The organism is Actinomycetota bacterium (genome assembly GCA_013152275.1).
Classification (GTDB): Bacteria; Actinomycetota; Acidimicrobiia; order Spongiisociales; family UBA4744; genus BMS3Bbin01.
Genome location: JAADGS010000036.1, coordinates 1 through 57,671, shown reverse-complemented (window position 1 = coordinate 57,671; position 57,671 = coordinate 1). Strand labels below are relative to the sequence as shown.

The window sequence follows — 57,671 nt, the reverse complement described above, 5'->3', positions numbered from 1 at the left end:
GGTCGAGACGGCGAAGTTCTTCCGCTCGGCGACCGGCGCATGAGTGATCGGAACGCGATACTCCCGATGGGCTTTTCGTACCTGAAGGTCCGCAACGGGAATGTCGGGTAGCACCCGGGGCGCAGGCTCGACCACGCCGCCTTCTCGAGCAATGATTGCTGCCGCCACCGCCTTGCCATCGGCCGCGGCCTTGACGATCGAGGCCGGACCCGACCCCGCAACATCGCCCGCGGCGAAGATCCCTGGGACCGAAGTCTCCAACGTCAACGGATCGACTTCGAGATATCCGCGATCGGTGAGGCGTGGCACCTCCTCTCCGAAGAAGTCGATCGACGCGTGCTGACTGATGGCCAAGATCAACATGTCGAATGGAAGCTCGAACTCGGAGCCCTCGATCGGATGCGGAATCTTGCGCCCGGACCCGTCCCGATCTCCCCGGTATTCGTTGCGGACACAGACCAATCCTGTGAGAGCACCGCCTTCGATGTGGAGAGCGACGGGACTTGCCAACTCCACCACGCCGATGCCCTCCTCGAGGAGCGCGTGGACTTCTTCCCGATCGGCCGGCATCTGGTCGATCGTCCGCCGGTAGACGACCGTCACTTCGTCCGCCCCGAGGCGCCAGGCCGTCCGCGCACAGTCCATCGCCGTGTCACCGGCCCCGATGACTGCCACACGTTTCCCGACCCGTACCGGGTGCCCCTCCCGCGCCTCTCTCAAGAAGTGCAAGGCGTCGATCACTCCGGCGGCGTCTTCGCCCTCCAGACCGAGCCTCTTGCCGATCTGTGCCCCGACGCCCACGACGATGTATGCGTACCCCTGTTCCCGCAGATCAGAGACGGTGAAATCCTTGCCTGCCGTCTGTCCGTAGCGAATCTCCACACCGAGTTCGTCGAGCACCTCGAGATCGTGGTCGATTTCGGGCTGGGGCAGGCGGTACTCGGGAATCGCTCCGGCCACCATGCCACCCGCATAGAGGTGTTGTTCGAACATCGTTACCGAGAATCCGTTCATCGCGAGACGCTCGGCAGCCGAGATTCCGGCCGGTCCCGTACCGATGATCGCGACCCGTATGCCGTTCGGCGGTGCCTGGGGCACCAGATTCGGGTCTGTTTCGTGCTTCATGATGAAACGCTTGATGCCGCGAATCGCAAGGGGCTCGTCGTAGTGGGTCCTGATGCACGTGAGCTCACAGAGGTGGTCGCAGACCTCGCCCAGGATCGTCGGAATCGGGTTGTCCTGGCGAGTCACCTCGACGGCTCGAGCCCAGTCCCCATCCTGAACCGCGCGCATGTACTCGGGGACACGCTGATTCACGGGACATTCGTCCTCACAGGGAGCTTCGATGCAGTCGAAGAGCCCCAACGGACGGGCAGTCTTGGACCTGTCACGAAGGAATGAGCTCTTCTTGAGCTCAAACGCCCGTCGAACCTGGCTCGCATAGGAGCGCAGGTTGATCCTCGCCAGGGCCTTCACGACCTCATCGGCGAACTCCCCGACCTCCGTCTCCGTCAAACCTCGTCGCACTCCCCAATCCCGAATCGCCTCCGACGCGCTTCCTTCGAACCCCGCAGAGAGAAAGGCGGCCAGCGCTTCGCACTCGTCCATGTCAGGATTCAGGCCGGTATCGCTGAACGATGTCGTGCTCAGGATCGATGCGAAATCGCCGAACCCCGGGTCACGGATTGCAGAGCGGGCGATGAAGTCGGCGAGGTCCGTCGCTCCGACGAGGCCCATTGCCGCGTCGGTCGTCTCGAAGTACTGCAGCATTCGCATGTAGCCGCCCGATTTGAGCAGGTCGGAGCACACGGTGACACTCTTCATCCCCGAGCGCAGCAGCGCCGGAACATTGAATGCGTCGGCTCCGCCGGCGAACGAGATGGGGAGATCTCCCTTGAACTCCTCGTTGAGCTCGTTGGCGACATTCACCGTGATCGCGTGCAGCGCGCGCCCGGACATGTACATCGTCGCTTCCTCGAAGACCTCTCTGAAGTTCAGAACCTCGAGGGTATTGGAGAGCTTCACACCGAAGGTGACCCCCATCGAGTGTGCGACACGAAGGAGACGGTGAAACATCGCCACGGCATCCTCGTAGCGCAGGTCGTGTTCGAAGGCCTCGTCCGGCACGGTAACGTCGACGTACCCCAGGTCGTCGTGAAGGATCTCACGAACCTTCCCCGGACCGAGAAGCGTCGGATTCGACTTCACACTCGTGTGGAGCGCCCGCTCCCTCATCAGGTACTTGCTGATCTTCTCGATCTCGTCGGGTGGGCAGCCGTGCATCGTGGAGAGGGTGATCGTGTCGGACAGCCGGGCAGGGATGTCGATGTCCCGCACCTCGGGACAGTCCTCCGCCACGATGTCGACATACTCGTCGAGATAGGCGGAGGCGTCGTGCATCTGGTCGAGATACCACTGCACGTTGGGCCTACGGATACCCGCGTAGTCGTACCCGACACTCATGTTGAAGATCATCCCGGGACCGTCCCCGGCGAATCCGAGCTTGCGATGGAGCGCATGGATCAGCACCCAGGCACGCAGGTACTCGTCGAACGATTCGTGAATCTTCAACTCTTGGGACCATTCGACGTTGTAGCCCTCGTCCTGACAGTCGATACACGGTTTGGGCACGTCCAACTCGTCGAGCGTCTGGACCGTTTTCAACTCGATGAAACGTGCGCCGTTCAGCCAGGCGACGACGATGTTCTGCGCCATCTGCGTGTGCGGCCCGGCTGCCACGCCAAACGGGTTGTCCATCGGGTAGCCGTAGTTGTTTGTGCGAAAGTGATCGTCCGGGCCGGGGACGAAGAACGCCGAGCGCGGGACACCAAAGACACAGTCGTTTTCCGCAAGATCAGAGAAGATCCAATGGCTGAGTTGACGCATCGAGATCGGGTGGAATCGGTCAGACATCCTTTGCTCTCCTTCTTCTCGCCGGCCGATGCTCGTGGCCACTCATAGCCGGGCGTGGAGGCGCATGGCCTGCTCTCGGGCTTTCGCCCGAATCTCCTTTGCATCGACCCGCGTCGGTTTCCCGTCCTCGAAGACGACCTCTCCCGCGATCTCGACCCTCACCGGATGCACGCCGGATGTGAACGCAAGATGCCACGGGTCCACAGGATCGTACGACCAGGTCACCAGATCATCGAGTGCCTCTGGGGCGATACACCAGCCTTCTTCCAGCCAGCCCCATGCCGTCTCCGGGCTCGCCGTCACGTCCACGGACCGTTGCATGACGTAGGCGAGACGGAACGACTCGATCATGGCAGCACCGATTCCGTCCGTTCCCAAGGCGACCGGGTTGGTGAACCGGGCAGGGTTCGCATATCCAACGGCATTGTTGAGATTCGAGCGTGGGTTGTGCACGATCGTTCCGGAGAGGCCATGATCGGTGGGCAGGTGGACCGCGTGGATGAGAAGCCAATCATCCTGTGTCAGCGCACCAAGTCGCCGGCAGGCTTCGATGTCCACCTCGCCTTCCGCGACGTGGATGTGCACTCCCACGCCGAGGTCTCTCGCGATCCCCGCTGCAGATTCGAGACTCTCGTCGGCACAGGTGAACGCTGCGTGAATGCCGACCAATCCCCTGCCACCGCCCCTGATGAAACGTTCGTTCTCCGCCAGGCCTCTCAGCGCCGCCTCATGCCCGTGACGATCCGTGATGCCGTACGCACACACCACTCGCACCCCGACTTCCGCGCAGGCGTCCGCGATGACAGAAAGACTGCCCTCGATGGCGTTTGGCGATTCGTTGTGATCCACGATCACCGTGGTGCCTTGCTCCAGAGCCTCCAGTGCGCCCAGCTTTGCCGACCACTCCAACATGTCGAGATCGAGAGCGATATCGAGGCGCCACCACACCTGTTCGAGAATCTCGAGGAAATTGGTCGGTGTTTTTGGCGGAGCAGGCATGCCCCGTGCAAGCACCGAGTAGAGGTGGTGGTGTGCGCAGACCATTCCTGGAGTTGTCGCCGGCATGGGATCTCCCGTTCGTCAACTTCAACCTAGTGTTCCGAGTCGTAGGTTCGTGCTGATGTCATCGAGACCGATCACGCCGACACACGGGTACCTGCGAACCCTGGGTTCGTAGGGGTCGTGGCGACCCCCCTGAGCCCTGGGTTCAGAGATCTGGCGGCAAAGGGCACTAGTCACTTCATTTCGATGTCCAACAACCCTCAAGCGAACAGGCGCTCCTACCGATGGACAACGGTATGAAACCGAATGTCCGGTCCGACCATGGTTTCACCGTGGTGGAGGTCGCGGTTGCCTTGGCGATCCTCGGTGCAGTCATCGTCATGACCATCGGGCCGATCTCCAGTGGATTCGACATTCTGCGCAGGTCGAGCCAGGCCACCATCGCCACGAACATCGCTCAGGGCCGTATCGAGGAACTGCGCAGTCTCGCCTACCAAGACGTCGGCTACACGTCCAGCCTGCCTTCGGGGGTGTTGCAGCCCTCTGAGACGGTGACGGTCAACGGGCTGAACTTCACCGTCTCCACCGACATCAAGTACTTCGGAAGCATCAATCCCGGCGAAGACGTCATTCCCCAAGGCGGTGACGGCGTACAAGGGCATTTCGACTCTGGCATCGACTACAAACAGGTCATCGTCACGGTCAGCCGTACCACCGGCGATTTCAAGCCGATCGCGATGACGACGATCATCGCTCCACCGTCGATGGCCGCCGACGACAACAAGGCGAATGCGATTGTCAGCCTCGTGAAAGTGGAACCGGACGGTGCTTCACCGAGCATCCTGCCCTACCCGAAGGTCTTCCTCGTGGAAGACACGGGCTTCGTCGCCTTTCCGGGAACACCCGACGCGACCCAGATCTTCGCCGGACTGGATGCCAACACCAGTTCCGGGGTCGACTATTACTACTACGCCAGGCTCGGAGGCTCGATGGGTTCTCTCGACTCCGGCGGGTGGCGCATCCATCCGGGCGACATCGGGACCGAAGCAGAGCGAATCCACGTCGCACCAACCCAGACCGCAAATATGACGGTGCGCATCTACCATCCCGCCGTCCTTCACGTCGAGATGTACGACGACGCGAACGGATTACCTGTCGGAGGACCTGCGACCCTGACGCTCACCGAACCGCTCGGCGTGGTCACCTTTACCGAAGCCTCCCCCGAATGGAACGGGAGCGGCTGGGATATCACCGAGGCAAACGGTGCCCCGCTCATCCCGGGCTCCTACTCGTTCTCCCTGCTGGCCAACGGCTACTCCCAGGTCGACCGTTCCAACGTGCTGGTCCCGTCCGGCTACCCCGACACCGCGGACCACACCGAGACATTCGCACTGACGGTCGCTGTCGGTTCCACCCTCACGGTGCAGGTCAAGGACGCCACAGGCGTTCCGATTCGCGGCGTAGGACTCACCTTCGTCGTGGCTGCCGGCACCAGCACGGCGACAACCGACCAGAACGGTGAGGTTGCCCACTTCGTCGAAGGAAACCACGTCACCGTCACCGTCACCGCGACGTCCCCATTCGGGCACCAATCGCGGACGCAGAACGTCACGGTTTCGAACGATCAGACGCTGATCATGACCCTCTCCACGCCGTCCGGATACGGACTGATCACGTTCACCGACAACAACCAGGCGGTCGAGCACTACGAGTACCTGCCCAGGGGCGGCAACCCCGACGACGTGATCCTCGTATACCCGAATGTGAACGGCCAAGGCTCGGCAGCAGTGGCGGCAGGTAACTGGACCGTCAAGAAGGTTTGCCTGAACGGCTCGACCAAGAGCACCAGCAGACTCCGAGTGTATTCCGGGTCTCACAAGGTGTGGTCAACCTATTCCAGGAAGACGTGTCCGGCGTCATGAAGCACATCTTCGCGTTCCTCCGGCACCGAGACGAAGGTTTCACCGTGGTCGAAATGATGATCGCCACCGCGATCACCTCGCTCACCCTCGCGTCGATCTTCGCCGTCGTGACCGGCCTCATGACCGACCTTGCACGTCAATCCTCCCTCGCGCAAGTTCAGCGGGAGGCCCGACCGATGCTCGAAGGCCTGGTCGTGGAGCTTCGCCAGGCCAGTGCTCCTTTGTCGATCGCGTCGAGCCGGCCGATCCAGGAGGTCGCGTGGAACAGGCTCGTCTTCTATAGCGACCGCCTCCAACCGCATCCGGCTCCGGAGAAATACGTCTACGAGCTGGTCGATTGCTCCAACGGCGCGCAAGGTGGCACGTGCGATCTCAAAGAGACGATCTATACCGCGGACACCTCGTCCGTACCTCCCGACTACACCTTCGACGACAACGTGATCCATCGCCAGTTCATCACCCTCGAGAACGTGCTGGCAGACCCGTACGTGTCCGTGGGCCCCATCTTCCGGGCGGTGGAATGGGTGGGTAGCCCTGCGACTCGTACCGAGGTTGCCTCATGTGAGAGTTCTGTCGAGTCGACGCGCTGCAACGCTCCACTCATCATCGTCGATCTGCGTATCGCGTATGCGTCAAGCACCGGGCTGAACCCGATGGCCCTCCACGAAGAAGTGAGACTGCGCAATGCGACGGACTGACCGAAACGACCAGGGCATCGCTCTCATCACGGTGATGATGATGCTGCTGCTCGTCAGTCTGGTCATCGTTGCCCTGCTGAAAGAGGCCACCATCCAGTATGAGCAGGCACGCTCCCAGCAGCGTGAAGATACCGTCGTGGCAGGTGCAGAGGCAATGCTGGACCGCTACGCCTCCAAGCTGACCATCGATCCCCTCTACTACCTTCATTGGGTCGACGAGGCAGAGCGGGCTCGGCGCTGCGAAACGGTCACGGCGGCGGGCTACGGGCAGATAGTCCAACCAGGCAACGCGTGGCTCGCAGGCTGTCAGACGTGGTCGTACCTCGACCCCGATCGGAATGGAGACGGCATACCGGATCCTGACTGGTACGTACACCCGGTGTTGAACGCGGCGGCCAGCAGGAACGACATCGGTGTGCTCATGGAAGTCACACCGCCGATCAGTGGACCCGTCGAAGTGATGGTTGTCGGTAAGCGCGGGACGTCGGTGCAACGTCGCGCCATCACGGCAAGCATCCATGCAACCGCCTTGTCGGAGTTCTACCGAGCAGTGCAGACCGACCTGTCATACGGTGCCTATGCCGAGACGTTCGGCAAGATCTACGCCGGCGGCAACATCTCCTTCGCCGGCGACACGACGGCTCACGCAGACGTGTTCGCCGAAGGCAAGATCACCTCCCCTCCGGCAGTTTGGGCAGACGGCGCCCAGGGATGGGAGAGCTCCCCGACCGGAAGTTTCAACAACATCCGCGATGCGTATCCCCAGCCGCTCGACTTCAACGACTTCTGGGATGATCTCGACCTGGTGAAGAGCACGGCCTGCGGCGGCAGCGGCATCTGTCTCGACGACGCCAACGCAACCGCGTGGCTGGTGCACGCCTACGTGGATGGAGGCGTGGGAAAGCTCCGGATCCTGAAGTCGACGACCTCACACAGCGAGACATGGTGGTGGTCGAATGCGCAGTCGGGATCGGCGGGATGGACCCTCTACGGCACGTTCGACATGCCTGTCAGTGGAACGCTGTGGGCCAACCAGCACCTCGTCGTGGGCGATCGGTACGCGCCCGTTGGCGTGGACCAAGACGGCGACGGCTTCAAGGACTCGATTCTGCGCGGGTCGTTGACCATGTATGCGGGTTCGGCGGCTTCGCGAAAGAACCTCATCATCAACGCCGACACCTACTACGACGATCCAAACTCTCAGGACATTTTGGGTCTCGTGGCCTCCGACGAGATTGTCGTGAATCACAATGCAGTCGGTTCCGACCGCAAGATGTACATCAACGCAGCACTCCTGGGCCAGTACGCCCGGTGGCGATTCAGCGGGTACGCTCCGCCCGAATCCCACCTCTATACCAACGGATCCATTGCGACCCGCAACGTCGGTGCCATCGCCTCGTACATCAAGTATCGGCACTACGGCTTCGACTCGCGGCTCGAGTACCTTCGCCCGCCGATGTTCCCGCTCCTGGACAACGACTGGAGCTACGACAGCTGGAAAGAAGTCACGCTCCCGGACTGGGCAAAGCCCTAGAAGCGCCCGCCGAGTGATGCCGGCGCGTGGATCGGCGGTCCACTTCGCTCGCCGCACCCGGCACTCGGCGCTTCGTTTGTACCGCGACGCGGCAGTGATGAAAGGCCGCGGGGTAGGCATCGCGGCCCGGACACAACGGCCTCGCCAATCGGTGCGCGTCTCGAGGTGTCCATTGGCGGAACTCCCTCCGCCGAAGGGCGGCACCTCCCACCATCGCCTCCGGCCACGGCCAAGGCGACCTCCTCGTCCACCACTCGCACATCATCATCCTCAAAGGCGGCTTCTGCCGACTCGAAGACAAACACAAGCAACCGGCCGCCACGGACGACATCCACCAAACCGCGCAGAATTCAACCGGCGCAAAGCGCGCAGAATTCAACCGGCGTCGACAACCGTCGGGTTGCTCTCTGTCGATGGGTGATGAGCGCTCACCGAGGCGGGTGGCATGCATCCCTCGACCGTCTCCCGGTCGAGCGACCGTCCAGTGCCGATCCACTCGAAACGGCAATGCCACGAGGACCTCTACGGCCCATTCCTCACGCACGATCACACCTGAACCCAGACCGCCATCGGGAAGAAACGGCCCATGAGCCATGTGACCAACCAACGCAGCAACACAACTAGGCTCGTGAAGCATGTTCACCGAATACCTCCACCCTGCGTCCGTCGAGGAGGCGTTCAGGACTCTTCAGAAGTTGGGGACGCGCGCCCGCCTCGTCGCTGGTGGCACCGACCTCACCGTGCACCCTCCGGCCGATGTCACCACACTCGTCGATCTCTCGCGCACGGGTCTCGGGGGAATCACGGCCGACGACACAGGCTTCCATATCGGAGCGCTGACGACACTGACCGATGTACTCGACTACTCGCCGTTCGCCGATATCTGGTCCGGTGTGATCCCGACGATGCTCGCCCAGGTCGCGTCTCCGCTGCATCGCAACGCCGCCTCGATCGGCGGGCACCTGGCACGAGGCAGGCTCTCCGATGTCGTGCCGGTCCTCCTCTCCGTCGACGCGAGGATCTCCTTCTTCGACGGGGGCCATCACCACATGCCGCTGGCGGACTTTTACTCGACGCGCAAGAACAGAACCCGGTTGGTCGTGACCGGGGTTCATCTCGAGCGCGACACGGGAAGAGCCGCCTTCAGAAAGTTTGCCCGCACCACGTATGACCTCGCCATCTTGAACGTCGCCTGCGCGATCCGTCTCGAAGGCGATGTCGTCTCCTGGGCCAGGGTCGTCGTCGGCGAGCGACCGGCCCTGGCCGTCGAGCTGAGTGAGGCCTCATCGGTTCTGGTCGGCCACCGCCTCGACGCCGCAACCATCGGCCGAGCATCGGAAAAGGCCATGGAGACCGTCGAGGTGCGCAACGACCCCCGGGCGAGCGCCGACTACCGCCGCCACCTGACAAGAGTCTTGGTGCGCCGTTGCCTCACCGAGACCACCGGCGAGGAGGTGTACGTGTGAGATTCACCGTCAACGATCAGCCGTTCGACGAACACGTGGGCGCCGGCGAGAGTCTGCTCGTTCTGCTGAGGAGACTGGGTTTCAAAGGCGTCAAGAACGGCTGTGACAACGGTGACTGCGGCGCATGTGCCGTACTCGTCGATGGGCGAGCCATCACCTCCTGCAACTACCCGGCTCCGGCGGCAGACGGCAAGCGAATCCTCACGGTGGAAGGCCTCGCTTCGGAAGGGGTGCTGCACCCTCTCCAGAACGCCTTCCTCGATACGGGTGCCGTCCAGTGCGGATTCTGCACCCCGGGGATGCTTCTGAGCGCGGCCGCGTTGCTGAACAGCGACCCCCATCCCTCCGAAGCCGACGTCCGCGCGGCTCTTCGTGGAAACCTGTGTCGTTGCACCGGCTACGTCAAACCGATCGAAGCAGTGCAGCTCGCCGCAGCCAGGATGCGGGAGGTCACCGATGACTGAGAGGTTCAACGTCGTCGGACAGAACGAACGACGAGTCGACGGCAGGGCGCTGGTCACCGGCAAGCCCGTGTTCGCCGGCGACCTCGATCTTCCCGGAATGTTGCACATCGCCGTGCTCGGCTCCCGGCATGCCCACGCGCGCATCAAGGCCATCGACACCCGGAAGGCCGAGGCGCTCGAAGGCGTCGCACTCGTTCTCACATATGCCAACACCCCCGCCGTCCGTTACACGACGGCCGGCCAGGGACATCCCGAACCCTCCCCCTACGACACCCGCATGTTCGATGAGAAGGTCCGCTTCATCGGCGATCGGGTTGCCGCCGTTGCCGCCGCCTCACGCGCGGTCGCAGAGAAGGCTCTCGAGTTGATCGAAGTCGACTACGAGCCCCTGGAACCCGTGCTCTCCATCGACGCGGCCATGGCCCCTGGCGCTCCGGTGATCCACGACGAACCCGACGCTTCGGGAATCTGGGATGCGGAACACAACATCGCCGGAGCGGTCGAGGCAAACATAGGCGACGTCGACAAGGCGATCGCCGATGCCTTCGCGTCGGCCGAATTCACCGGCGAGACCCAGTATGCGCAGCACGTTCCCCTCGAACCACACATCTCGGTCGCCTACCTGGACGACAACGCCCGGCTGGTGTTGTACACGAGCACGCAGGTTCCGTTCCACGTGCGCAGGATCATTGCTCGCGTCCTGGGAGTACCCGCGAGTCGGATCCGCGTCATCAAGCCACGTATCGGTGGAGGGTTCGGCGTCAAGCAGGAAATCCTCATCGAAGACCTCGTCGGTCTCGTCACCCTACGGACCGGCATGCCGAGCCGTCTCGAATACACCAGGGCGGAAGAGTTCTACGCATCCCGGACCCGCCACCCCATGAGGGTGACCGTCCGGCTTGCCGCCGACGAGACCGGACAGCTTCAGGCCATCGACATGAAGGCGCTCGAGAACACCGGAGCCTACGGCGCCCACAACCTCACCGTCGTCTCCAACACGGGTTCCAAAACCCTGCCGATGTACAACAAGGCACCGAATGTGCGCTTCTCCGCCCGTGGGATCTACACGAACCTTCCCGTCGGCGGCGCGTACCGGGGCTACGGGGCCACCCAGGGGATCTTCCCATTGGAGACGGCGATCGACCTGCTCGCCGAGAAGCTGGGCATGGACGCTCTCGAGCTACGGCGCATCAACCACATCCGGTCCGGAGAGACCAGTCCGATCTTTGAAGAACTCGGCGAGGGGCGCAAGGGAGTGCCGCAGACCGTTGGAAGCTGTGGTCTCGACGAATGCATCGAGATCGGTGCCGAACGTATCGGCTGGGCCGAGAAGCGCGGTGCTCGACGGCGCGAAGGACCGTGGATCCACGGCGTCGGCATGTCGATCCATATGCAGGGATCCGGTATTCCCGCCGTCGACATGGCCGCAGCAACGATCAAGATGAACGATGACGGCTCGTTCAACCTTCTCATCGGTGCAACGGACCTGGGGACCGGCTCGGACACCATCCTCGCCCAGATGGCCGCAGAAGTACTCGGTGTCCCGCTCTCCAAGATCCTCGTGCTGTCCTCCGATACCGACGTCACCCCGTTCGACGTCGGTGCCTACGCATCGTCGACGACTTATGTATCCGGCTCCGCCGTCGTGCGTGCAGCGGAGACCGTTCGTTCTCAGATCGCCGGAGTCGCCTCGGCCATGCTCAAGGTCGATGCCGACGACCTCGAGTTCGTCGATGGCACGGTGATCGCGAGAGACACCAGGAGTGTCACGCTTTCCGATGTGGCCCTGCGCTCTCTCTACGGTGTGGAGCAGTTCCAGATCGGGGCGACCGCCTCGTTCGTCGCCGACGTATCCCCACCGCCGTTCCTGGCATCGTTTGCGGAAGTTGCCGTCGATGTCGAGACCGGGAAGCTGAAGATCGTGAGTTACGTCGCCGCAGCCGACTGTGGCACCCCGATCAATCCTCGCCTGGCAGAAGGGCAGCTCGAAGGGGCGATCGCGAATGGAATCGGGTATGCGCTGATGGAAGAGATGCGTTTCGACAAGTACGGCCGCATGCGCAACCCGGACCTCGGCCGCTACAAGATCCCCGCGACGACGGACATGCCCCCCCTGGAAGTGATCCTCGTCGAGACATACGAAGATACCGGACCGATGGGGGCCAAGTCCATCGCGGAGATCGGTATCAACGCCCCGATCCCCACCCTCGCCAACGCCATCTACGACGCCGTGGGTGTCCGGTTGACGAAACCGCCGTTCACCTCGGAGACGATCTGGCGTGCCATGTCGAACTCGTAACGCCTGATGGAAACGGCCCGGTCGCGCCGCGACGCCCTGTCACACTCGCAGTGAGCGAACGAGCCCGACCTTCAGGTTCCACATCGCTTCGGTGAGCGACACGTGATAGACGTGCGGGTTGATGAGTCGCCGCACCCCGGGATCGAGACGATCGAGGTCGGCAATCCGGCGTCTCCGCAGCTCCTCCATGGACGGCGGCTCCGATACCCGTCTGCCCTCCCGAACGACGGGGATAGGCAGTACCTCGACCTCGGAGATCGCACCGGCCTCCAGCCGCCGAACCGCGGTCGGAATGACCGGATGATGCAGCGTCAGCGGCTCATCCATCGAAAGGCGCTCATCGACGGTGCCGAGCACGTCGGCCGTCGCCGTGCCTCGCCGGTCGTAGAGCCGCCAGATCTGCTTCCGGCCGGGATTGGGGATCTTGGCCTGCGACTCCGACACTTTGATCGCCGGCATCCACTTCCCCTGCTCTTCGATCGCCACGAGCTTGTACACGCCATCGAGGGACGCGTCGCCGTGTGAGGTGATGAGGCGGGTTCCGACGCCATAACTGAGGCGGTTGATGAGCCGGTCGGCGTCCACACCGTACCGAGGTGCCTCTCCCTCGATCTGAGAGACAATCTGCCAGATGGCGAGCTCATCCAGATTGGAGGAGAGCACGATGGACGCATTCGGAAAACCTGCCGCGTTGAGCATGGCCGCCGCCTGAATCGCCAGGTAGGCGAGATCACCCGAATCGAGGCGAATCCCAAGCGGCTCATGGCCCTTGCGGCGCAGCTCCTCGAACACGGTGATGGCATTGGGAATGCCACTCTCGATCGTGTCGATCGTATCGACGAGGAGAAGGCAGTCGTCGGGAAAGACGTCCGCGTAGGCTCGAAAGGCATCGATCTCGCCCTCTCCCTTTGCCAGGAACAGTTGAATCAACGAATGCGCATGTGTGCCCTTCGCAGGAAGGCCGAGAGTCGCCGATGTGCCGACGTTGGAGCTGAAGTCGGCGCCGCCGATCAGCGCGGCACGTGTCCCCGCATCGGTGCCCCGTTCCGGTCCCCGGCGCATCCCGAACTCGAGCACCGGTCTGCCCCGACCCGCCTCGTGCACCCGCGAGGCCTTCGTGGCGATGAGCGTCGGGTAGTTCAGGCGGTTGAGAAGAGATGTTTCCAGCACTTGCGCCATGGCGAGAGGTCCCACGATCACCGTGATCGGCACATTGCGATGGATGATGCGTCCTTCCGGGATCGCCGTGACGCTGAGCCCGGAGAAGTCCCCATTCATCCGCAGCCAATGCAAGAAGTCATCGGCGAACAAACGCTTGCCGGTGGTGCCGGTCAGGGTTCTCAGGTAGTCGGTGTCGGCGTCCTGCACATGGGTCTCGGCCATCCAGTCGAGCAGCCATTCGAGTCCCGCGTTCACCGCGTATCCTGCCTGATGCTTTCCGTAATCGGGGTACGAGCGGAAGTAGTGATCGAACTCGGCGGGCTGCTCATGCACGCCGAGCCGGTAGTAGACCTGCGCCATGGTGAGCTGGTACAGGTCCGTGAAGAGGAAACCGTCTGTGATCGCCCGCTGATCGGCATTCATCGTCATGATCGTACTGCCAGATCTCGCTCACGTGCGATGGTGTGACATCCTCTCACGGGGAAACGTCGTGAGGCCAGGCCATCTTTCGGCAACATGCCCACAGGGGCGGTCGTAGCATGCACAGGAGCAGTTCGCGACTTCTGGAGGTGCCCCATGGGTTCGATCAACGACTTCACGCTCGATCTCTCCGAGCTTCGGTTCGTCTATGAAGGCCTCGCCCGTCCCGAGAACGTGCTCGCCGAACGCGACGGAACGCTATGGACGCCCGACAATCGAGGCGCGCTCACTCGCATCGACCCCGACGGGACGATGACCACTGTCGGCTCAATCGGCCCCGAGTGCAACGGCTTCGCCCTCAACGCCGACGGAACGACCTTCACGATCGCGAATATCGGCGACGGCACCATCTACACCATGGACCGTGACGGCAACCATTCGGTGCTCCTCGACGAGATCGACGGTCATCCCCTCGGGTCGGCGAACGACGTGTTCATCGACAGCAAGGACCGCATATGGATCTCCATCTCGACACGCGCCAACCCGTGGTTCCTCGCCGCCGCTGCGCCGCGACCCGACGGCTACATCATCCTGTGGGATGAGAAGGGGCCGCGTGTCGTCGCCGACGGCATCTACTTCACGAACGAGATCAAGATGGATGCCGACGAACGGTACCTCTACGCAGCCGAGACGATGAAGGCACGGATCCTGCGTTTCCCGGTGCACGAGGACGGCACCCTCGGCGATGCGGAGGTATACGGGCCCGACGGTCTGGACCGCGGCGCCTACGTCGACGGGTTCGCGTTCGACGCCGAGGGCAACCTCTGGGTGACGCCGATCACCCGCAACGGCCTGGGGATCATCACACCCGACGGGGACTATCACGCCGTCTTCGAGGATGTGAACGAGCCCGCTTTGGAAAGCGCCATAGCGAAGATCGAGTCGAACACGCTCGCACCGGAAGACCTCTTCGCGTGTGTGGGACCGACACTCCAGTTTCCGACCAGCGTGACGTTTGCCGGACCGGATCTGCGCACGGTGTACCTCGGCTCGCTCGCCATGACCCACCTGGTGACGTTCGACTCGCCGGTGCCCGGGCTTCCTTTGCGGCACTGGCACTGACGCCAAGTATCGGAGAGGAGCAGGAATGGGCATGATCACGACCCAACACGACATCGAGGCGATCGAGGCGGTTCCGATCGAGGAGCGAAACCTGGCCGGTAGCACGTACGAGATGCTCGCACGGGGCGCCGCGATCAACCCGGATGCGACGGCCCTGCAGTTCTTCTTGCAGGGAGCAATGTACGAGCACCCGGTCACATGGACCTACCGGGAGTTCCTCGACGCCATCACCCGGACCGCAAACCTGTTCCATGAGCTCGGTGTCGGCTCCGACGATGTCGTCTCGATGATCCTCCCGAATCTACCCGAAGGGTTCTTCACGATCTTCGGCGCCGAGGCGGCAGGGATCGTCAATCCCATCAACCCGCTGCTCGAACCGGCGGTGATAGCCGACATCATGAACGCCGCGGCCACCAAGGTGCTGGTGACCGCGGCGCCATTCCCCGGCGTGCCGATCTGGGATCGGGTGGCGGCGATCGCCGATTCGGTGCCTACCCTCGAATCGATCGTCCAGATCGATCTCGCTTCCTACCTGCCGCCACGGCAGCGGCAGGCCGTCGGCCAGATGCGTTCGGGTGCCCCCGACGTCTCCGTCCAGGTGATCGACTACGCGGAGGCGCTGACCGGAAGGCCGGCGGATCGACTCGTCGCCGAACGTGTCATCCGTCCCGACGACATCGCCTCGATGTTTCACACCGGTGGAACGACCGGCACACCGAAGCTGGCACTACACACACACGGCAACGAGGTTGCGGACACCTGGCAGTCGGCCGAGATCCTCGACATCGTCCCCGACACGGTGATGCTGTGCGGACTCCCCCTCTATCACGTCAACGGCGTAACCGTCACCGGCCTCATCCCGTGGAGTAGAGGTGCCTCCACGGTTCTCGCCACAGCGCAGGGTTATCGGGACGCCGACCTGCTCCAGAACTTCTGGAAGATCGTCGAGCACTACGGTGTCAACTTCTTCAGCGGTGTCCCCACCGTCTATGCGGGTCTGCTCCGTGTGCCTGTGGCAGACCAGGACATCGGCTCGCTTCAATTCGCGATCTGCGGGGCGGCCCCGATGCCCGTAGAGGTGTTCCGGGCGTTCGAAGAGCGAACGGGACTTCGGATCCTGGAAGGATACGGGCTGACCGAAGGGACCTGTGTCAGCTCGGTGAACCCCGCCGCCGGGGAACGTAGAATCGGCTCGATCGGTTTCCGAATCCCGTACCAGGAGATGAAGACCGTCGTCCTCGATGAGAAGGATCGGTACGTGCGGGACTGTGACACCGACGAGATCGGCATCGTGATCATTCGTGGACCGAACGTGATGCCCGGCTACAAGAACGACGAGCACAACCGTACGGCCTGGGTCGATACCTGCGACGGAGGCCGCCCATGGTTCAACACCGGCGACCTCGGACGCCAGGACGCCGATGGATACTTCTGGCTTGCAGGGCGCAAGAAGGAGCTGATCATCCGAGGTGGCCACAACATCGATCCGAAGCTCATCGAAGGGCCTCTGCACAGGCACCCTGCGGTGGCGCTGGCGGCCGCCGTAAGCCGGCCAGATCCGAGGGTCGGTGAGATGCCGGTCGCCTATGTGCAGCTCAAGCCCGGGGTCGAGGTGACCGTCGATGATCTCCTGGAGTTCGCCCGCGACCATATCGGCGAGCGCGCCGCGGTGCCGAAACAGATCCGCATCGTCGACACGATTCCACTCACCGCCGTCGGCAAGATCTTCAAGCCCGAATTGGTACGGCGCGAGATCGTTGACGAATTCCACAACGTGGTGGCAGGCATCGACGGCGTACGATCTGTCGAGGTGCTCGCGCGTCCGGATTCGCGCTACGGAGTCGTCGCGGAGATCTCTGTGGTGAGAACGGAGGGATCCGAGCCGGACGAGGTTCGCGATGCGATCGCTACGGCGCTGGGGCACTACACGATCAGATACCGGATCGATGTCTCGTAGGCGCAGGTAAACCGACGACGGGAACTAGTCACCGGGTGTCGAAGTAGATCGGTTCTGCCCTTTCGGGGGCTTCATGCCGATAACCACATCAAGAACACTCGGAGGCATGTGATGCACGAATGCAGGAGTGACCCGGAAACCCGAGCCGAGCTGTCGAGATGACCGATCTCTTCTGTTCGAGCTGCGCAGCGCCTGCCATGGTCGTCACCGGTGACGAGGCACTGTGCAGTGCGTGTGCAGCGGCGTCGGTCTCCGGCACCGAGCCTCCCGGCCCTGAGACCGGCAGCCCCGACATCCGGATCCTGTTCCTGGATCGTGGCAGACATGCCCGAACGGTGCCGAAAACAGAGGATCTTCATCACCCGGCCGAGGAAGCGTAGTCGTGGCCGGAACCGAACCCTCGCACAGAGTGTTGCCCTCCATGCACCGTTTGCCGCTCGAGGCGGAGCCCGGCAGGTGCCGGGAAGCCTCGAGATTCCTGAGCGCACAGAGCTGTGCGACAAGACACTCCCCGACGCGTGAATCCGAGTCGTCGGACGGAGCATCCGATACGAACGAGGGTGTCTGCTCGAACACTCTGCGCCAAGCCGAGCGTTGACCTGGTGCCTGCCTGACAGGTGCGTTCACCTTGCGTCCAGGCGGGTCGGATCCTGCTGAACCGATCCACCCAGAACACCACGGTCCGTGGCCACCTCAGACACTCGGCAAATCCCATGTACAGCGCCTACACCTTTACCCACCTGGGTATTTGGCGTGTATTTCTCAAAGAGACAGGGACGGTGTTCGCGCGTAGCGTGGTCATCCTCCCTCAAGTTTTTCCGACTGTTGCCGATACCCGAACTATGGATATCCACCCGTTCTCGACTGCCGGTTCCACTCGTCCTACCAGCGTTCCTGCAGCAGAGATCCTCGACTCGAGTCTTTCTCCCAGGCGGAGACTCGGTGTCATCGCCGCCATCGTGTTCATGATCGTGGCACTGTTGCCACTGGCCTCGGCCAGTCCGGCTCTCGCCGATGACAGCACAGGTGTCCCGGTCGTGGTCGTCGAAATGCCGGGAGCAGGCGAGGGACCGCAATCCCTCGTCGAGGATCTCGGCGGTCGGGTCGAGCAGCGGCTCGAGATCATCAACGGCTTCTCCGCGATCCTTCCTGAGAGCGCCGTAGAGACCCTTGCAGCCGATCCGGGCGTTCGTTCGGTCACTCCGAACGCCCACATGCGTGTGTCCAGATGGGAGACGCACGACAGGACCGACGACGGCTCGATGTACAAGATCAACAAGCGGGTGATCAACTCGACGTATTTCTGGCGTCGCGGCTACACGGGTGCCGGTGTGACGGTGGCCATGATCGATACCGGCATCGTCCCGGTACCTGGCCTGACGGTTCCCGGCAAGATCATCAATGGACCGGACCTGTCGCTGGAATCCTCATATGAGAATCTTCGGTATCTGGACGCCTACGGTCACGGCACGCACCTGGCGGGCATCATCGCAGGACGTGACGATGGCGTGCCAAACATCCCCAGGAACAGGGACCTCAAACGCCATTTCGTCGGCGTGGCGCCGGGGGCCCGGATCCTCAACGTCAAGGTGGGTGATGCGGCCGGGGAGGCCGATATCTCCCAGGTGATCGCGGCAATCGGATGGGTCGTCAAACATCGCGACGACAACGACATGAACGTGCGGGTGTTGAACCTCGCATTCAGCGTCGACAGCGACCAGGACTACCGCTATGAACCGCTCGCCTACGCCGTCGAGGCGGCATGGAAGGCCGGCATCGTGGTCGTCGTGGCCGCCGGAAACGATGGAAACGATGCGGCGTTGCGAAGCCCGGCGTTCGACCCGTTCGTGATCGCGGTCGGAGCCGATGACCCGCAGGGCACATCGACCGTCAGAGACGATGAAGTTCCCGAGTTCTCGAACTGTGGTACCGGCAACCGATCGGTCGACCTCATCGCTCCCGGTCACTCGATCATCAGTCTTCGCGATCCTGGCTCCTTCGCCGACTACTTCTATCCCGAAGCGCGTGTCGGCGATCGATTCTTCCGGGGCACGGGCACATCACAGGCGGCAGCGATCGTCTCAGGTTCGTCGGCGTTGCTGCTGCAGCAACGTCCGGATCTCACGCCCGACCAGGTCAAGGCGCTGCTGACCTCGACGGCACGCCCCATCCCTGAAGCATCGGCTCTTTGTCAGGGCGCAGGGCTCATCAATCTGAAAGCGGCGTACAAAGCCCCAACACCCGACACGACACAAGAGTGGCAGCCCGCAACGAACCCCGGAGCCTACGACCCGAACGCCGTCGACGGGTCCTGGGACAATCTCACCTGGGGCAACCTCACCTGGGGCAATCTCACCTGGGGGAACCTCACCTGGGGGAATCTCACCTGGGGCTCCTACCTGTGGAACTGATCTGTTCCCAGGCGTAGTGCCGAGGACCCAATGGCAGAAGCACATCAGTCCTTGCGACGCCACCTGACCGGACCGGGCAGAGTGTGGGCACTCACGGGGGTCATGAGTGCGGCAGCAGTGGCCCTGGCTTACGTGGCTTCAGGATTCTCCCTTCTGGATGCGCCGTTCCACCTCAACTGGATGGTGATGGTGCCGCTCGTTTTTGCCGGTGAGGTCGCCGTCGTATCCCTACAGTTCCGAAGGAACGCCCACGTATTCGCCATGGGAGAAGTTCCCTTGGTGGTGGGGCTGTACTTCGTGGACCCGCTCGGTCTGATCGCCGCGCAGATCGTCGGCAACGCGTTGGCGTTGATTCTCTACCGCAGGCAGTCGCCGTTGAAAGCGGCGTTCAACCTTGCCATGCTCACTCTCCAGACCGGGATCGGCATCGTCGTATTTCGACTGATCCTTGGGACACGAGACCCTCTCGGTGTTGCCGGCTGGATCGGCACTCTGGTTGCAGTTGCGGTCGGGCTCGTGCTCGCAAGCGTGCTCGTCAATACCGCCATCGCCCTCTCCGGCGGCGACCTCTCTGCTTCGGAGCGGATCGACGCATTGAAGCTACTGACCGTGTCGTCGGCGATCAACGCCGCCTTGGGCTTGGTGGCGGTCACCGTCATGTGGACCCGACCCGGCACCGCCTGGACTGCTGCGGTACCTCCGGTGGCCCTCTATCTGGCCTACCGTGCCTACGTCGCACAGCGCGAGGAAAGGCAGCGGATCCAGGGCTTGTACGAGGCAACCCGGGCTCTGCACCGGTCGCCCCAGGTCGAAGCCGCAATGCTTGCAGCCGTCACACACGCCCGGTCGATGTTCGACGCGGAACGTGCCGAGCTCCGTGTCTTCCCGACTGGTCCGAACGGTGACGGTTTTCTGGCCGCCGCCGGACCCGATGAACACACGCGGGTCATCCACCGTATCGAACCGGACACCGGTGGCGAGGCATGGCGAGACGTGTTGAACTCGGGTCGCTCACGCCTCCTGTCGTGTGGATCCGATCAACACGCGCGGCGGTCGAATGGGCGGCATCGGATGTTGGTACCGGTGCACGGACCAGGGAAAGTCAATGGCGTGATGGTCGTGAGCGAGCCGATGGGCGACCTGCGGAACTTCACGGCGCAGGATCTCCGCATGCTCGAAACTCTGGCGAGCCAGGTCACCGTGTCCTTGGAGAACGGAAGGCTCGAAGATTCCCTCGCGCAGGTTACGAAGCTGAAAGACGACCTCCGAGACCGGGCTCTTCATGACGTCCTCACCGGACTGGCGAACCGAGCCCTTCTTTGGGAGCGACTCACAGAAGCACTCGAAATGGCAAACACACAAGACAGACAATCGGCGGTGCTGGTCCTCGATCTCGACGATTTCAAGACGATCAACGACACGCTGGGCCACGTGGCCGGCGACCAGGTCCTGATCAGGGTGGCGCGCCGTCTCGAAGCCTGCTGTCGGCCCGAAGATACGGTCGCCCGACTGGGTGGCGATGAATTCGCCATCTTGTTGGATCACCTCTCCGCACCCGGCGACGCCACCGTCGTGGCCGCACGAATCGCCGAGTCACTCAAGGAGTCGCTCGTCATCGCCGGTCAGGCCGTCACGGCCCAAGCGAGTCTGGGAATCGCCCTGGTGGAAGCGAACCTGGGCCCCGAAGAGCTGATCCATCGCGCCGACCAGGCCATGTACGCCGCCAAGAGCAGGTGCAAGGGATCCTATCAGGTGTTCGAAGAGGGTTTCCAGGACCGGTGGATAGGCGCTGCGATGCTGCATACGGAACTCGCTCTGGCCATTGAACGCAACGAACTCGTCCTCCACTACCAACCCATCGTGAACCTGGAGACCGGCCGCGTTACCGGCGTGGAAGCACTCGTCCGATGGAACCATCCGGAACGCGGTCTCCTCTTCCCCGACATGTTCATCCCTGCAGCCGAACAGTCCGGACAGATCGTCGCGCTGGGACGGTGGGTCCTGCCCACTGCCTGCCGTCAGATGCGCCGCTGGCATGACGAGAGCAAAGGGTCCAAGCCCACTATCTCGGTCAACCTCTCTCCCCGGGAGTTGGAGGAGCCAGACATCATCGACGAGGTACGCCGGGCCCTCACCGAGTCGGGACTCGACGCGCAATACCTCGTCGTCGAGATCACCGAGAACGTGATGCTGCAGCCATACACGCAGGTCCTCCACCAGCTCAAAGAACTCGGAATCCGGATTGCATTGGATGACTTCGGGACCGGGTACTCGTCGTTGGCGTACCTGCACCGGCTACCAATCGACATCGTCAAGATCGACCGGACGTTCGTTCATGGGGCGGCACTCGAACAGCAATCCCCGCTTGCACGCCTGATCGTACAAATCGGCGACATCCTCGGGTTGAGCACGGTGGCCGAGGGCATCGAGACACCCGAAGAGTTCCAGTGGCTTCGCCAGTTGGGGTGCCGTACGGGCCAGGGTTACCTCTTCGCCCGACCGATGGATGCTCTCACGATCACACCACTCCTGGCAATGAACCTGAAGGAACTGTGCCTACGCCAAGGGACTCAAGCGACAGGTGTTGCAGCGGCCGAGCTGGCCGTGTGACGCTGCGAGACACCTGGGATATCGAGCCTGAGCACGAGGTGACCGATACGTGATCGTCAGGCACCGGCCCGGTACGGGCAGAAGTGCAGGATCGATCTGAACCTCGAAGGACGTGATGGTGTCCGACAAACCCGAACCGGCTCGATTCTCCGAATCGCCGCAGACAGAAGCAGGACTCGAAGGCACCTGTTCCCTTCCTGGGCATCTCTCGTGTGGGGGCAACACGGCATGGAGGCGAAATCGGCATCTGCGACAGTCTCAGGTGCGGCCGAACATGGTTCCAGACACGAGGAGCAGGGACCGTCCTCGTGCAGGCAGATCGTCGGCGTGAACTCTCCTCCGGACCCGAGCCCGCCGACGGAAGTCGTGCCGTCGAGCTTCGACCACCACGGCGAGATCGACGAACACGACCGGGTGACGGCTCACGGCCATCCGCCACGGCGAGCTACCCGCCGGTCAAGGTGAGACCAACCTGCGCCACACGTCGAGAGCCGGTCGGGCGGTTCCGTCGGCGGTGCGCATACCGAGAGATTCGAAGAGACGCGGCACGTCCTGCTCCGACGGGGGAAGTGCGTCGATCCAGGCGGTGATGTCGGTCGGGAAGAACCAGGCCACGAAGACCAGACCCGGCGTCTCTGCCCTCCGCCCCAGCCATTCGACGTAGTCGGCCTGGTCGGATGGCGAGAACGTCTGTCTGCCTGCCAGAGTGGGGAGCGCCGCCGCCGGATACCCGGTCTCGGCCACCGCAAGGGGCAGACCGAGATCGGCGATGGAATCGAAGTACTCCTCCGCAGGAAAGCCGTTCCCTGTCACGTATGGATACGTGGAGATGCCGATGATGTCGAGAGTGTCGACGAGGTCGGCTGCGGCACGAGGGTCGCCCAGTTCCATCTGGAACGATGCGAAAACCACGGTCTTGGGGTGTGCCGCCTTGATTTCTTCGTACAACTCCCGGTACAGCGACACGAGATTCGGATAGTCCGTCGGCTGGGCAACTTCGTACATGTTGATCTCGACAGCCAGGTTGAACCAGTCCGGTTCGAACTCGTCGGCCAGGTACCGCACCCAACGCCGAATCCCCTCCCGGACCTCCGGGTCGTCGAATGACCGCCCGGCGACCGACGCCGGCGGGCCCCCTGCCCTCCACGAACCGGGGATACCGCTGCGAGTCTGGTCGGTGATGGCGGTCGCGACATACACGCCGAGTTGCGGGTTCTGCGCGGCGAACGCCTTCAGGGACGCCATCTCCCCGACGAGCGCCGGTGGCAGGTCGGAGTCCGCCAGCAGGCCCTCCCAAGGTATTCCGTCGTCGAAATGGAAGGCGACGAGGTCACCTTCGGCAGCAACAAACCGAAACGCGTCACCGACGGACTGTTCGTTCGGGCCGGCGGGAAAGGGAACGAAACCCCAGCGGGTGGTAGGCGTCCGCTCGCCGGAGACGGGAGCGATCGACGTGCTGGACACCGTCACCGTGGATGCAACCGCGGTCGATGACGGCGCCGTGTCTGCGACGGTGCAGCCGCCAACCACCAAGGCCAGCGCCACGATCACCGCCCTGAGACTCATGAACCTGCTATCGGCAAACCATGGAGGATGCTGAACCGCGCCCGCACGGTTGCCGTCGATCGCCCATGAGTGGAGAACCGCATTCTTTGCGGCTGAGCGCAAGGGGAAGCGCCACCATCACACGTCGCCGACCTCTCAGAGGTGGTTTCTCCGACATCGACCTCCCACCGATGCTCCTCCCGATCGAGCCTCTGGGCCATGCCTGTTTGACGAAGGCAAGGGTCCTTCCTGCAAGGAACATCACGAATCCACCCCCATGAACTTGGCCGTGAAGGAGCGCCGTCCGTTCCTGCCCTCCGTCACGGACACAGCCGGCCACCTGCCCAGCAAGACCGAAGTGACCAGAAGCCCCGATACGGAGGTGGGCAGCAGCCGATCAGGGACGAGAAGGATGAGATTGCCTCCGACTCGATGGGAAGGCGCCCGGCCGGCGGGTCGGGGCCCGGGGCGTCGGCAAGGTCGGTTGTAGGGACTTCGGGAAACCACCATTCCCGATCTTGAAAGAGTTCGCCTCCTGCGGTTCCGATGCGGCACTCGTGCTCGGCGACAAACACGACGTCGGCGATGACGATGGACCTACAGTGCCTCTGCCTTTGCGAGGCTGTGCACAGCATCCAGACGGGCGGAGGCGAGATCGTCCGCCGTGATCCCCAACGGTTCCCCGATGGCCTGTTCCACTTCCCGAACCAGAGCCGTGGCATCGAGACCATAGTGCTTCATCAGATAAGGACGAGAGGCGCCATGGGCAAATGTGTCGCGCAAGCCGATCTTGCGCAAATGGGAACCGAGTCCGTTCTCTGCAATCAGGTCGGCCACCGCCGAGCCCAGGCCCCCGACCACGGAATGATTCTCCATGGTGATCACACCGCGGTTTGCCGACGCCACCGCTTCGGTAACCGCCGGATCGTCGAAGGGCTTGAGAGTGGAAACGTGTAAATGCTCGATACCGACCCCGCGCGACTTGAGGACCGCCGTCGCTCGCATCGCCTCCTCCGTGCAGATGCCGGACGACAACAGGGTGATGTCGGTCCCGGTGCTGAGATGACGGGCCCTGCCGAGCGCCATTCGCTCGGAGGGATCGAAAAGGCGCGGAACTTCCCCTCGAAGCTGCCGGATGTACACGGGTCCGTCGACTTGGTGGGCAACGCCGATGATCTGTTCGACCTCGCTCGCATCGCCTGCTTCGACGATCGTCATATTGGGAAGCATCCGTACGACTCCGATGTCATCGATGGCCTGGTGACTTGCACCACCGGGTGTCGTGATGCCGGGCAGGAATCCGACCAGGCGTACCGGGAGATTCGCATATGCCACCGACATCGCCAGCTGGTCGTAAGGACGCCGGTAGAGGAATACCGCAAAGGTGTGCAGGAACGGGTAATAGCCCTCGCGAGCCAAACCGGCGGCAAAACTCATCATGTGCTGCTCGGTCAGGCCCATCGATATGAATCGTTCGGGGTAGGTCTGCTTGAAGAGCCTGATCTCCACCGAGCTTGTCAGGTCGGCAGAGAGGACGAGCACCTCCGGTTTGTCCTTGGCCCACTCGACAAAGGTTCGTTCGTGAGCGTTCGCAACCATCTCCATCAGTGGACGCCTTTCTGCCAGCCGGCGAGCGTGTTCGCGTACATCTGTCGTTCGTCCTCACTCTTGAACCGGACGTAATGAAGCATCGGCCGTCGCTCCTCGAGAAGTGGGATTCCGCGACAGGGGTCGGTGTAGGCCAGAACAACCAGGGGACGACCGTCGGGATCCAGCGTTGCAGGCTCGGCAAGAGCGTCGAGATCGTGCCCATCCACCGAGAATGTGCGGGCACCGAACGCTTCGAGGCGACTTGCCAAGGGCTCGATCCGCATGACATCTTCCATCCGCCCATCGACCTGCTGACCGTTGACATCCACATAGATGCCGATGTTGTCCAGGTTCTGGAACGACATGACTTCGATCGCCTCCCAGGTCTGCCCTTCCTGGAACTCGCCATCGGACATGAACACCCAGACACGACCGGTGTCGCCCTTGAGCCTCCTGGCAAAGGCGATGCCCGACGCCTGGCTCAGGGCCTGTCCCAGGGAGCCACCCATCACTTCGCTGCCGGGAGAATGCTCTGCTGCAATCATCTCCACCGACTGGCCGTCCTGATTGAACATCGCCAATCCCTCTGCCGACATGCGACCCACCTCGACCAGCGTTGCGTAGTGAACGAGCGCATAGTGCGACGGGGACAGGATGAAGCGGTCCAGATCCGGGGCGATCGGTCCGTTGTACGCCGCCCCCGTTCGGTAGTTGAGGTTCTTCGGTCCCGGCACTCCAAGGAACGGTTCCGGGACCATCGGAGCCTCGCTCGGCCCGATGTTCATGATCCGCAGGTACAGCAAAGCGAACAGCTCCGCCGAGGAGCAGGCCTGGCTCAAGTACCCACCACCGTTACGGACCGTGTAGTCCAGAACCTGCCGCCGGATCCCGAGTGCAGCCTGGCTGACCTCGACCTTCCAATCTTCCATCATTGTCCTTCCAGAGCTGCGTCCACCATCCGCTTCACCTGTTCTTCGATCGACCCTCGATACAGCTCGCCTCCGATCAACAGGGTCGTGTCGGGCCCGTAGAACTCGAGCGTTGCACCCACCTTCTCCACACTCATGCCTCCTGCCGGAGCAGGCCACACCGCTCGGAGGTTTCCCAGAGGCGATCGACACCGTTCGGCGATACGCGAACAGGCGTCTCGAGAGAAGCTGAACCGGCCTCCGAAATTCGGAAAGATGGACATGTCGGCGCCGGCGAGGCGGGGAAACACACCGAACAGCACTTCATGCGCTATCCCGGAATCCGGGGATGTGACGAAAGAACCGAGGAATGCCGGATGCGCCTGTATGACGAAGTCGTCGGGAGTATTGCCGGCAATCCACCGCATCGTGTCATGACCTCCCAACCCTGGAAGCACCAACACGCCCCCGGCTCCGGCTTCGATGCAGAGATCTATGGAAGATTCGACATCCTCGTGTGCCACATTCAAGGCCGGAAGGAAGACCGCCGGTGCGCCCCGCACGTCAGCTCCCCGCCGCACTGCCTCGGCCAAGACCGGAACGCGGTCCGCAAACGGAAGAAACGGCTGGGTTGCGAAGGAGTGATCTTCCTTGATCAGGTCGATTCCGTTCGCGGCAAGATCGAAGGCGAAACCGGCCAGATCGCCCACAGGGGTGCCCATCGGTTTCAGCGCGGTTGCCAGAAGCGGGCCCGTCTCTCGATCGAACAACCTTCGGAGCCCTTCGATACCGTTGCGAGGTCCGGCGAAGTTCGCGAGCAGGCTCGCGGGTAAGGCAACGTCGACAAGGCGGACGCCGGCGACCATCGAGATGTTCCCAAAGAGAACATTGAGAAGCTGGGAGAGGAGTCCGCCGGCCAACTCGACGGCAAAGGACACCTCCAGTTCGAACGCCCCGTCTCCCACCTCGTCGAGCCGCTCGATGTGCGCGATCACTTCGCGCTGGATGTCGTCATCGGGCACGAGATCACGCGGAAACTCGATCGTCTGCTCAACAACGAGCTGGTCGGCAACCCTCCTCACGGATTCCCTGTCCCCGACCAAGGCATAGACCGCCCCGAAGCGCTCCCCGGACAAGGCGAGCCGGACCGGCGACAAGGGCGAGACAGGTGTGTGATGACCCTTCATTCGGTGTACAATGGTACAGGTGGTCGCACCAGTGTTCAAAATGAGTGGCGGGAGTAATGCAAAACCAACGAACCCACGGTACCGTCCGGAGGCATCTTGCGAATCGACCGACCCCGCGCCGGCCGAGTCGGGGCTCTAGTCTGTCCACGAACTTTCGTCCAACAACAGGTAGGAGTGGACCCTAGTGCTCGGACGTGTTGCTCGCCTTTACTACGAGTACGACCTCACCCACCAAGAGATCGCCGATCTGTTGGGGGTCTCCCGCATCCGTGTCACCCGTGCTCTCGCCGAGGCGCGTCGGGTTGGCATCGTGACCATCGAGGTGCACACCGATGAGGGTCTCTTCATCGCCGAGGAGAACGCCCTCGCCGACAAGTACGACCTCGACCATGTCTGGGTTGCACCCACCAACTCCGCAAACCGGGCCGATCCGATCGCCCACCTGGCCGCCGACTGCATCGTGCATCTCATCACCAACGGCATGCGGATCGGCGTGGGGCTTTCGACAACCCTGGCCCTGGCAGTCTCGTACATGAAGCCCTCGTCGAGCGTATCCGCCGAGTTCATTCCGCTCCAGGGAACGAATCCCGGTCTTGTCGTGCCACCAACGCCAAGCAATATCGCTCTTGAATTGGCTCACAAGTTCGGCGGTTCCTCGCATGACCTCGCCGTTCCGGTCCTGCCCCAGGCACGCGAGACGGCGATGATGCTGCGATCGGAGCCCGACGTCCAACGGGTGTTCGACATGGCAAGGACGTGCGATCTCGCCCTCGTCGGCGTCGGAGGATCGACCCCCGGAAGTTCCATCATGTTGACCGGAACACTCACCAAGGAGCAGGCCGACGAGCTGAAGGCTGCCGGAGCCGTCGGCGACATCAACGCCCACTTCTTCGACAAAGACGGTTCTCCGGTGGATTCGCCGGTGACCGACCTCGTGCTGGCACTCAACCTGGAGAGCTTCTCGATGATCCCCGTGCGGGTCGGGATAGCGGGAGGGCCCGACAAGGTCGAAGCGCTGCGGGGAGCGTTGCGCGGCAACTTGCTCAACGGCCTCGTGACCGATATCGAGACCGCTCAGCGCCTCATCGCCGAATAGGGCTACTGGCCGTAGTTGACCTGGTACCAGCGGTGGCACCGGTCGATCTCGACGGGGTCCATTTCGGTGACGGTGCATGACTGCTCCGCCAGCCTGATCGTCATCGCCGCTTCCTCGACATGGAGTGCGATCTTGACGGATTCGCTTGCCGAGCGCCCCATCGTGAACACTCCGTGACGTTCCACCAAGGCCGCCATGCCATGGTCCTGGGTGACCTCGATGATCGCAGACCCGGTGTCCTCGGCACCCGGTGTGGCATACCGGCTGCACGGAACCCCGCTCCCGATGAGGTGGGTGAGGGCGGTGAGCGCCGCGGGAATCCCTTGCCCGTTGAGGGCGAAGCTCGTCGCATACGGTGAATGTGTGTGCGTTATGCCACCGACATCGGAACGTCGCCGGTACACGTAGAGATGCACTCCGAGATCGACCGAAGGGGTGAGATCTCCCTCGACCACGTTTCCATCGATGTCGACAACCACCAGTGACCGGGCGGTGAGATTGGCGAACGGCACACCGCTCGGCTTGATGACAATGAGGCCCGTTTCCGGATCCTTCCCGCTGACATTGCCACCGCTCCAGATGACCAACCGGTTCCTCGGCAGTTCGAGATTCATCTCGAGCACTTCTTCCCGCAGGCTATCGAGCATCGTTCTCCTCCTCATGGATGTGTGGATACACAACGATCTTGAGCGATTCATCTGCCTCGGTGAGAAGCCGGAAGCCGTCGGCAAGATCGTCCAGTGCGAAGTGGTGGGTTATGGCTGCAAGCGGGTTGACCCGACCCGACTCGATCAGACGGATGAGCTGATAGGTGTCCCGATGGTCTGCGGAGTACTTGGAGGTAATCGTCACCTCGTCGAAATACGCATCGAAGCCGTCGAGCGCCCACACCGTTCCAGGCTTGGTGGGAGCTCCAAGGTGCACCGTCCCACCTGGTTCGACGAGCGTCCTGGCAGAATCCCAAGCGGAGATGGCAGGCACGGCGGCAACGACGACGTCGGCGAGCAACCCCCCGTTGAGCGAGCGAACCTTCGATGCCAGATCCGGGTCGGCGGCATCCAACACATGGGTTGCGCCAAGCTCGGTGGCCTTGTCGCGTCTCCAACTCGAGAAATCGACCGCGATCACCGTCCCGGCGCCGAACAGCGGCGCCATGTGAACGAACCCCAGGCCCATGAAGCCACACCCAAGAACCACCACGGTATCCCCCGGTTGCACACCACATGTCTTGAGACCGCCCAGTACGCACGACCACGGCTCGATCGTCGTCGCAACGGAATCTCCGATCGACTCGGGAAGCACATGCACGTCCGCCCTGAGATGGTTGGCACTGACCCGGAAGTACTCGGCCATCCCTCCCGGATCCAGGCGGTTGCCGGCATAGAACGGATCACGTGTGTAGTGGCCCCGGATCGCCCAATGAGATTGGAGTCTGCCGACATGATGGTTGACGAAGACGCGGTCGCCCACATGCACTGCGTCGACGTCCACTCCTGCCGCGACGACGACACCCACCGGCTCGTGCCCGAGCACCTTGCCACCCTCTTTGGTGGAATACCACTCCATCGCCTCACCGGCGCATAAACCGCATGCCAAGGTGCGCACCAGCGCCTCGTCGGGTCCGATCTCGGGAACGGGGCGCTCCTCGACGCGAATGTCATCCGGTCCGTAGTAGACGCCGACGCGCATCCTCTCAGGAATCATGGAACTCTCCTCGTGGTGAAATGCAGACGGCGCCAGATCGGCTGCATGAGGCCGGTCAACGCCACATAGGCGGCGAAGCGCTCCTCGATCGCCTCCGATCTGGCCGGTTTCAGCCGATCGATATCGTGAGGAACGCCGGGCAGCGACCCCGTGACGAACGAGACTGCACCTGCACATGCACGATCGTGATGGCCGTCGACCATGATCTCGTGCCCCAAGGCGTCGGCCACCATCTGCTGCCACTCACGACTCGTCGCCCCCCCACCTGACAGAAGAATTGCCGTGGGCTCCCCGGCGGCGCTTTCGACACAGTGACGCAGGGACATGGTGATGCCTTCGGCTACCGCGTATGACAGGTCCGCTCGCTTGGTCGTCGGTTTGATGCCCAGGAACGTCCCTGTCGCATCCGGGGCCAAGAATGGCGCCCGTTCCCCGGCGAGAAACGGCAGGAGCATCACATGGGCCGACTCTGCAGACACGTTGCCGACCTCCTTCCAGAAACGATCCAGCGCCGCAGCGTCGAGGGGACCTCCGAGAACCTCTCGCACATACCAGTCCAACGTGGACGTTCCCGAGTTCGCACCGATGACGCGCAGGAACCGTCCCGGCTCTGGAAACGGCACCGTTGCCCCGACCTGCACCGTCGGATCTGCACGACCCGTCACGCATGCCAGTGCCACCGCCGTCGTACCGAGCACCGCAACAACGGTACCCGGGTCTTCGAAACCCACACCTCGAAACATGGCCACAACGTCGATCGCTCCCATCACCACAGGTGTGCCGGCAGCCAGCCCGGTCTCACGAGACGCTCTCTGGGTGACCGTCCCCAGCGAATCTCCCGGCAGAAGCACCTTTGGCAGGCGCGCTGCGATGTCCTCACAGCCAAGGATGCCGATGAGCTCGGTGCTCCACGTCCGTGAATCCGGATCGAGAAAGGGGATGCCGGCGTTGGAGACGTCCGTCGCGACCTCGCCTGTCAGGCGGTAGTTGATCCAATCCGGGGCACAGACGACCCAACGCGTCCGCCGCACATGATCGGGAGAGTTCTCGTGCAGCCACACCCACAGCGCGCCGGACGTTCCCGGCCACACGACCGTGTCGTTGAGGCGATAGGCGGCCGCGATCGTCCCGTCCGCCTCCCACCCCGCCACGACCTCGTCGGCACGGGCGTCGTTCCATTGATATGCCGGACCGGCCGCCGTTCCATCCGCAGTGATGGTCCAGAGACCATCCCCCTGCCCCGTTACCACCACGGCTGCAACGCGGTGGCCTGCCATCTCAGGCCGGTCCAACAGCGATCGGATCGCTCGACATGTGGTTCCCCAGACAGCCTCGGCATCGACCGAACCGTCTGGCAGGCTTGTTGTTCGTTGGTGCTCCATCGCAACGAGCCCGGCGACTTCTGTGTAGGCCCCGGCCTTGATCACGGATGTGCCGATGTCGATGGAGACAATGAGTTCAGCCATCGTTGACGTCCTCCACGTTTCCTCTCGCGACCTTCGCGAGAATGCCGACCAACTCCTGAACCGGAATGGCGACGGGATTCCCTGCGGTGGAAGATGCCCCGGTCGCGCCGGTGGCGATTTCACGTCGCACGGCGATCGGGATATCGGGCCGAGGCAGATCTGCCGCCATGGCGTGGCCACCGATCCACTCTGCGAGATCCTCCGCCTCGGCGAATGGATGCCCGGTGCACAACCGGGCAAGGTCCCGATACCGCGCCAAGGCAGGGTCGGGAGATGCGGCTTTGCGCAGAATCGAGATGGTGGTGCCCAGCACCGGTCCGGCAAAGAGTCCGCACAGTGAGCCGTGTGCCTGGCCGGTTCGCCCACCGACGACACCGGCGAGACCGTGCACCGTACCCAACTTGGCGTTGGCCAGGGCCAGGCCGCTCAACGTGGCTCCGGTTGCCATCACCTGCCGATCGTCCGCACTCTCGGATCCGGAGATGATGCGCTCCAGGACCGGAAAGGCCAACTTCGCCCCTGCGTACGCCAGGCCCGAGGAGAACGAGTTTCCCAGCGGTGTCGCATACGCCTCGATCAGCTGCACCACCGCATCGAACGCCGCAGCAACGCGCGCACCAAAGGGAACGCCGCCACCGAGGTCGGCGTCGACGACCGCCGCAGAGGGAACCAGTCGGGCGTCCCGCAGCGAGACCTTGCGCCCGGCAATCGATACAACGGCGTTCGCCGTGGCTTCCGCCCCGGTGCCGGCGGTGGTCGGGACTGCGATGCAGGGAAGTGGGTCATGACCGAGCGCCGGCGCTTCTGCTCCCGCCTGGAAATAGTCGGACAACGGCCGGCCGCGATTGGGAATCAATGCCGCAACTGCCTTCGCCGAGTCGATGGCGCTGCCGCCTCCTACGCCGACGACGACTTGCGGCAGGAACTCCGCTACCACGCCGACGAGTTCTTCGACAGATTCGAGTGTCGGCTCTCCATGTCGAGTGAATCTCTGTGTCGAACACCCTGCGCGCGTCAGGATGTCCGCCACGTTCGTCGCCGCCGCGCCCGCACCACCGATCACTGCGACTCGTTGTCCCGGGCGTGCAACGAGGTTCGGTAGCTCGGATGCCGACCCCCGACCGATGTGGAGGGAGCGGGGCAAAGCCAAACGAAAGCGCAGCTGTGTATCGATTGTCGTGTCCTAGCCGTCCGCGGTGACACGGCGCTGTAGTGCAGAGAACGCCAGCGCCCCGACGAGGATGATCCCGGTGAGTGCCGCCTTCAAGTTGAAGTCGACACCCATCAGATTCAATCCGTTGGTCGCCACACCCAGGAACAACACGCCGATCAGAGTTCCGGGAATGTTGGGTCGGCGGCGAGGGTGCATGGCCGCACCGATGAACACCGCCCCGATCGCATCGAGCAGGTACGAGAAACCGGCCAGCGGGGTGTACTGACGCAGTCCGGCGGTGAGGATCACACCGCCGATGGCGCAGGTGGCCGCCGCTGCGACATAGACGAACCATCGGTATCGCTTGACGCGTATCCCCGCCACGACGGAAGCTTCGGACTGGAGACCGATGGCGTGGATTCGCTTCCCGTGTGTCGAGCGCTCCAGCATGACGAAGTACACCACGAGCACGGCGGCTGCGATCACGATCTCGGTAGGTATCCCGAAGATGGACCCGACGGCGAGGTTGCGATAACCCTCCGGCATCTTGCGGAACGAGACCTGTCCTCCTCCGTTCGTGTAGATCCGCTGGACGCTGCCGCCGATGAAGAGTGTGCCGAGCGTGGCAAGGAACGGGCTCACTCGAAGACGCACGATGAGAAATGCATTCAGCAATCCGACGATGGCTCCTCCCATCACCGCGATCACCACGGCGATCTGCCAAGTGACCGAGTAGTCCTTCATCGCGACCACGGCAAACGCCGCCCCGAAATCCACCGCGATACCGACGGACAGATCGATTCCCCCCGATGCGACCACCAGGGTCATCGCCAAAGCGACGATCAAGAGGACCGCGTTCCCTTCGAGAACATTCACGAGATTGCCGAGGCTCAGGAATGCGTCGGTTCGCACCGAGAAGAAGACGACGAACCCCATGAGTACGAGGAGAAAGGCGTACCGACCGAGCAGCGCGCGAAGGTTGAACGCAGTCGTCTCCTCTGCTCCCGTCCGTGCTCTTTCCTCTGCGGAGATCATTGGCTCTCCCGACTGTCAACCGCGGCCGTCGCTACCACGAAGAGAATGAGCACACCCTTCACCATGCCGACCTTGAAGATGTCGACGTTGAGCAGCTGGAATCCGATCGAGAGCGCCTTGACGAGCACAGCACCCAACAAAGCTCCCGGAATCGTGACGACACGCCGCGAAGAGAATGCCGCACCGACAAATGTCGCCAGCACCATGTCCAGCAGAAGCTGCTGTTCGATCCCAGGCGACATTCCGGATCCACGGGCGATCAGAACGACAGAGGCAACGACAGCGGCCCCACTCGCAATGATGAAGGAGCTCGCGATGTACTTCCTGGTGGAAAGTCCGGACATCTCCGCCGCACTGCGAGACCCGCCGACGGCCTGGAGGCGGAGGCCGAAACGTGTTCGATGGAGCCAGAATCCGACGATCCCGAACGTCACCACCATGATCAATGCCGGGATCGGAACACCGAGCACGCTCCCATCCCGGATCTGGCTGATGACGGCGTTCTCCACCGTTATCCGGCGGTTGTTCGTCACCCATCGCGTGATACCGACCACGGCGACCGACGTCGCGAGTGTCGCCAACAGTGGGGTGAGGCCGATTCCTTCGACGAGAAGGGCGTTCACGACCCCCACGGCAAGGACCGCCAACGCCGCAAGAAGGAAGGCAACGCCCAACGGGGCATCACCGGCGGTGAGCAGGTCCGCCATGATCGCAACGCCGAGCACCGACGCTGCGGGAATACTGATGTCGATCCCTCCGACGACGATGTCGTCACCACCGGCCATGACGACTGCGGCCAACCCCATTGCCAAGATGGCGTCGGGCGCGCTCTGTCTGAGGATGCTGGCGATGTTCCTCCCCTCGAGGAAGAACGGCGAGCTGAGCGCCATATAGACCAGCAGGACGACGAATACGAGTAACGGGCCGCGTACGATCAGGAAGCCGCTGATACGAGACCGATCCCATCTGCGGAACGCGACGGTGTCGAGAGAAGTCATCAGGACGCCTTGCCTGCGGCCTCGGATTGACTGGCCGTCGTGAGCGCGAGCAGCTCATCGAGTGTGAGGTCTTCCACCCTTTCGTTGGCAACGATCTCGCCGCGAACCATCACGAGGACCCGATCGCACAAGCCCATCAACTCCCCCAGATCATGCGAGGCAACGAGCACTCCGGCACCGGCGGACGCCAACTCGGCGATCAGGCGGTAGATCTCGGCCTTCGCACCGACATCGACTCCGACCGTCGGCTCGTCCATGAGGAACATGGTGGATTTCGTGACAAGCCACCGAGCCAGCACAACCTTCTGCTGATTGCCACCGCTGAGGAATCGGGCTATCCGATTCGGGTCGCGGGGACGGACATCGATCTTCTCGATCATCCCGTTTGCCCTTGCCGTGGCGGCGGCAGGCTTGAGCCATCCTCGCACCGCCACTTCGTCCAGGCTGGCGAGATTGATGTTGTCCCCCACCGAGAATCCGAGGACGAGGCCGTGGTTGCGACGGTCTCGCGGCACGAGTACAAGACCTTTCGCCACCGCATCGGCGGCGTCGCCCAACTGCAACTGCTCCGAGTTCAGCTTGACACTGCCGGTCCGTATTCGGCGCATTCCGTATATCGCATCGACGAGTTCCTCCCGTCCGGACCCGACGAGTCCGGCCAGACCGACGGTCTCACCGGCACAAACCTCGAAGGACACACCACGAAAGTGGCGGCCGTCCGACAGGTTCTCGATCTGAAGAACCGGTTCCGCCGGCACGCGGTTCTTCTCGGGAAAGAGCTCGCCCAGGTCGCGCCCGACCATGAGTTTGATGATCTCTCCCACACCCGCCTCGGCGGCGTCGTCGACGACCCCGACAGTCCTGCCGTTACGGAACACCGTGACTCGGTCACATATCTCGGTGATCTCGGCCAGGTAGTGGGACACGTAGACCATCGCGATGCCACGCTCTTTCAGCACACGAATCGACTCGAACACGCTATCGACATCTGCTGCCGGCAGGACCGCGGTGGGTTCGTCGAACACGACGAGACGCGCCTGACCGTCGATCAGCGCTCTCGCTATCTGGACCAGCTTTCGATCGGCGACGCTCAGGGCTCGAATCAATGCGTTGCCGTCGATATCGGCGCGTAGTGCGTCATGCAGGAACGCCTCCGCTGCGGCCCTCATGGCTCGCTTCTGTATGCCGAACAGGCCGCTCTTCTCTTGTCCCATGAATACGGACTCGGCAACCGTGAAGTGCGGCACCAGGTTGAGTTCCTGGTGGATGAACCTCACACCCAGGTCATGCACCACTTGGGGCGTTATCGGGTCGACGACGGTTCCGCCGATTTCGACGACACCGTCGTCACATCGATAGACACCGGCCAGTACCTTGATGATGGTCGATTTCCCGGCACCGTTCTCGCCTACGAGACCATGGACCTCGCCGCGCTCAACGAGCAGGTCGGCCCGATCCAGGGCTTGCACACCGGGAAAGCGTTTCGAGATGGCCGTCATCCGTAGGGCGGTCTCCGACGAGCCCTGTCGTGTCTGGCCCAGCGACCTGTCGTTCAAGAGCTCATCACCTTTCGCAGCGTAGCGACCGGCCTCAATGCGGTGCCGGATCGGTATCGATCCGGCACCACATCTTCTCCCGTCACTTCTCTGTGTGTTCCCTCTGACCGTCCCAATCAGTCGCCGTAGCCGAGTTGTTCGTATACGGCTGCTGCCTGTGCCGGTCCACTCACGGGAACGACGTCGACATAGCTCTGGGGCAGCACGGTCTCACCGGCGAGGTAACGTGCCGCATTGTCAACGGCGATCGTCGCGATCTTCCTCGGCTGCTGTGCAACGTTGACGACCCACGGACTGCCGTCTTCCATCATGATCTCGAGCGTGTCGGGACCGGCATCGATCGCAGAGACCACGATCTCGGTGCGACCGGCTTCCTTGAGCGCTTCCACAACACCGATCGCAGGCTGATCCCAGCACGCAACATGGATGGCATCGAGCTCACCGACCGGATACTGCTCGAGCAGATCCAACGTCTGCTGACGAGCATTCTCAGGCGCATTCGCGAACTCCTCGGCCAACTCGGGCTGAATGACCTCGATACCCGGATACGCGGAGTCCAAGACATACTTCCATGTGTTGTAGCGATCACCACAGAACTTCAACGCCTCAGAGAAAGCATTGAACACAGCGACCTTGCCCTCGCCACCAATGGCATCCGCCATCAACCGGCCGGCACTCTCACCCGCATAGAAGTTGTCAGAACCCGTGTTGTTCACAACGAACGGCGACGCATGGTCAACACCGAACACCGGAATCCCCGCAGCCTGCAACGCCTCCAGCTTCGGCTCCACCGCGGAATCACCAAGAATGGTGATCACCGCATCGACCTTCTGTGTCAAGAAGATGTCATGATTCTCCGCGTGCACCGCATTGTCACGACCACCATCGGTCGTAACCACCTCGCCACCAAGGCGCTCCACCTCGGCAACCGCACCCTCGAACGCTTCACGATCCCAGAAATGCTGCGTACCCACCACCGCAACACCAATCGTGTACCCCGCAAGACTCAAATCGGCGACATCGGAACCGGACCCTTCCGGTGCACTCGTGTCTGTCGATACGTCCCCGGTCGTCACGGTAGCTGCTTCGGTATCAGCTGCGGTTGTCGTCGTAGTACCCGAATTCGTACATGCAGCCAGAACCAAGACGAGTCCAAGGAGCAGGGGTATCGTCCGGTGCCGTCTCAGTCTTCGAGATCTCATCTACTTCCTCCTCAACCATCCGGTTATGCCCAAACCACCCTATGCGTACATTCGATCCCTGACATGTACATTTGTTCACGGGAGCATAGGCGCTGTACAGTACTGCTGTCAACCGACCGTATTGCGAAACGCGTCGGTCGTTCGTCGGCGACTTTGTCGCCGCTGATGGCCGAGAACGCGGATGACTCGAAGGAACGGAGTGAACATGAGTGACAACGGTATCGACGTTGTAACAGTTGGCATTCACATCGTCGACATCCTCGGTCGGCCGGTTCCCGCGGTTCCTGAAGGACAAGGTGTCGCTCTCCTCGAAGAGATCCGCATGACCGTGGCGGGGACGGCAGCGGGCACATCGGTCGACCTGGCTCGCCTGGGGATGCGCGTGGCAACATTCGGAGTCATCGGGAATGACGAACTCGGCGTCTGGCTGATCGAGAAGATGCAACGAGAGGGTATCGACGTTGCCGGACTCACCGTTGACCATCACGCCCCCACATCGGCGACAATGCTCCCCATTCGACCGAACGGGGAGCGACCCGCCCTGCACGTGATCGGCGCCAACGCCCTCCTCTCCAGCGATCACCTGGACTGGGAGAAGATCGAGTCTGCAACCGTGCTCCACGTTGGTGGGACGTTCCTGCTGGAATCCTTCGACGGTGCGCCCACGGCGAACACCCTCAAACGCGCGAAGGAAGCAGGGGTGACCACCACGCTCGACATCATCGGCATGCCTGGAGCCGATGTCGACGCAGTACTCGGACCGTGCTTCCCCTACCTCGACTACTTCCTTCCCAACGATGAGGACGCCTTCATGCTCTCGGGCACGTCGACGCTGTCCGACGCCGTGCAATGGTTTCATCACCGCGGCGTCGGCGCCACCGTGATCACCCTGGGCGCAGATGGCGCCTGCGTCGGGGTCGGTAACACGATCGAGGCCCAGGTTCCTGCATACGCCGTCGACGTTGTCGACACGACCGGATGTGGCGATGCTTTCAGCGCAGGATTCATCGTCGGTCTCATCGAGGGCCGCGACCCGGTCGGAGCCTCCGAGCTCGGCGTCGCCGCCGGCAGCCTCGTGGCAACCGGACTCGGCTCTGACGCAGGCATCACCAATCGAATCGACCTCGATGCCTTCATCGACGCCAAGACGAGTGTCGATCGAGCGTAGGCAAACACAACGAAGCGGCGGGGCTTCTCCGCTCTCCGACATACCCGCGCGGACGGGTCGAGAAGAGCCGGGATCAGACGGTTTCCGGACAACCGCCAGTCTCCATTGCCCTGGCGTCCCGACGAGCAGGAATGACCATCGGCCTTCCTGCCCCACCCATCTCACAGAGAACCTGTTCGGAACCGTCGGCTCGTGTGCCGCGAGAGCCAGGCCGCCGTGACCGTGGCGTCAAGCCGCCAAGGCTCCGACGAAGAGGACGATCGGTACTCGGAGCGAGAGAATCCGTGCGGCCTCGCGATTGGTCCGCCCTCGACGACCCTCGTGTGTCAGCATGGGCGGAGCACCCAACCGGAGGAGAGCCGATGGACGCTCGATACGATCTGAGGCAGGCCCTGAGCGAGAAGGCGGACGAGATCCTCGTCCGGCTGACACCGGCCGAACGCGAAACGCTGCTCGTGAAGTGTTGGATGTCACACGACGCACGCTGGTACATGGCGGTTGCTGCAGAGTGCGGCCTGCAGGTCGCGAACCGCCTCAACCGCATCGCCGCCCACGAGGTCGGCAAGGCAGAGGCTCGCCGGATCGCCCGCGCCTTGCGTCTCCCACCGGTGACCGACGTCGACGAGTGCCTTTTGGCGCAAGAAACCCTCATCGGACTGCTCGGGCCCGACCTGCTCGAATACGACCTGGCGAAGGTTGGGGACGATGCGTTTGCACTGAGTGTCCAGCGTTGCTTCGCGTATGACAATGCTTCTCGAGCGGGTGTGACCAGTGGATTCGGATGTGGCATCTTCGCACGAATGACCGGCTGGCTCGCTGCCCTGGGCCTGACCTATGAGCTGACTCCCTCCACGGATGAATGTCTCAAGGCCCGGGGACGCGAGTGCATCCACACGGTCACCGTCGAACCCGTGACGTCACCGGCGCCCTGAGAATCGGGCGACTGCCCGCGACTCGTGAGCACTCGTTCTCGTGACTGCCGGTGCGTTGGCGTCCCGGCCGGAGAACCGCCGTCCCCTCTCTTCGCAGACAGGCACATCCCGGCCCGATCCGCGAACTACACCTGTCTGATGAAGTAGAGCGCCGTTCCTGCAAGAAACATCACGAACCCGACACCCATGAACTGGGCTGTGAAAGCGAGTCGCCTGTTCCTGCCTTCCTCAACCACATACAGCCTGTAGGCGATCAGATTCGCGAACGAGGCCACGAGACTCCCGAATCCGCCGACACTCACGCCCCAGAGCAACGCTTCCCAATGCGTTGTGAACTTCGCGATCAGCATCGTCGCCGGGACATTGCCGATGATCTGACTCGAAAGCGCTGCCAGCAGGAACGTGTGCCCGGCATGACGGAGATCGGTTGCCAGCAGCGCACCGACGTTGTTCGCCAAGGCTGCCAGGCAGACGAACGTGACGAGCAGGCCGTTGTCGACGCGCAGTGCCTTCCGATCGAACACGGCCGCGTAGATCAGCACGAGCAGGCCGGCTGCTGCGGGCAGAACGCGCAACACGGTCAGGATCACGACGATCAGAAAGCCGCCATAGAGAAACACGGCCGGATCGATTGCGGCCGCGTCGGAGCGCACCTTCACGCCGGTGTCGGCTCTCACGAACACCGTCCCGATGAGAAGGAGCGCCAGCAAGAAGAACGCAAGTGGAGCGATGGAGGCAACGAAGTCCGTCAACGAAACGTCGTAGAACCAGTAGATGAAGAGGTTCTGAGGATTCCCGAACGGCGTCAATGCCGAGCCTGCGTTCGCCGCGAGCGCCTCCAGCACCACAAGAGTCCCTTTCTTCTTGATGCCAAGAGACAGCGTGACCGGCACAACGACAACCAGCGCAACATCGTTGGTCACAATGGCCGACAGGACAAACGTGGCGGCAACCAACTTGAGGGGTATCAAGCGTCCCTTGTCGATGTGATGAGACAGCCTCAGCAAGAGACCGCCGTTCTCGAGGCCTTTGATGGCCACGAACAACGCCCAGAGGAGAATCACCACTTCGAACTCGGTCACGGACACAACCGGCCATCTGCCCAGCATGACCGAAGTGACCACCAGCGCCGATGCAGACGCGAGCAGCAACCACTCTCCGAGTACGCGCTCGGTCCAACCCCTGGTAGATGTGATCGGCGATTTCATGGTTCTCGGCCGCGTCACCTGATATCACTGCGGCCGCCGGGCCGAGATGATACGAGCCGACACCTACCTGGACGAACTTCCGGTGCAACGCGCCGAGTATGCACGGCAGCGCGAGTCGATCGGGAAGGAGAACGGCGTGCTGGGTCGAGAGCTCCGACCGGGTCAGTTCACGTCACCCAGGTAGTGCGGCCCATCTGGCCCGCGGGCGGCCAGGGTGGCGACGTGCGGGACGAGGGCGGCGGGGAAGAAGCGGAGGTCCGACAGGCCGCCGATCGGCACCCAATCCACTGACAGCTGCCACGGGTCCGGCTCGGTCGGTTCGGACACGTCGGCCGTCGCATCGATCGAGCAGAAGAACATCACTTCGACCTGGTGGACGTCACGTTCGTGCTCGGCGAACTCGTGCCTTGCACCGATGTAGTCTCTGATCCAGAGCACATCGCCGACGACCAGCGGGTAGCCGGTTTCTTCGCGGATCTCGCGACGAAGACAGTCGGTCAGCGATTCCCCGTGGCGCTGTCCCCCACCCGGCAGCAGGTAGAAGTCGCCGTCCGGATCGTCAGGATGCAGGTTGCGGGTCAGCAAGATGGCCCCGTCGGAAACGATAACGGCCTTGGCTGCGAGACGGATGGCTCTCATCGACATGCCCGACACCGTAGCGCGCCGTTCCACACGGTGGAGTCGATCACAGTACGAAAGCGCAGGAGATAGGCGCGTCATCACCCAGCTCCCCGACCGACTCGGGCATCAGAAAGGCGACCCCCCGCAAAGACGCGACGGGGTAGGGTGGGTTTCGATGCAAGAAGTTGCATCCGACTCACATTCGCGGTGCCCTTGATGGTGGTGAGTGCGGCTGGACGTCACCGGCTTTCAGCCCCACTGCCGGCGTACGGACCACCGTGCAGAGCTGTGACGGCGACGGAGAGGTCGAGACCGGCAGACCGGGTTGGCAGTGACCGCCCGGGCCCGGGATCGACCATCCGGAGCGCGGTGAACCGCCAAGAGTGGGGACAGGGACCCGGGGGGATCATGACGACGAGGGGACACGAGCGGAGAGTCGGCGGGATCGGCTGGAACACCTGGCGCGGGTGCATCGGCATCGCCTATCTGGCAGCCGCGGGCTTCAACACCGCCTACACGCTCCCCCACCAGGACGAGTTGGGCGGATACGCGCAAGGCGCCTGGTTCCCGTTCCTCGAAGATTTCATGTGGGACGTGTTCATACCCAACGGCGTGCTGTTCATGGCCATCGTCATCGTGTTCGAGATCATCATCGGGTTCCTCATCCTGAACCGTGGCGCCTACGTGGACATCGGTGTCGGCGCATCGGTCCTGTGGGTGCTACTGGTGCTGCCGTTCCTCGCATGGCCGTACCTGCTCACCAATATCGTGCTGGCCGTGCTGCAAGGGGTGCTCTCCTTACGGCGGTATGACACGGCGATCTGGGACCTGGGGAAACACCCACAGAGACGGCGTGGTGCGCCGCATACGTACTGACGGAAAGAGAACGATGTTCATACGAATCCTGATCGGACTGGGCCTGTTGGGACATGGCCTGGTCCAGGTCGGGTATCTGACACCAGGCCCCAGTGACCCCAGTTATCCATTCACCCTCGACGAATCCTGGCTCCTGCCTGCGTCGATTCGCCGGGCCGTCGGAGTGACGCTTGCCCTCATGGCCGCCGTCGCATTCGTGAGTCTCAGCCTGGCCGCATGGGGTGTGCCGGGCTTGGGGTCACTGTGGAAGCCGTTGGTCATCGTCGGATCGCTGGCCTCGGTGCTTTTGCTGGTCGCGTTCTGGCACCCGTGGATCGCGGTGGGTGTCCTCATCGACGTCGGGCTACTCACGCTCACCTTCACGGACCCTGGCTGGTGGATGCGAGTGCTCGCGTGACAGGTCCGAGTTCTCGTCACGGCCGAACTTGCGGCAATCGGTTCTGGCGAAGGGCGGGCGCGCAACGGGTGTCGATCAACGACACACGAGCCGACCAAGGAGAGTGAGGCGCTCACATGCAGATCCTCCGCAGAGTCGCGATTGCGACGTCCTCGCCCGCGTGGCGGAAAGACCACTCATGAAAGCAGTCGTGTATGAACGGTTCGGACCGCCCGAAGTGCTGCACGTGACCGAGATTCCCGAACCGTCGCCGCGGCCGAGTACCGCCAAGGTGCGGATCCACGCCACCTCCATCAACGCGATCGATGTGATCTTCCGCAGCGGGCAACGCAAGGGGCGAATGCTATCGGGGATCTTTCGACCGAGACTCTCGATCCTGGGCTTCGACTTCGCCGGGGAGGTCGTGGCACTCGGCGACGAAGCCGGCGGGTTGAGCGTCGGCGATCGGGTGGTGGGAATCTCCCGCTCGGGTGGTGCCAACGCCCAATACCTGTGTGTCGAGCCAACCGCGATGACTGTGATCCCCGACCACATCGGGTACGTCGATGCCGCCGCGCTGGCCGGGGCAGGCTCGGGAGCGCTCATCTTCCTGCGCGCCACCGCAAGCCTCGCGCCAGGCCGCCGGGTGCTGATCGTGGGAGCATCTGGAGGCCTCGGCACGTTCGCCGTGCAGCTCGCCCACCACTACGGCGCCAAAGTGACCGGAGTGTGCAGCACACGCAACATGGATCTGGTCCGCTCGCTGGGTGCCGACGACGTCATCGACTACACGCGGAACGACCCGACCGACCGCCGAAACGCCTACGACGTGATCTTCGATACGGTGGCAGTCGGTTCCTTCGGCGCCTACCGAGAGGCGCTGCGACCTGGAGGCGTCTACTCGACCACCGTTGCGAGGCCCGGTGTCCTCGCAGGGATGGCGTTGAACCCGCTCAGACCCTCCAGGCGACGGGTCCACTTCATGATGGCCGGCGGCATCCCGCGAGATGATCTTCAACCCGTCGTCGACCTCGCCGCCACCGGATCGCTGAAATCGGTCATCGAACTCCAGCTCCCTCTCGACCGGACCGTCGCAGCGCACCGCCACTACGAAACCGGACACACCCGAGGCAAGATCGTCGTCACCACATGAAGATGCCCGGCAACCTGTCGATGCCGCGAATCGCCGCCCTCGGTGCGCGACATCGATCCGGCGTTCCCACCGGGCAACCACCCGTCGGCTGACCCTGGTGCCGGCCATTGCCGGCGGCTACCGGAACCGAGGCCGGCGTTTGTGTCCTGTACCGGTCCTGGGCGCTCCTGCGTTGTTCGCCGGGCCCAAATGACGCCGGCAACGACATGCGACGAGAACGCCTTCTTGCCTCTCGTCGGTCGCGCCGTCCCAGGTGTTCTGCAGGTCCTGATCGACCCTGACCACTCCTCGACAGTCGATGGTACGCTCGGGCATATGCCCTCGGCGACGGCAACGGAACACCTCATTGCCCGTTACGTGCGCTCCTGGCAGGAGGGCGATCTGTCGGCGCTGCGTGCGTGTCTTGCCGACGAGATCCGGTTTGATTGGGGGATCGAGACCTATACCGACCCCGACGTTTTCGTCGCTGCCTCTGCGAGCGGGATCGAGTGGCGGGACGTAGTGATGCTCGCGGCGATGTACGGCGCCAACGACGCCTCCATCATCTACGAAGGGGTCAACGTGACCGACGGCGTTCGGGTCCGGACCGCCGAATACCTCGTTCTCGAGGGCGGGGTGATCCGCGAGGCAGTGGTTGTCTTTTCCGAGTTCGGGGACGCAGACTGAAATGGCGCTCGACGCCATGCACCCCACACCGTCCCGTCTCGGGCTTCTCTCAGGATCACCCGCTCACGGAGAACGCGTACTCGTCGGGTATCGCCGCCATGAGCGCGGGGTGAACTCGATCAACTGCATCGAAGAGAGCCCGAACAGAACCCCCAAGACCCCAGGGGACGAGCCACGGGACCGACACGTGCAGGACGCTTCCATGGTCAAACTCCGCCGGCAACGAGATCGAGGAGCCCCAGATAGCCTCGATGGCGGGCGGCGAGCCGAGCAGACTCGTTCATGTTCCCGATCGCGCCCCCATTCGCCCGACTGATCGTGTTGGAACGAGAGCTTCCTTCCCAAGTGCTCGCGACCTTTCGAAGGCCTGAACGGTGACTTCTCGATCCGGCACCGCCACCGGTGGCCGCGCCCACGATGCGGCGCGTCGTGTGTGGTGTCGGAACGGGACCTTTGGCTGTGTGAACGGTTCGCTGGCGTCAGGAGTCGTCTGCGGGACCGGTGTCCTGGGCAGGCACCTTCTCGGGGTCGTCCCGCCACACGATGTATGAGTAGATGACCAGGTAGACGATCCCGACGACTGTCAAGGCGACCAACGTGTAGAGGGCGGCTTTCCCGCTGATGAGAGCGACAACAAGGGTGGCCAGGCCGACGCCGACGAACACGCGGCCCCCCACCCGATGCGTCTTGACCCACGACACCTTCGAACTCAGCGTCCACGGTGTCCGGATGCCCACGAACCAGTTCGGCCGGAACTTGCCCATCGCGCCGCCCAGGATCACGAACAGGACCGCCACCGCACCTACCTCCAGGCGATCCTTCGGCACGGCCCCCTCGTTGGCGATCGCCACAACGGCCACCACGAAACTGAACGCCATCGAGACGACCACGACTGTGCGCACCAGCAGGTAGGTCCCGGCGAAACTCGCGTAATTGGCACGGACCGGGTCGATGCGAGGAAGGTAACGCAATGCCAGATACACCGCCAAGGTGACCACAGGAGGCAACAACAGCCCGACGAACTTCCCCGCGTAACCGTCCACCACCCCGGCGGCATTCCAATGCACCGGGATACGATCAGGCAACGCAGACCACTCGACCGCCGCCCAGACGAACATGGCGGCGATCACACCAAGCTGCACATACTCCCACTTGTTGGCGCGTGTAGACATCTCAGCCCTCCCTTGGTATCTCGCGGTGTCGATCGTCGGATCCCGTCTCGAACAAGGCGATCACCGCAGCCGCCGCGTCCTCGAACACACCCGTGTTGATCGAGTACACCACCATGTTGCGATTCCGTTCCGAAACGATCAATCCCGCATCCCGAAGCACACCGAAGTGGCCGGACATCGTCGACTTCGCCAGATCGAAATGGTCCGCGAGCTCACCGGCCGTCAAGTCGCCGTCCTTGAGAAGATCCAGAATCCGCCTTCTCGTCGGATCCGAAAGAGCCCGCAAGGTTCGATTGATGTTCATCACCACATTCAACCCATTTCGGTAACTACCGAAATACTATCACGATGACACCACCAACGCGAAGAAACAGACCTTCGCTCCCCCGAACCGGTCGCATGCGGACGGGCGAGAGACGTCACGCCCGCTCCTCCCTGGCGAGAAGGATCGAGCATCATCCCGCCAGAAGCGAGTTGCTCCGCCCGGCACTACGACATGTCAGGGCAACCGGCCGTGGCGATCACACGATCGGACGACTCGCGATCGAGAGCGCCCTCCATGCCATCACGACAACGCACCCGGACGTCGCCATAGTGTCGGCGAGAAGCCGCCGCGTCTCGTTCACGACGTCGGGCTCGATGTCGATGGAGGTCACGAGCTGCTGATCCCCGACCGGCCTGGCCGAAGCCGACATCGAGGCGAACAACCGGGGTCGCTGCCACATACCTGGTGGACGTGGCGGCTCTGGAGTCGCCGGGTCGGACATGACCATGCCAACGGCCCATTGGTGTGAGCACGAACGCTGCGATGTGGCCGGCCGGCGACTCGCCGGAATCCTCGTATGCGCGGCCGGCGCGGCGCAACTCGCCGAGACCCTCACGGTCTACGACCACCTCTACCTCGGCGTGCACAGGGCAAGACAGGAATCTGCCAAGAGTGTTCTCCGGGGGCAGGCGATCCCCGACGAGCAGAGCGAATTCGCACCGTTCTCGGCGGAGGGCACGGTTCCGGACCGAGGGCCAGGCGGTCAGGGATCCTCGACCACCCGAAAGTCGAGCGATCGCAGCTCTCACGGTCTTCGATGTCGGATACACCCTTCTCGCCTTGTGAAAGGCCCACTTCAAAACGCCTTTTGCGTACTAGTCCACCCGTACGTGTCGCGAACCATTCTCCAGGCCGATCCGGCGTCCGCCGATCTTCATACCATGAGCAAAGTCGTCCACCACCACTCCTTCCGCACGACCCGGATCGGCGCCGATCATCGGCGCTCGACTTGCAGCACGTCCGACATGATGGGCATTGGGTCGGCACTCAAACAGGCCGCCCGGGCGGTAAGGGTCTCTTCGGGTCGACTCCCCCACCTGTACATTCTCCTTGGCGCACGGAGGTGACCTCATGACGTATCTGCCTTGCACCCGATGCGGCGCTGCCACAGTCATCCTCACCGAGGACGAGGCGTTGTGCAGCAGCTGTGCCGCCGAGAGCCTGATCGAGGAGACCGTCGGCTCCGTTGCAGAGAAGCAACCACGGAGTTCGCCGGAGACAAAGACGCCACCGAGTGTTGACGTCGCGCAACCGGCTGCGCGTAGCTCGTAGGTCCCTGGAGCTCTACCTTGCCGACGACCGCGAAGATGTCCGGACCAACGCCGTTTCTCGGGTCAAGATCGCTCACCGCGCACGGCATGGGGCACCTCTACGCTGTCTGTCCCGAAGGGCGGGCAGAGTCGCCCGACAAGATCGCCCGGGTACACGAATCGACGCACCCGGCCTCTATGTGCCCCGTCGAGACGTGGCCGGTGAGGACCCGCCCGGAGGAGCCGTGCTTGTCGCTCGTCGGGAGTCGTGGGCCGATAATGGTCGGCGTAGATGGTGAAGCGAACGCCGTCGGCTTCCACATGCATTCCGGATGTCGACCGTGACTCCAGGATGGGGCGCTCCCGACGGCAGCCCCACCCGTCGGCGCCTCAACCGCGTCGTCCGACCACCCAGGCGGTAGCGAGCCACCCGAGGATCGTCCAGGCACCCAACACCAGGTAACTCAACCCGACATCGGCCACGAGACCGTTGGTGAGCGCATCCCTGATCACCTGCGCCATGTGGTAGAAGGGCAGAACGCGGTGGATCGAAGCCAACCAGTCCGGGAATTGGGAGATCGGCACGACGATCGGCGTAAACAGCAGCACGAAGAACACGATCATGTTGGCCAGAAAGTTGACCGCAACCGGGTTCTTGACACCGTGGGCCATACCGAAACCGACCGATGTGGCCATGAGGGAGGTGAGCAGCACCGCCGGGACGATCATGGGCGACACGGAGAGCCGCACCCCGTAGTTCCAGGCCCCGACGCCCATCGCGACCGCCACGCCGGGCAGAGCCATCAGGGTGAAGACGGTAAAGGTCGATGCCGCGGCCGCCATCCTGGGAACCGGCAGCGACCAAAGGAAATCGTAGGTTTGCGAGATGCGCTGCTCGGCCACCATGTTGGGGATCATGACGAACCCGATCGGGATGAGGGCGATCGCCGGTACCCCGCTCGCCATGAAGGTACCGACCACCGGCGTCACATCTCCCAGATAGAACCCGTACATGACGGCCAACCCGGCGCCCATCAGGATCTGTATCAAGAACCCGAAGGCCAGCCACTGCCCGAGCCCGCGCACGTCGAACCGCAACATCATCATGTAGCTGCGCAACCAGCGACGAAGGCCGGTCGTCACCGTCAAGGAGTCAACGGTAGGAACGCCCGTTGAGGTCACGGTCAGGTCGCGGCTTGCCATCAGCGCCTCCTTCCGATCACCCAGGCGGCCACCATCGTCGACAGAGCGGCGTAGATGCCGAGAATGAGGTAGGAGCGCACTACATCGACCACGAGGCCGTCGGTCAGCGCCGCACGGACCACCGCCGCCATGTGCTCGAAGGGCAGCCATTCGTTCACCGTTGCCAGCCAGCCGGGAAGGTTCTCCGGTGGGAAGTTGATGGGTGAGAACCCGAGAATGGTGAAGACCAGCAACTGGGTGATCATCATGGTGACCATCGGCTTCGAAATGGCATGGGCAAACGCGTACCCGATCAGGGTGGCCGTGCCGATGGTCAGCAGCACCGCCGGAACGATCGCCGCCGAGACATGGAGCGACAGGTCGTACCTCGCGTCGGCGATGACCAGCGCCACCACCATGCCCGGTATGGCGATGATGGTATTGACGGTCAGCCAGGCGGCCGCCTGTGTGGTGCGAGGCACCGGCAGCGACCAAAGAAAGTCGTAGGTTCCGGCCACTTTCTGATTGCTGACGAGTTGCGGCCCGAGAACCATCCCGACGGTGATCAACGTCACAACCGCCACCCCGGTGGAAAGGAAGAGGGCGTTGCGTGCCGGCATCCGGTCGAAGAAGAGGCCGATCCCGAGGGCGAAGCCGCCACCGATCACGATCTGGAGAGCGATGATCAGTGGGAATTCGCGCCGCAGGCTGCCGATCTCCCAGCGAGTCATCATCAGATAGCTCTGCACCCAGCGGCCAAGCCCGGAACGCACCGGGACGGATCTTGCCACGCTTGCCTGCTGCGCGGTCACGCCCGGGCTTTCGCGTGGAGGTCCTCGGAGGTATGGCCGGTCAGCCGGATGTACACGTCCTCGAGAGTCGTGGCCGCCAGGGCGTACTCCTCGGCGATGCCCAGACCGATCAGCTCCTGTGCCCAACCGATCGCATGCGCCGAGTCGGTCTCGGCCAGGACAGTCATCACGTTGTTGCCGACCCTGGTGTGGTCCTCGATGAACACCGGCATCTCCGGAGTTTCTCGGCCCGGCACAATCATCAACTGCAGCCGCATACGACCGCGGTCCTCCGACTTCAGCGACGAAGGCGTGCCCTCCGCGATCAGGCGACCCTCGTCGATGATCGCCAGACGATCGACCGACTTCTCTGCCTCGAGTACGTTGTGGGTCACCAGCAACACCGCCGCGCCCTGATCACCGAGCCGGCGGATCTGTTCCCACAGCAACCGGCGGCGACGCGGATCCACGTCGTTGGTCGGTTCGTCGATGATGACCACCCGGCCCGGCCAGGCCGTCACCATGGCGAACCCGACGAGCCGCTTCACACCACCTGAGAGCTTGGCCCCGATCGTGTCGGCCCACTCACCGATATCGAGCTCCTCGATGAGTTCGTCGGCCCGTTTCCGCACCGTCACGGAATCACCGCCACGGATCATTCCGGTCAGCGCGATCACGTTCCTGGTCTTGAACGAGTCGATCGGCATTTGGGCCTGCGGCAGGTAGGAGCAGAGTTGGCGGGCGGCGTCCGGGTCCTCGACGAGATCGTACGGACCGAGCGTCAACTCCCCGGAAGTGGGCTTCAGCAAACCGATGATCTGCTTGACGAGCGTGGTCTTGCCGGCCCCGTTGGGTCCGAGCAACCCGTACACCTCACCCGGATGGACCTCCAACGTGATCCCGTCGTTCGCTCGCAGGTCCCCGAATACCTTGGTCACGTTGCGGACACGAAACGTCCAGTCCGTCTGTGCACTCTCACCGGTCACGATGTCCCCTCCCAAGATTGCACCATCATGTTTTCCATATCTTGATGTTCGCGGTCGAAACCTCGGATCAGACCCTCTTGGGGATCCCTCGGTGACCTGCCACAAAATGCTAGCACCGCCACAAAGCCGCCAGACAATGACGGCAGAGCCCCCCGAGAGGCCGACGCTATGAGTCAGGAATGGGCCTCATGTTGGCTTTCGTTTCCAGCGGCAATCACTTCCAGTGAGATCTGTCGGCTCGTGACAACGCCAGTAAACGTGGGTGGACCCGCCCAACCTCGGGCGGTTCCGCATGGTGAACGATACTGGTTTCAAACTGGTGACCTCTGCCGTGTGAAGGTCTCTGGCCGCCTGCTCGCGCCTCCACAGGATCGGGTTGTTGTGTCGTTTTCCCTTGCACCATGCGGGTTCTCGTCTTTCATCGTTTCTCGCCGTTTCTCGCCGTTTCCCAGTGTCATGTGGACGCGGTGTGGTCGCGGATCCAACATCGGTCAGCTCCGCGTGAATGGGACACCAACCAGCTGGATTGAGACCCATTCGAGAAAGCCATACGAGCCGATCGACCCCGATATCGCTCAGGCCGGCACCAGAGCCGAGATCAGCGACCGGCTCCTCGCCCACACCGAGTCTTTCCGCCATGAAGAAGCCGCCGTCGAACCCGAGCTTCGCCCGTGCCGTGGCATGCCCGGAGGGACTCGAACCCCCAACCTTCTGATCCGTAGTCAGCTCCCGGGGGAGCTCGCGCGCTCGTAGCCAGGCGAATCATCGGTCGCCCCTTGGTCTTTCAGTGCCTACAGGATCGCGTTGACTCTCATCGTTTCTCGCCCTCTCGCGGTCGAGCCGCGGCCCACGTCGCGGAAATACGCAGCACAGGTCACCCTGGAGGTGCTCATCGTGGAGCTCTGCTGGTAAGAGCTCGAAGTGCCGCTCGGCTCGGCTTCCACACGCGCTCACCTTTGTGCCGCACGGGTGATCGGAGTTGGTTATCGGCTGCAGCCCGTCGTCCAGATTCAGCCTCGGAGGCTTCTGGTGGGTGGGATGTTGGCGGCCCTGACGGCAGGGTAGGTGCCGGCGAGAAGACCGATGAAGGCGCCGAGGGTGACAGCGAGGTAGGGGACACCGGCATCGAGGACCGGGACCCAGTTGCGTAGGTTGGCCGCTCCGTGGATGAGAACGATTCCGAGGGTGGCACCTGCGGTTCCTCCGATGGCGCCCATGGCGAGGCTCTCAAGAAGGAACTGGGTTGCGATGTCGAGGCGTGAAGCGCCGAAGGCCCGGCGGAGGCCTATCTCGGCCGTGCGTTCGACAACGGTGATGGTCATGATTGCGGTGACACTTATCGCGGCAACGACTGTGCCGACACCGGCGAGGGTAAGAGCGAGTGTGTCGAGGTCGCTGCTGACGGCCTCCGCTACATCTGGAGGTGGAGGCGGTACGGCGACGTTGATGTCCTCGGGTCGAAGGGGTTGGAGGAGGTATGGGAGATCGCGGGCGATGGCGTAAGTGCTGCCTCGTTTGGTCGTGACGAGCACGGACGTGTTCTGCGGGTCGCCGAAGAGATCTACTGCCGTGGTGTACGGGATCACGATGGCATCCAGCGTCTGGGTGAAGAATGCTGTGTCGTCGAGGATCCCGATGACGAGCAGCTGGTGGCCATTGACGAAGACCACTGGCTGTCCAACAATGGTGTCGATTCCCAGTCGTCGCGCAACACCGATTCCGATGACGGCCACCGGGGCGTGTCCAAGCACGTGTCCTTCGTCGAAAGAGCGGCCTGTACCAATCTCAGCGTTGGTTGTCTCGAAGAAGCTGGGTCCAGCTCCGAGCAGCGATACCGTGATTGCCACGGCAGCCTGTGTGCCCTGGGGTGCTCGGGCTCGTGCGATCAGGTTGTCACCATGCAGAGTGACGCTATCAGCTCCGACGACGCCGGGACGACGACGGAGTGCATCGATTGTCCCGTTTGGGAGAGTCAGCGTCGCGTTCTCCGCCCCGATTGCTGTGAGATAGGGGGCCTGTGCTTTGTAGAATCTAGTGACGATCTGCGCACCGGCCGATTGAGAGATCCCGATTGAAGCAACGAGGGCGGCGAGCCCAACGGCGATTCCCAGTGTGGTGATGGCGGAGCGCACAGGGCGACCTGTGAGACCTGCCATAGTTTCGAACAGCAAGCTGCCAGCGGTCATGCCTGACCGCGCGAGTCTGGTCATGGCTGTGCGATCCCGGTGCCATCACGCAGCCAGATCGATCGATCCGAAGCCTGCTGCACGGTGAGATCGTGGGTGACCACGATGACGCTGAGGGAGCTGTCCCTTCTTAGTCGGTCGAGCAGCGAGACAACGGCGGTTGTGGTGGCCGAGTCCAGGTTTCCGGTAGGTTCGTCGCAAAGAAGGATCGAGGGCTTGCCGATGAGTGCCCGGGCGATCCCAACACGCTGGCGTTCCCCACCCGAGAGGTTGCGCGGTGTTGTGTGAGCGAAGCGGTCGAGGCCGACCTCGTGGATCACATCGAGAGCATCGCGGCGTCGACGGCGGAGTGAGCGTCGCTGGTACAGGGAGCCGACCGCAACATTGTCAAGCACAGTGCGATGATCGATGAGATGGAACTCCTGGAAGACGAACCCGAGCCGGTGGGCACGCAGGGAGTTGCGAGCTCGCTCGGACAAGGCACCGACATCGACACCGTCTATGAGTACCCGACCCAGGGAAGGCGCCATCAGGGCACCGAGGACGTGGAGGAGTGAACTCTTGCCGGATCCCGACGGTCCGATGATGGTAACGAACTCGGCAGGATCGACCCTGAGAGACACGCCGTGGACCGCTTCCACTGGCGGAGGGCCCGGGTATGTCACGCGTACGGATTCAGCCACGAGGCTCATGACGCGGCCCCCACTACGACATGGTCACCGGCGACGAGGCGGGTAGCGGCTGCGGGCGTGATCTGTGCATATCCGTCGGATCCGACGATGCCAACCTCTACAGGGATGGGTTCGGAGCCACTCTCGTCAGTTGTCCGTAACACGTAGGGGGAGTCGCCGCTGCCGAGGTAGAGGGCGGTTTCCGGTACGGCAAGCACCGGTTGTCCAGTCGTCTGAACCTCGATCGTGACTTTGTAGTCCCGGTCATCGGGGAGCACACCGTCCAAGCTCACGATGACCGGGACCCCTCCTACCTCGGGATCGGACACCGTTCCCACATGCAGGATGCGACCAACGGTGATGTTGCCAGTGGCATCGTCGACGATCTGGGCGGTCTCGCCACCGGTGAGTAGGGCAGCCTCAAAGCTCGACAGGCCTACTACCAGATGAGCAGCTGGCGATGACACGGTCATGATCGGAGAGCCTGGAGCAATTGCATCTCCCACGCTCGCCATCGACTCACGCACAACGACGGGAAGCGCTGTTACCAGATGAAGTTCGGCCACCGGCGCGTAAGAGTTGTTGGCCAGTCTGGGTGCCGGATAGCCTGCAGCTTTGTACAGGGCAGCCACAGCCGTGCTCGTGACCTGCCCGAACACCTCGTCGACGTCGAATTCCGCGAGCAGCCCGACGCCTACGAGAGCGCGCTGAAGCATCGCAACGTCAGGACCGCGGTCGCCCAGCATCAGGTCCCGAACCAGCGGCGCATCCCCTTCGAGAAGGATCACCGGCCGATACGCGACCTCGGCGAGCACACCGCCGGCATGAAGTTCGCTGGAGCGTCCAGGTAGCCAAGTCAGCAGCGGTGTCGATCCATCGAGGCCAGGTATCGCTGACAGCACGATGGTGTCCTCGTCTTCGTAGCCGACCAGGCCTCGGCCGACCAGGGTCGTCGCGATGACCCGCCGCTCCACCTCGACGGTCACTGGCGGAGACTTCACCGGCGCGAGCAATTCCTCGAGCTCTTCTGGCGCCACCAAGCGGTTGACCAGCAGGGTGGTCCCGAGCGCGAACCCGACGACCGCCACCAGGAGGAGCACGTGACGAACGACGCGTCTAGGAGTCAAGGAACGCCCTCTGGCGATCGAACAGGCCGCGGTAGTCGGCGGCAACCTCAGACTGGTATCGGGCTCCCACATCCCTCATCACCGCCACCAACCGTGGTTCACACTCGAGATGGCGCAGAGCAACCTTCCGCTCCATGTCCTGCAACCGAGCCAGCTCGCTTGGTCGATCTTTGAGCCGCTCCGATTCCTTCCAGAACCAGCTTGTGAGCTGGTCCAGCGACGAGAACTGTGGGAGCGCTTCGTCGTCCGACCTGACACAGGCCACCCACTCCGCCTCGGCTTCAATCACCGCCGGATCGGCTTTGACGCGGTTGACGAGATCATCGACTGCCTTCTTGAATTGGTCGGCCCGTTGGGGGACCACCCTGTACGCCTGTTCCGTGCACCTGGCGTGTTGCTCTGAATACGCGATCTTCCGCTCGGTCGACAATGACTCCTCGTACGTCTGGTTCGGATCACCTACCGAGGCGGTGGAAGCAACAAACGCTGCGAATTGCTGGTCGTTTGTCGAGATACCGAATCCGAATCGGCGGGCGTGTTCAGAGCGGCTTATACCCCTACCAGGCCCGTAACTCACCGCTTCGAGCGGAACCGGCACGTACTCGAGGCCGGCGTCCTGCATGCACGCCGCGATTAGGTCCTCGACGCGCGCGTGGAACTCCCCCTCGAGGCGATCGGTCTCTTGCGGATCGGCCCATGGAAGGTACACCTCGAGGAGCTGTTCGTCGGAATGGTCTACGACAGTGGTGTCACCGCTGCAACCTCCAAGAAACGAGACCATCGCCAGCAGAGCAACCAGGCCCAGTGCGTTCTTCACGGTCGATTCCTTTCCTCGAATCAGGCTCGTCCCGCCTCATGGCAGCGTCGTGGTTGGATCACCGGGGCTGGTCGCACCCTGATCATCAAGAGAGGTGGCCTCGATGTCGATCACTTCGATCTCGCCTCCTACTTCGTCGAGAGCCGCCAGCTCGTAGACGCCCAAACCGGGCAGCGCAACCAGCGTGACGTCACCAACGGGCCGTTGCCACGCAAGCAGAGTGCCGCCGTCACGAAGCACGACCACACTGGTGCCGTCCGGTACGCCCAGCCACACCCCATACACGGGTCCCCCACGGGCGGGAGCAGCGGACAGTTCGAACGCCCCCCAATCACCGCAGAATTGAGGAGTCGGTCCGATCCACAGGCATTTCACCACGCCAGTGTTGGAGGGCTGCGAGTTCACAAAGACCGACTCGTTGTCAACCTCACCCACGTAGACAGTTGGCCCATCGAGCACATCGGCGTCGGCAACCTTGACCTCACCGAACACCAGCGGCTGCTCCTCACCAAGCAGGGAAGTGTCGAAACGCGGCGACGGCGACGCTTGGCCAAAGTACATCGGCACCTCTGAAAAGGCCTCCACCAACCCCTCGACACGGAACTCGTCCCCGGCGACCAGAACGGTGCCGTCAGCTACGGGTGTGGTTGTCAGCGACGAAGCCGTAGGCTCGGCCACATACGGTACATAGCCGATCCTCCCGATCGCGATCGAAGTTCCCACCATCGATGCAACAACAGCGACGCCGGCAGCAACCAGACCAACACGTGTGACGACTAGGCGCCGGCGCCCACGCCTCTCCACGGCATCGAGCGGCGCGGGAGTGGCAGCCGGCACCGTGCAAACCGCAGCTTCCAGCCCAGTCCGAATCCTGTTCTCGATGCTCACTGCATCACCTCCCGCAACACGGCCACCGCCCTATGAAGGCGGCTCTTCACAGTCCCATCCGGGATGTCCAGGGCCTCCCCCACCTCGCTGACCGACCAGTCGAAGAGAAAACGCAGCACAACGACCTCGCGTTGGCGCAACGGCAGCTTCTGCAACGCCTCCACGAGATCAAAGTCCGGAGTCTTCATCTCCCAAGTCGGCTCAACCGAACCCCATGGCACCTCACGCCACCTCCGCCGAAGCCGGTTCCGTGCGTAGTTCAACGCCACCCGATACACCCACCCCACCGGGTTGTTGTACCCGCGAACCTTCGACCACTTCTGGAAAGCGCGCACCATCGCCTCATCAACCGACTCACGTGCGAGTTCGTGGTCTCCGAGCGTCACCGCCAGCGGCCGATACACCCGTTCCCACGTCACGCGATAGAACGTGCCGAAATCCACCGGATGTATGATCAGCGGGTCTGGACGTTCCATCAGCTCCTTCATCCACCTAAGAGACACACGAGAGCGGGCGACGGTTCCATCGGTAGCTGGGACGAGTGTCACCAATCACCCTGGCACAGATGAGACAGCTGATGCGCGCCGACAGGTCTGGCCGTCGAGCTACATGGGCTGCCCTGCAGCACGCTGTGCCGACGTCCCCCACAGCCGAGGCGACAAAGGACGCCCAAGTGACACATGGAACGATACCGCGCACCCACCCCCGCTCCGGAACCGGAGCTCTGCGCCAGCTCGCCGACAGGATCCGTCCCAGATACAAGGCCCTCGTCACCACCGCCGCCTACACCGGCTGTCGCTCGGGGAACTCATCGCCTTCGACACCGACAGCCACGTCGCCCTCCTCTTCGCCGAGGACACCCACCCCGCCGTCATCGCCTCCCGGCTCGGACACACCAACAACTGCCCTCGACGTCTACGGGCACCTCTACGAAGGCCTCGACCGCAACGCCGCCGACACTCTCAACCCGTCCCGGGGCCGCATCTAATGTGGACACAACGTGGACACGGCGCAACCGCCACTGCGACTTTCGCTGATCGCCAACAGATCAGCTCCGGTTGCAGTGTTCGCGACCGGAGCGGAGGTGGTCGTCGCATTCGATTTGGTGGAGGTGGCGCATTGAGAACTCGACGGCTCCTCGCCGTGGGTCTCGGAGTGGTCCTTGTGGTGACGGCGTGTTCATCTCCCACCCTGACCGCTGACGACATCCGAGGTCAGGCATTCGCCAGCACCGACGAGCTGGTGGCCAGGCTGGACTGCGACGGTCAGTGGACCACTATGACGGGTTCGCTGATCGGATCACCAAGTATCGACTGGAACGCCAAGAAGGTCGTGGACGCGGCCAAAGACCTCATGGGCACGGATGACCAGCGCGCGGCGGCAGACGCGATTCGAGCAGGGGACGTGTGGGTGCTTATCGATGAACATGGGCGGCCCTTTGGCGGCTTGGAACCCGGTCAAGGTCTCATCTGGTGTTCCAACGGATAGGGCGGAACGTGGCTGTCAGAGTGGGCAGACCGCATGAGTCGGAGCGTACGCCCCACGTGCGGCCTGCCATGGCTGGGCGGTCTGTTTGTCGAGTCCGGCTCGCGTGCATCGAAGATCGATCCAGACCAGCCAGAGTCTCGACCGGAACGCGTCCTATTCGCGTCCCTGCGCCTATTCCTGCATTTCCGAAGACCAACCCCAGACGCCACAGAACCCAACAACCACAAGGGATCCCGGTCGTGGGCGATACTGGGATCGAACCAGTGACCTCTGCCGTGTGAAGGCTTCCAAAGGCAGTTTCGCGCGCCTGCGGGACCCGGCGGTTCGGGTGATAGGCCCTGTGCGGTCTGGGTTTCTGCCTCTCGTCGT

The 57,671-nt window shown here is 63.0% G+C and carries 48 protein-coding genes (1 of these 48 running past the window's edge); 20 read left to right on the top strand and 28 right to left on the bottom strand.

What is annotated here, in order from left to right; translation table 11 throughout:
• On the bottom strand, positions 1 to 2,913 hold the 5' portion of the coding sequence (locus GXP34_06925) for an FAD-dependent oxidoreductase (GenBank protein NOY55706.1). The gene continues 645 nt to the left of window position 1, outside the view; the window shows 2,913 of its 3,558 coding nt (coding positions 1-2,913); the start codon lies at positions 2,911 to 2,913; the stop codon falls past the left edge of the window.
• A 42-nt stretch (positions 2,914 to 2,955) separates the two neighbouring features.
• Positions 2,956 to 3,978: an amidohydrolase family protein gene (locus GXP34_06920; GenBank protein NOY55705.1), complete on the bottom strand. Its 1,023-nt coding sequence runs from the start codon at positions 3,976 to 3,978 to the stop codon at positions 2,956 to 2,958.
• A gap of 233 nt (positions 3,979 to 4,211) precedes the next feature.
• Between GXP34_06920 and GXP34_06915 the strand changes: the two genes are divergently transcribed.
• The 6 genes from GXP34_06915 (at position 4,212) to GXP34_06890 (ending at position 12,298) form a co-directional block, all read left to right on the top strand.
• Positions 4,212 to 5,837, top strand: a complete 1,626-nt coding sequence (locus tag GXP34_06915) for a prepilin-type N-terminal cleavage/methylation domain-containing protein (GenBank protein ID NOY55704.1) — start codon at positions 4,212 to 4,214, stop codon at positions 5,835 to 5,837.
• Complete coding sequence (locus tag GXP34_06910) at positions 5,834 to 6,535, top strand: hypothetical protein (protein NOY55703.1); 702 nt, start codon at positions 5,834 to 5,836, stop codon at positions 6,533 to 6,535. The genes GXP34_06915 and GXP34_06910 overlap by 4 nt, the downstream gene beginning before the upstream one ends.
• The gene (locus GXP34_06905; protein ID NOY55702.1) at positions 6,522 to 8,069 is read left to right on the top strand and encodes a hypothetical protein; all 1,548 of its coding nucleotides are present in this window, start codon (positions 6,522 to 6,524) and stop codon (positions 8,067 to 8,069) included. Before GXP34_06910 ends, GXP34_06905 begins: the two co-directional genes overlap by 14 nt.
• Before the next feature lie 635 nt (positions 8,070 to 8,704).
• The gene (locus tag GXP34_06900) at positions 8,705 to 9,535 is read left to right on the top strand and encodes a hypothetical protein (GenBank protein ID NOY55701.1); all 831 of its coding nucleotides are present in this window, start codon (positions 8,705 to 8,707) and stop codon (positions 9,533 to 9,535) included.
• Positions 9,532 to 9,999: a (2Fe-2S)-binding protein gene (locus GXP34_06895; protein ID NOY55700.1), complete on the top strand. Its 468-nt coding sequence runs from the start codon at positions 9,532 to 9,534 to the stop codon at positions 9,997 to 9,999. The genes GXP34_06900 and GXP34_06895 overlap by 4 nt, the downstream gene beginning before the upstream one ends.
• On the top strand, positions 9,992 to 12,298 hold the full coding sequence (locus GXP34_06890) for a molybdopterin-dependent oxidoreductase (GenBank protein NOY55699.1): 2,307 nt from the start codon (positions 9,992 to 9,994) through the stop codon (positions 12,296 to 12,298). The genes GXP34_06895 and GXP34_06890 overlap by 8 nt, the downstream gene beginning before the upstream one ends.
• 39 nt (positions 12,299 to 12,337) lie before the next feature.
• Here GXP34_06890 and GXP34_06885 read toward each other — a convergent pair whose 3' ends face one another.
• On the bottom strand, positions 12,338 to 13,882 hold the full coding sequence (locus tag GXP34_06885; protein ID NOY55698.1) for a nicotinate phosphoribosyltransferase: 1,545 nt from the start codon (positions 13,880 to 13,882) through the stop codon (positions 12,338 to 12,340).
• Positions 13,883 to 14,035: 153 nt separating this feature from the next.
• On the opposite strand from GXP34_06885, the gene GXP34_06880 reads away from it, so the two are divergent.
• The 5 genes from GXP34_06880 (at position 14,036) to GXP34_06860 (ending at position 21,979) form a co-directional block, all read left to right on the top strand.
• Positions 14,036 to 15,001: an SMP-30/gluconolactonase/LRE family protein gene (locus tag GXP34_06880; protein NOY55697.1), complete on the top strand. Its 966-nt coding sequence runs from the start codon at positions 14,036 to 14,038 to the stop codon at positions 14,999 to 15,001.
• Between the two features lie 25 nt (positions 15,002 to 15,026).
• Positions 15,027 to 16,958 (top strand): acyl-CoA synthetase, encoded by a 1,932-nt coding sequence (locus GXP34_06875; protein NOY55696.1) that lies wholly within the window; start codon positions 15,027 to 15,029, stop codon positions 16,956 to 16,958.
• A 158-nt stretch (positions 16,959 to 17,116) separates the two neighbouring features.
• Positions 17,117 to 17,338, top strand: coding sequence for a hypothetical protein (locus GXP34_06870; protein ID NOY55695.1), 222 nt, complete (start codon positions 17,117 to 17,119; stop codon positions 17,336 to 17,338).
• 462 nt (positions 17,339 to 17,800) lie between these two features.
• On the top strand, positions 17,801 to 19,369 hold the full coding sequence (locus tag GXP34_06865) for a S8 family serine peptidase (GenBank protein ID NOY55694.1): 1,569 nt from the start codon (positions 17,801 to 17,803) through the stop codon (positions 19,367 to 19,369).
• Between the two features lie 30 nt (positions 19,370 to 19,399).
• Positions 19,400 to 21,979 (top strand): EAL domain-containing protein, encoded by a 2,580-nt coding sequence (locus GXP34_06860; GenBank protein NOY55693.1) that lies wholly within the window; start codon positions 19,400 to 19,402, stop codon positions 21,977 to 21,979.
• 456 nt (positions 21,980 to 22,435) lie between these two features.
• Here the strand turns inward: GXP34_06860 and GXP34_06855 are convergent, their stop codons facing one another.
• The 4 genes from GXP34_06855 to GXP34_06840 all read right to left on the bottom strand — a co-directional run bounded on the left by GXP34_06855 (position 22,436) and on the right by GXP34_06840 (position 27,209).
• Positions 22,436 to 23,545: a hypothetical protein gene (locus GXP34_06855; protein ID NOY55692.1), complete on the bottom strand. Its 1,110-nt coding sequence runs from the start codon at positions 23,543 to 23,545 to the stop codon at positions 22,436 to 22,438.
• Positions 23,546 to 24,121: 576 nt separating this feature from the next.
• Complete coding sequence (locus GXP34_06850) at positions 24,122 to 25,129, bottom strand: transketolase (protein NOY55691.1); 1,008 nt, start codon at positions 25,127 to 25,129, stop codon at positions 24,122 to 24,124.
• Positions 25,129 to 26,046, bottom strand: a complete 918-nt coding sequence (locus GXP34_06845; GenBank protein NOY55690.1) for a transketolase — start codon at positions 26,044 to 26,046, stop codon at positions 25,129 to 25,131. Before GXP34_06845 ends, GXP34_06850 begins: the two co-directional genes overlap by 1 nt.
• Positions 26,043 to 27,209 (bottom strand): ribulose 1,5-bisphosphate carboxylase large subunit, encoded by a 1,167-nt coding sequence (locus tag GXP34_06840; protein ID NOY55689.1) that lies wholly within the window; start codon positions 27,207 to 27,209, stop codon positions 26,043 to 26,045. The genes GXP34_06845 and GXP34_06840 overlap by 4 nt, the downstream gene beginning before the upstream one ends.
• Before the next feature lie 184 nt (positions 27,210 to 27,393).
• Between GXP34_06840 and GXP34_06835 the strand changes: the two genes are divergently transcribed.
• Positions 27,394 to 28,305 carry a sugar-binding transcriptional regulator gene (locus tag GXP34_06835; protein NOY55688.1) on the top strand — a complete coding sequence of 304 codons (912 nt, stop codon included), beginning with the start codon at positions 27,394 to 27,396 and terminating at the stop codon, positions 28,303 to 28,305.
• 2 nt (positions 28,306 to 28,307) lie between these two features.
• Here GXP34_06835 and GXP34_06830 read toward each other — a convergent pair whose 3' ends face one another.
• The 8 genes from GXP34_06830 to GXP34_06795 all read right to left on the bottom strand — a co-directional run bounded on the left by GXP34_06830 (position 28,308) and on the right by GXP34_06795 (position 37,419).
• Positions 28,308 to 28,952: a hypothetical protein gene (locus GXP34_06830; protein ID NOY55687.1), complete on the bottom strand. Its 645-nt coding sequence runs from the start codon at positions 28,950 to 28,952 to the stop codon at positions 28,308 to 28,310.
• Positions 28,942 to 30,009: a zinc-binding dehydrogenase gene (locus tag GXP34_06825; protein ID NOY55686.1), complete on the bottom strand. Its 1,068-nt coding sequence runs from the start codon at positions 30,007 to 30,009 to the stop codon at positions 28,942 to 28,944. Before GXP34_06825 ends, GXP34_06830 begins: the two co-directional genes overlap by 11 nt.
• Positions 30,006 to 31,475 carry a hypothetical protein gene (locus tag GXP34_06820; protein ID NOY55685.1) on the bottom strand — a complete coding sequence of 490 codons (1,470 nt, stop codon included), beginning with the start codon at positions 31,473 to 31,475 and terminating at the stop codon, positions 30,006 to 30,008. Before GXP34_06820 ends, GXP34_06825 begins: the two co-directional genes overlap by 4 nt.
• Positions 31,468 to 32,619, bottom strand: a complete 1,152-nt coding sequence (locus tag GXP34_06815; protein NOY55684.1) for an iron-containing alcohol dehydrogenase — start codon at positions 32,617 to 32,619, stop codon at positions 31,468 to 31,470. The genes GXP34_06820 and GXP34_06815 overlap by 8 nt, the downstream gene beginning before the upstream one ends.
• A gap of 39 nt (positions 32,620 to 32,658) precedes the next feature.
• Positions 32,659 to 33,663 (bottom strand): ABC transporter permease, encoded by a 1,005-nt coding sequence (locus GXP34_06810; GenBank protein NOY55683.1) that lies wholly within the window; start codon positions 33,661 to 33,663, stop codon positions 32,659 to 32,661.
• On the bottom strand, positions 33,660 to 34,661 hold the full coding sequence (locus tag GXP34_06805) for an ABC transporter permease (GenBank protein NOY55682.1): 1,002 nt from the start codon (positions 34,659 to 34,661) through the stop codon (positions 33,660 to 33,662). Before GXP34_06805 ends, GXP34_06810 begins: the two co-directional genes overlap by 4 nt.
• Entirely contained in the window at positions 34,661 to 36,160 is a 1,500-nt protein-coding gene (locus GXP34_06800) for a sugar ABC transporter ATP-binding protein (GenBank protein ID NOY55681.1), read from the bottom strand. The genes GXP34_06805 and GXP34_06800 overlap by 1 nt, the downstream gene beginning before the upstream one ends.
• Before the next feature lie 173 nt (positions 36,161 to 36,333).
• Positions 36,334 to 37,419, bottom strand: a complete 1,086-nt coding sequence (locus GXP34_06795) for a substrate-binding domain-containing protein (GenBank protein ID NOY55680.1) — start codon at positions 37,417 to 37,419, stop codon at positions 36,334 to 36,336.
• A 205-nt stretch (positions 37,420 to 37,624) separates the two neighbouring features.
• On the opposite strand from GXP34_06795, the gene GXP34_06790 reads away from it, so the two are divergent.
• Together GXP34_06790 and GXP34_06785 are read left to right on the top strand one after the other, a co-directional pair.
• Positions 37,625 to 38,587, top strand: coding sequence for a sugar kinase (locus GXP34_06790; protein ID NOY55679.1), 963 nt, complete (start codon positions 37,625 to 37,627; stop codon positions 38,585 to 38,587).
• Between the two features lie 362 nt (positions 38,588 to 38,949).
• The gene (locus tag GXP34_06785; protein NOY55678.1) at positions 38,950 to 39,519 is read left to right on the top strand and encodes a hypothetical protein; all 570 of its coding nucleotides are present in this window, start codon (positions 38,950 to 38,952) and stop codon (positions 39,517 to 39,519) included.
• 125 nt (positions 39,520 to 39,644) lie between these two features.
• Here the strand turns inward: GXP34_06785 and GXP34_06780 are convergent, their stop codons facing one another.
• Positions 39,645 to 40,727 (bottom strand): hypothetical protein, encoded by a 1,083-nt coding sequence (locus tag GXP34_06780; GenBank protein ID NOY55677.1) that lies wholly within the window; start codon positions 40,725 to 40,727, stop codon positions 39,645 to 39,647.
• Between the two features lie 162 nt (positions 40,728 to 40,889).
• Complete coding sequence (locus tag GXP34_06775) at positions 40,890 to 41,366, bottom strand: NUDIX domain-containing protein (GenBank protein ID NOY55676.1); 477 nt, start codon at positions 41,364 to 41,366, stop codon at positions 40,890 to 40,892.
• A gap of 351 nt (positions 41,367 to 41,717) precedes the next feature.
• Here GXP34_06775 and GXP34_06770 point away from each other — a divergent pair, with 351 nt between their 5' ends.
• The 4 genes from GXP34_06770 (at position 41,718) to GXP34_06755 (ending at position 44,419) form a co-directional block, all read left to right on the top strand.
• Positions 41,718 to 42,224, top strand: a complete 507-nt coding sequence (locus tag GXP34_06770; GenBank protein ID NOY55675.1) for a hypothetical protein — start codon at positions 41,718 to 41,720, stop codon at positions 42,222 to 42,224.
• A 13-nt stretch (positions 42,225 to 42,237) separates the two neighbouring features.
• Positions 42,238 to 42,621 (top strand): hypothetical protein, encoded by a 384-nt coding sequence (locus GXP34_06765; GenBank protein ID NOY55674.1) that lies wholly within the window; start codon positions 42,238 to 42,240, stop codon positions 42,619 to 42,621.
• A gap of 178 nt (positions 42,622 to 42,799) precedes the next feature.
• Positions 42,800 to 43,753, top strand: coding sequence for an NAD(P)-dependent alcohol dehydrogenase (locus tag GXP34_06760; protein NOY55673.1), 954 nt, complete (start codon positions 42,800 to 42,802; stop codon positions 43,751 to 43,753).
• Positions 43,754 to 44,068: 315 nt separating this feature from the next.
• Positions 44,069 to 44,419: a hypothetical protein gene (locus tag GXP34_06755; GenBank protein ID NOY55672.1), complete on the top strand. Its 351-nt coding sequence runs from the start codon at positions 44,069 to 44,071 to the stop codon at positions 44,417 to 44,419.
• Between the two features lie 479 nt (positions 44,420 to 44,898).
• Here the strand turns inward: GXP34_06755 and GXP34_06750 are convergent, their stop codons facing one another.
• From GXP34_06750 to GXP34_06700, 11 genes are all read right to left on the bottom strand, one after another.
• Positions 44,899 to 45,591, bottom strand: a complete 693-nt coding sequence (locus GXP34_06750; GenBank protein NOY55671.1) for a DUF1648 domain-containing protein — start codon at positions 45,589 to 45,591, stop codon at positions 44,899 to 44,901.
• A gap of 1 nt (position 45,592) precedes the next feature.
• Entirely contained in the window at positions 45,593 to 45,889 is a 297-nt protein-coding gene (locus tag GXP34_06745; protein NOY55670.1) for a winged helix-turn-helix transcriptional regulator, read from the bottom strand.
• A 1,667-nt stretch (positions 45,890 to 47,556) separates the two neighbouring features.
• Positions 47,557 to 48,369, bottom strand: coding sequence for an ABC transporter permease (locus GXP34_06740; protein ID NOY55669.1), 813 nt, complete (start codon positions 48,367 to 48,369; stop codon positions 47,557 to 47,559).
• A complete protein-coding gene (locus GXP34_06735; protein ID NOY55668.1) occupies positions 48,369 to 49,139 on the bottom strand; it encodes an ABC transporter permease in 771 nt (256 codons plus the stop codon). The genes GXP34_06740 and GXP34_06735 overlap by 1 nt, the downstream gene beginning before the upstream one ends.
• 17 nt (positions 49,140 to 49,156) lie before the next feature.
• Positions 49,157 to 50,077, bottom strand: coding sequence for an ABC transporter ATP-binding protein (locus tag GXP34_06730; GenBank protein ID NOY55667.1), 921 nt, complete (start codon positions 50,075 to 50,077; stop codon positions 49,157 to 49,159).
• Between the two features lie 1,058 nt (positions 50,078 to 51,135).
• Positions 51,136 to 52,281 (bottom strand): ABC transporter permease, encoded by a 1,146-nt coding sequence (locus GXP34_06725; GenBank protein NOY55666.1) that lies wholly within the window; start codon positions 52,279 to 52,281, stop codon positions 51,136 to 51,138.
• Between the two features lie 50 nt (positions 52,282 to 52,331).
• On the bottom strand, positions 52,332 to 53,003 hold the full coding sequence (locus GXP34_06720) for an ABC transporter ATP-binding protein (GenBank protein ID NOY55665.1): 672 nt from the start codon (positions 53,001 to 53,003) through the stop codon (positions 52,332 to 52,334).
• A complete protein-coding gene (locus GXP34_06715) occupies positions 53,000 to 54,109 on the bottom strand; it encodes a hypothetical protein (GenBank protein NOY55664.1) in 1,110 nt (369 codons plus the stop codon). Before GXP34_06715 ends, GXP34_06720 begins: the two co-directional genes overlap by 4 nt.
• Positions 54,099 to 54,926 carry a hypothetical protein gene (locus tag GXP34_06710; GenBank protein NOY55663.1) on the bottom strand — a complete coding sequence of 276 codons (828 nt, stop codon included), beginning with the start codon at positions 54,924 to 54,926 and terminating at the stop codon, positions 54,099 to 54,101. Before GXP34_06710 ends, GXP34_06715 begins: the two co-directional genes overlap by 11 nt.
• A 36-nt stretch (positions 54,927 to 54,962) precedes the next feature.
• The gene (locus GXP34_06705; GenBank protein ID NOY55662.1) at positions 54,963 to 55,814 is read right to left on the bottom strand and encodes a hypothetical protein; all 852 of its coding nucleotides are present in this window, start codon (positions 55,812 to 55,814) and stop codon (positions 54,963 to 54,965) included.
• Complete coding sequence (locus tag GXP34_06700) at positions 55,811 to 56,290, bottom strand: sigma-70 family RNA polymerase sigma factor (protein ID NOY55661.1); 480 nt, start codon at positions 56,288 to 56,290, stop codon at positions 55,811 to 55,813. The genes GXP34_06705 and GXP34_06700 overlap by 4 nt, the downstream gene beginning before the upstream one ends.
• Before the next feature lie 197 nt (positions 56,291 to 56,487).
• Here GXP34_06700 and GXP34_06695 point away from each other — a divergent pair, with 197 nt between their 5' ends.
• Both GXP34_06695 and GXP34_06690 read left to right on the top strand, forming a co-directional pair.
• Positions 56,488 to 56,802, top strand: coding sequence for a hypothetical protein (locus GXP34_06695; GenBank protein ID NOY55660.1), 315 nt, complete (start codon positions 56,488 to 56,490; stop codon positions 56,800 to 56,802).
• A gap of 131 nt (positions 56,803 to 56,933) precedes the next feature.
• Positions 56,934 to 57,302 (top strand): hypothetical protein, encoded by a 369-nt coding sequence (locus GXP34_06690; protein NOY55659.1) that lies wholly within the window; start codon positions 56,934 to 56,936, stop codon positions 57,300 to 57,302.
• Positions 57,303 to 57,671 lie beyond the last annotated feature (369 nt).

What these genes read in the sequence shown, in the direction of transcription:
- GXP34_06755 (NOY55672.1), top strand. Translation starts at nt 44,069, where the DNA reads ATGCCCTCGGCGACGGCAACGGAACACCTCATTGCCCGTTACGTGCGC.
- GXP34_06780 (NOY55677.1), bottom strand. Translation starts at nt 40,727, where the DNA reads ATGAAATCGCCGATCACATCTACCAGGGGTTGGACCGAGCGCGTACTC.
- GXP34_06920 (NOY55705.1), bottom strand. Translation starts at nt 3,978, where the DNA reads ATGCCGGCGACAACTCCAGGAATGGTCTGCGCACACCACCACCTCTAC.
- GXP34_06775 (NOY55676.1), bottom strand. Translation starts at nt 41,366, where the DNA reads ATGAGAGCCATCCGTCTCGCAGCCAAGGCCGTTATCGTTTCCGACGGG.
- GXP34_06760 (NOY55673.1), top strand. Translation starts at nt 42,800, where the DNA reads ATGAAAGCAGTCGTGTATGAACGGTTCGGACCGCCCGAAGTGCTGCAC.
- GXP34_06800 (NOY55681.1), bottom strand. Translation starts at nt 36,160, where the DNA reads ATGACGGCCATCTCGAAACGCTTTCCCGGTGTGCAAGCCCTGGATCGG.
- GXP34_06720 (NOY55665.1), bottom strand. Translation starts at nt 53,003, where the DNA reads ATGAGCCTCGTGGCTGAATCCGTACGCGTGACATACCCGGGCCCTCCG.
- GXP34_06890 (NOY55699.1), top strand. Translation starts at nt 9,992, where the DNA reads ATGACTGAGAGGTTCAACGTCGTCGGACAGAACGAACGACGAGTCGAC.
- GXP34_06850 (NOY55691.1), bottom strand. Translation starts at nt 25,129, where the DNA reads ATGGAGATGGTTGCGAACGCTCACGAACGAACCTTTGTCGAGTGGGCC.
- GXP34_06860 (NOY55693.1), top strand. Translation starts at nt 19,400, where the DNA reads ATGGCAGAAGCACATCAGTCCTTGCGACGCCACCTGACCGGACCGGGC.
- GXP34_06820 (NOY55685.1), bottom strand. Translation starts at nt 31,475, where the DNA reads ATGGCTGAACTCATTGTCTCCATCGACATCGGCACATCCGTGATCAAG.
- GXP34_06855 (NOY55692.1), bottom strand. Translation starts at nt 23,545, where the DNA reads ATGAGTCTCAGGGCGGTGATCGTGGCGCTGGCCTTGGTGGTTGGCGGC.
- GXP34_06845 (NOY55690.1), bottom strand. Translation starts at nt 26,046, where the DNA reads ATGATGGAAGATTGGAAGGTCGAGGTCAGCCAGGCTGCACTCGGGATC.
- GXP34_06790 (NOY55679.1), top strand. Translation starts at nt 37,625, where the DNA reads ATGAGTGACAACGGTATCGACGTTGTAACAGTTGGCATTCACATCGTC.
- GXP34_06840 (NOY55689.1), bottom strand. Translation starts at nt 27,209, where the DNA reads ATGAAGGGTCATCACACACCTGTCTCGCCCTTGTCGCCGGTCCGGCTC.
- GXP34_06740 (NOY55669.1), bottom strand. Translation starts at nt 48,369, where the DNA reads ATGGCAAGCCGCGACCTGACCGTGACCTCAACGGGCGTTCCTACCGTT.
- GXP34_06765 (NOY55674.1), top strand. Translation starts at nt 42,238, where the DNA reads ATGTTCATACGAATCCTGATCGGACTGGGCCTGTTGGGACATGGCCTG.
- GXP34_06900 (NOY55701.1), top strand. Translation starts at nt 8,705, where the DNA reads ATGTTCACCGAATACCTCCACCCTGCGTCCGTCGAGGAGGCGTTCAGG.
- GXP34_06885 (NOY55698.1), bottom strand. Translation starts at nt 13,882, where the DNA reads ATGAATGCCGATCAGCGGGCGATCACAGACGGTTTCCTCTTCACGGAC.
- GXP34_06785 (NOY55678.1), top strand. Translation starts at nt 38,950, where the DNA reads ATGGACGCTCGATACGATCTGAGGCAGGCCCTGAGCGAGAAGGCGGAC.
- GXP34_06805 (NOY55682.1), bottom strand. Translation starts at nt 34,661, where the DNA reads ATGACTTCTCTCGACACCGTCGCGTTCCGCAGATGGGATCGGTCTCGT.
- GXP34_06725 (NOY55666.1), bottom strand. Translation starts at nt 52,281, where the DNA reads ATGGCAGGTCTCACAGGTCGCCCTGTGCGCTCCGCCATCACCACACTG.
- GXP34_06700 (NOY55661.1), bottom strand. Translation starts at nt 56,290, where the DNA reads ATGGAACGTCCAGACCCGCTGATCATACATCCGGTGGATTTCGGCACG.
- GXP34_06910 (NOY55703.1), top strand. Translation starts at nt 5,834, where the DNA reads ATGAAGCACATCTTCGCGTTCCTCCGGCACCGAGACGAAGGTTTCACC.
- GXP34_06870 (NOY55695.1), top strand. Translation starts at nt 17,117, where the DNA reads ATGACCGATCTCTTCTGTTCGAGCTGCGCAGCGCCTGCCATGGTCGTC.
- GXP34_06810 (NOY55683.1), bottom strand. Translation starts at nt 33,663, where the DNA reads ATGATCTCCGCAGAGGAAAGAGCACGGACGGGAGCAGAGGAGACGACT.
- GXP34_06915 (NOY55704.1), top strand. Translation starts at nt 4,212, where the DNA reads ATGAAACCGAATGTCCGGTCCGACCATGGTTTCACCGTGGTGGAGGTC.
- GXP34_06750 (NOY55671.1), bottom strand. Translation starts at nt 45,591, where the DNA reads ATGTCTACACGCGCCAACAAGTGGGAGTATGTGCAGCTTGGTGTGATC.
- GXP34_06905 (NOY55702.1), top strand. Translation starts at nt 6,522, where the DNA reads ATGCGACGGACTGACCGAAACGACCAGGGCATCGCTCTCATCACGGTG.
- GXP34_06875 (NOY55696.1), top strand. Translation starts at nt 15,027, where the DNA reads ATGGGCATGATCACGACCCAACACGACATCGAGGCGATCGAGGCGGTT.
- GXP34_06830 (NOY55687.1), bottom strand. Translation starts at nt 28,952, where the DNA reads ATGCTCGATAGCCTGCGGGAAGAAGTGCTCGAGATGAATCTCGAACTG.
- GXP34_06825 (NOY55686.1), bottom strand. Translation starts at nt 30,009, where the DNA reads ATGATTCCTGAGAGGATGCGCGTCGGCGTCTACTACGGACCGGATGAC.
- GXP34_06865 (NOY55694.1), top strand. Translation starts at nt 17,801, where the DNA reads ATGGATATCCACCCGTTCTCGACTGCCGGTTCCACTCGTCCTACCAGC.
- GXP34_06880 (NOY55697.1), top strand. Translation starts at nt 14,036, where the DNA reads ATGGGTTCGATCAACGACTTCACGCTCGATCTCTCCGAGCTTCGGTTC.
- GXP34_06795 (NOY55680.1), bottom strand. Translation starts at nt 37,419, where the DNA reads ATGAGATCTCGAAGACTGAGACGGCACCGGACGATACCCCTGCTCCTT.